Genomic DNA, 57,671 nt, shown 5'->3' on the forward strand with positions numbered 1-57,671 from the left:
AACGCACTGGGCTTTGTTGTATTTAACACCATATATTAGGGTGCGGTTTACGATTGAAACACGAGAATCTAATAACGAATGTCTGATAACGATTCAGTTAAGGTGCCGCCGTTACGTAACAGACCTCATAATTAAGGTTAAGCTCGTTAAATACCTTCATCCAGCGCTTCTGATTATCTTGAAGCCTATCTCCCGGTCCTTTAACTTCACACCAGAACCACTGATTACCTTTGAACGCAATAAGATCGGGCATGCCGGCTTGATACGTTTTTAGATCAATCAGCATAGTTTTAAACAAAGCGGCGAGAACGGCGTTAGGAATGGTGGTGATCGCCAGCTCTATCCACTCTTTCTCAACCACATCCCAAGCGACAAATGGATTTTGCAGCCCGTATTTATCATCAATTATCGAAGTAAATTGACGGATTCCCGATGTTCGAATCTCTGCTAGTCGAGCGTCGATTATGTGTCTACGTTTTGTTTTAAAGCTATCGCGGTATAGGTCGAGTGGCTGGCGTTGATAAGGATTGATAAAAGCACCGTCGACCGGAGCAAAGATAATATCCCAAAAAGCGAGACCAAATAGGGTGTTCAGAAAGTGATTTTCTAGATAAAAAGTCTGCCAACCCTCACTAGCTAACGAGTCGAGAACTGCCCATTCGACACGTTGAGTACTCATATCTAACGTTACGGTTCGTTCTGGGATAGGGAATACCACCGGTTTGGGGTGAGAGGTATTGAGTTTCTTTGCGACGTGAGCGGCAAGGCGAAGGCCAATCTCTTGTTCAGGTACGCTTTTCGGATGTTCTAGTATCGATGTAACAAATGATTGGGCCTCAAGGAAATGTTCTTGTTTAAGGCACATCCTAGCGCAACGTTCTCGTGCTGGTGGTAACTCGGTTTGTTTTAATAATTGGATAGCTTGATCATAATTGTTGAGACGTTCCAAATCTCGACCTACAGCGTTAATCAGTTTACCCGCGAGTCGAGTAGGATAGCTACCCATCGTTGTAGGGATATGTAGGGAAAACTCTGTCAGAGACCTCTCGCATGCTTTATCGATATCTTTATACTGTGCCAATAACGCGTGAAGCGTCATCGTCGTATCAATATCTTCTCTTTTATTAAACATGCGAGTATTGGGTGAGATTTCATAGTTTTCAAAACGATGAACGCCAAGATCGTTGAGTACGAATTGCGCAAACTCTTGATGTTGGTTACCAAAAAAAAGTAGACAGAACAGCTTGAGCTTGTCGTTATCGACTAACCGGAGTGTTGTAAAAGGAAGATTGAGCGGTGGATGGTCACTAAGTGCTGAAAGTTGTCGCAGGAGTTCCGGTTTGCGTGCCGTTTTCGGTAGCTCTGGAAAAAAAGACAAAATTTCGGCTTTAGTAAGCAATGTGCGCGCCAAGGTTACTACGTCAATATTCGTCGTATTAATGAATTGCTCGTTCACCAACTCGTCGATGCAATTATTCATTGAGCTGAGTTCAGAGTAGTGCAACTTGTCACTACGAAACCATTCCCCTTTTCGTGTCATTAACCGTATGAGTAGACATTGCGCATCTTCTGTTAGCGCTCGAAAACGCACTAACCAAAGGTGCTCTTCATGATGAAGAAGGTCAGCATATAAATGTTCTACATGGATTAAAAGTTTTTGAAAATTAGCTAGATAATATTTAGGCGCAAGCGTAATTTGAGATGATATTGACACGGGCACCCTTACGGACACTTGAAGATATGAATTAACGTCCGAACTACTATGTAAGTGTTCAAAACAGAGAGTACGGTACTAACTGGTCGAACACACATCGTAGCGCCAAACTGAACGGTTCTCAAGTAGAGTTGTGGTGACCATTGCAAGCTCATGGCAGTGTCGTGATAGACGCATTCGAGCAATGGTTGGAACATATGTTTTGTCGCGGTTAACAAATAATTATTTGTTCGGCAGGGTATAACTGGTGAATTATTAGTCACTTAAGGTGTACATAGTTCTTTACGTTGCGTCATTAATTAAAAACAGGTGGTAAATTTGCCTTTTTTTAAAATTAATGATTGCACTATTTGCTGCAAGCAGATAAGTTACCAACAAAGAGCACGACATAAGTCACATAATGGAGTGTACATCGTGCTTGATAGTCGTAGATACAAAGAATAGGAAGAAGTAAGCAATGTTCCAAACTGATGATGTAAGAATTAATAAAGTAAAAGAACTCCTACCGCCAGTCGCGGTACTAGAGAAATTTCCAGCGACAGAAGTTGCTTCTTCGACAACCTTTAATGCACGCCAAGCGATTCATAATATTTTGTCCGGTGATGACGATAGACTACTTGTGATCGTTGGCCCTTGTTCTATTCACGATACGGAAGCGGCAGTAGAGTATGGCAAACGCCTTAAAACGCTACGTGATGAGCTTGGCGACAAACTGGAAATCGTTATGCGTGTGTATTTTGAAAAGCCACGTACGACGGTTGGTTGGAAGGGCTTGATCAACGACCCATACCTTAATGATACCTTTAAAATTAACGATGGCCTGCGAATGGCTCGTAAACTTTTGCTCGACTTGACGGATATGGGCATGCCGACGGCGAGTGAATTCCTTGATATGATCACACCTCAATATGTGGGTGATTTAATCAGCTGGGGTGCCATTGGTGCTCGTACCACGGAGTCGCAAGTTCACCGTGAATTGGCTTCAGGTATTTCTTGTCCAGTTGGGTTTAAAAACGGTACTGATGGTAACATCAAGATCGCTTCAGACGCTATTCGTTCTGCAAGCGCCTCTCACCACTTTTTATCCGTTACTAAATTTGGACACTCTGCGATTATCGAAACTGCAGGCAACAAAGACTGTCACTTGATTTTACGTGGCGGAAAAGAGCCTAACTATAGCGCAGAACACGTCAGTGCTATTAAAGATGAACTCTCGGCTTCTGGTTTACCTAAAAAGGTTATGATTGATTTTAGCCATGCGAACAGTTCGAAACAGTTTTCTCGTCAGAAGGTTGTTTCTGAAGATGTATCCGCACAACTTGCCGCTGGAGAAGACGCTATTTTTGGTGTGATGATCGAATCTCACCTTGAAGAAGGGCGTCAAGATCTTGTTGATGGCGTTGCGGCTAAGTATGGTCAATCTATTACCGATGCGTGCATTGGCTGGAATGACACAGAAGCGGTACTTCGTCAGTTAGCAGACGCAGTTGTTGCGCGTCGTAATGCATGAAGAAAAAGCGGTGACTAGTTTGGTCTGCTAAACCGATTAACTAGAAACCGGCGAACGAAGCCTCTACTACCATAGAGGCTTTTTTATTTGATATTTACCGTATGTCATGTTTTAATTTTGCATTGATAATATGACTAGGACAAATAATGAACAAGCATACTAGTACTTTAGTGGCGGCATTGGCTCTTGTTTGCACATTGCCGGTGACAAATTCAGCTGTCGCTGCGCGAACAAACGACGTTTTTTCGTCGGAAGCATTATGCAAGGCGGGATTAGCATTGGCTCTAGATAAGCAACCTAGAGGGATTAATGCAAGAGGTGGCAAGCATTCTCAAGTCTTGCTGTCACTCAAAAAAGGCGGGAATGACTGGGATTACCGTTGTGATGTTAACCGTGGTTCAAAAACGATGAAGTTAGAAGCTAGGGACATGAAACGCAATGATGCCTATCTGAAACAGGCCATTCGCTATGACGTGAACAATGGGGGGCGCTCGGTCGAAGTGAAGATGAAAAGACGTAAAGGCAGCATTAAGACTGAGCAATACCAAGCGGTACAGCTTAATAATAGTTAGTCGTGCGACGTAATGACATTAGCCGAAAATGAATAAGAGGTGATTCAGGCTCGCTTGTTATTGGTAGAGTGTGATAGCTCAAGAAAGGGACGTTATAACTTCGCTTTCTTGAGCTGAAACATGTGGTTGTCATGGCCTCAATAACTGACTAGTGCAATCAAACTATTTGCTTATGATTGAGTTTGGAAAGGTCGGGTTGTTATTGATGACGTCTGGGTTTTCGGACAACACCTTTGGGTCAAACTTCAACGTTTGAGTAGGGTAGGCGATGTCAGCTTCATGCTTATGAATAATTGCCATAATCTGCAGGAGTACATCCTGTTTTACTTCATGGTAGCGTGCCCAGTTTACCGTCTTCGTAAACGCGTAAACAAAGAAATTGAGCGATGAAGTACCAAAGGAATCGAAGTTAACCATTAACGTTTGTTTGCTGTCGATATCGCGATGGTTTTCTAGCATCGTTTTGATCTCACCGACAATAACACTGACTTTGTCGCCATCGTCATACCGAAGCCCAATCGTCTCAAAGATGCGGCGATTAAGCATACGAGACGGGTTCTCAACAACAATGTTACTAAATACAGAGTTTGGGACGTAGAGGGGTCTCTTATCAAACGTACGAATAATGGTCATTCGCCAACCAATTCTTTCTACTGTCCCTTCAATATTGCGATCAGGAGAGCGAATCCAATCACCGACCTTAAAAGGACGGTCGAAATAAATCATCATGCCGCCAAAAAAGTTTGAGAGTAGATCTTTCGCGGCAAGACCAACAATCAAACCACCGACACCACCGAACGTAAGTAGACCGGATAAGCTAAGTCCTAAAGATTGCATCACCGTTAAGATGCCGATCGTAAGGAAGAACAGTCTAGCGACCTTAGCAATGGCTTGGACTGTGGTTTCGTCTCGTTTCTTTTGTGCGAGAACGTGTGTTTCGACGTTTTGAATGAGACGAAGTGAAATCCAAATGAAGATGGCGATAACAAGCAGTAAATCGACTTGTCCAATCCACTGACTATCAATTTCAGAGTGCGCGGAAATAATTAGGCCGATAGAAATCGTCGCCGGCCATAGCCAAATTAACGCGCTAATCGGTGAACGAACCGCTCGGATAAGGAGATCGTCCCATTCTAAATGGGTGTGTTGCGCTAATACTTCAATACGTCGATAGATCACTCGCCATGCAATCCAAGCAATGAAACTCGACACTGTGATTAATAGGACATTACTTAACCAATCATAACCGAATGATTGTATGTAATTCTGTAGAACATCCATGGAGCTGTTCATAGGGATAAGACACCTTGTTTGAATTTCGGCCTTCGCTAGTGAGTGTAGAGTCTATCGAAGGTTTGAATAGTCAGATAATACGGGATATTTAGGCGGTTTTGTATTGAGTCACTGTATTTTATTCGTTTTAGTGTCCTTTGGGTATTTTAGGATAGAGCGCAAGCAACGGCCGGTCAGTGGAAAGGAAGCAATGAAGAGAGGAACACTACGCTGTACGTGAGAGAGAGAACAGGCTGAGTTTATACAGCCTGGTTAGAGGTGATGTTTTATTGATTGAATAGCGGTAAGAACTCATCATAGCCAAGTTGGGCGAGCTTTGACTTAGGAATAAACTTCATCGCCGCGGAGTTCATGCAATAACGTAGCCCGGTAGGTTTAGGTCCATCTTTAAAGACATGCCCAAGGTGAGAATCGCCGATACGGCTTCTTACTTCTGTGCGTGGGTAAATCAATTTAAAATCCGTTGTCGTGACAACATACTTATCACTAATTGGTTTCGTAAAGCTTGGCCATCCGGTACCCGATTTATATTTGTCGGTCGATGAAAACAGCGGTTCTCCAGTCACGATATCGACGTAAATACCTTCTTGTTTGTTATCCCAATAAGGGTTGTCAAATGGTCGCTCAGTTCCGTCTTCTTGTGTGACGTAAAACTGCAGCGGCGTTAACGCCTTTTTGATGGTTTCTTCTGAAGGTTTCTGATACCGCTTGGCATTGGCACTGCCATTTTTATTATCAATCAGCATCCTTAATGTCATAGGCATTTCTTGGCGATTTTCGCCAAAGATCTCATCCAAGTATTGGTCTCTACCTGAGTTATAGCGGTAGTACTTATATTTGAGGCTACTTTTTTTGTAGTAGTCCTGATGATACTCTTCTGCGGGCCAAAATTGAGTGTAAGCGATCAGTTCTGTCGCGAGTGGTTTTTTGAAAATACCTAACGATTCAATGTCTGACATAAAGTCTATCGCGACCTGTTTTTGTTCGTCGTTATGATAGAAAATAGCGGGCCTATATTGGGGCCCTCGGTCGACGAAGGACCCTTTACTGTCGGTTGGATCAATGTGTCGGAAAAATTGGTCTAGGACGTTTTCGTAGCTGACAACATCCGTATCATAGGTTACCTGAATGACTTCGATATGCCCTGATTTACCGCTCGATACTTGTCTATAGGTTGGGTTTTCAAGATCGCCTCCTGCGTAACCGGATACTACGCTGATCACACCAGGTAGTTTTTCTAAGTCAGATTCCGTACACCAGAAACAGCCACCAGCTAGCGTGGCGATATCCGTACTTTTAGCCGCGACTGCCTTTGTTGAGTCAGCATTGCCGGGTTGGCTTGTCAGTAGGAACACCAGCGGAGTAGCTAATACTGCTGCGGCTAATAGTTTTGAAAATGTTTTCATAAAGACCTCAATCGCTTAAACATCATATTGTTCGGTTAATAAGACAGGGCCACGAAGCAAAAAATTTCAACCGTTGTGAAAATAGTACGCGGTTTTTACGCGCTTAATTTTACGCGCTTATAGTGCTGCGTACGTAGAACCTAGATAAAAAGAACAATACTTTCTCGTCACTCTGCTTTGTTGTGATTGTATTTTTTCTAAATAAAGTAGGTTCGAGTAGCAATCTTAGAAGTAGGGATGTTAAAGTGGAACCGTTGATGTTGGGGAGTAACAACGAATAGAGCTTCCCAATGATGGTCGTAATAACACAGTAATATGAATCGCTTAGAGGCAGATATGCAAGCAGAAGTAAAATGGGTTGAAGGATTTAAGTTTTTAGCAGAATCCCAATCTGGTCATGCTATGGTAATGGATGGCAGTGGCGGCAAAAGTGCACCTAGCCCTATGGAAATGGTGTTAATGGCTGCTGGTGGATGTAGCTCTGTTGATGTTGTTGATGGTTTAAAAAGTGCGAGTCAGAACGTGACAGGCTGTGTTGCTAAGCTGTCTAGTGTTCGACGTGACATGGCACCAAAGATTTTTACTCAAATCAATATTCATTTTGAAGTCAGTGGCGAACAACTTGATCCGGCGATTGTGGCTAAAGTCGCGAAGGACTCATTGGAGAAGTACTGCTCAGTATGCTTGATGTTGGGCGAAGGTGTTGAGATGACCCACAGTTGGGAAATTATCTAGTTACTCATAATAAAATTGATAACAGAACGACTCTAAAAGTGGTGGTGAACGTAAATAAACTTTTTACAGTGGACTCTAATACTATGACCGCCACCGAGTTCGACGGTAACGCTGTTCAGAATAATAGACGAGAAAACCCGCAAACTAAATACGAAGCATTGCTCATTGTTCTGGGTAAACGTCTGAACAATGACCAACTTACGGCAGAAGGTGTTTCGAGAGTAGACGCGTTGATAAAGTACGTCTTAGAAAATGACTGTTCTAAGACGATTATTGCCTTTTGTGGCGGTATAACGGCTGATCAAACGATGTCTGAATCTCAAGCTATGTACCAGTACTTTTGTCAGCAGTTGCCGGCGTTAGAACTATCGCTCCTTGGCGCGGTATTGCTTGAAGAGCAATCCACGAGTACGGTTGAAAATATCCAGCACTTATCTCAAGTTGTGATTAGCAGTGGTCTGCTCGTCCCCGGTTCCAGTATTCCGGTACGCTTTATTTCTAATGACTATCATCTAGAGCGGCTAATCGATATTCAGAACTATCTTGATGAACAAGGGCTGCTCAAACGGTTAGTGACGAAGTGCCGAATTCACGGACTAATGATGAAGATTGTTTATGACATATCTGATCATGTTGCGGTCCCTTATCCTCACCAGACCCCGCAGGGTTATGCTTTCTTAGCCGCAGATGAATTAACGACTTATCGTGTATATTTAGAAGGAGTAAGGAATCACGTTTTTGAACGCCCACTCTCTGAAGTAAGAGAAATGCCGCTAAACACAGCTATGAAGGCATTATGCCATTTGAAAGAGTATGGTCGGCGTAATAATGACCAGCTTGTGTTTAGGTCTATTAAAATCTTAGACTCCGCTATTAAGTCGACGTGCCCGGAGTGTTCAACCCAAGTATTACGCGATAGCCTAGCGCAACTAGATAAAACATTGACTCTGTTAAATCGCTATCTTGACCCAGAAAATAACGTAAAGCGCTAGGACTGTTTTGGCATCGCCCTTAGCAATGAATAATTAGATTAATTACTCTGCTAAGAGCGTTAAAATTCGACAAGAAATACCTCTAACTTCATATAAATGCGAAAATAATTGCCAATTGAGTAGAAGCTCACCGATCCTGTTCTAAACTCACTATTAATTGAACTTTCGTTTAGCAAGTGGAATGGTGATGGTAAACTTTTGGAATAGTCTCTCGGTAAAGCGAAAAATATTCTCACTAGTAATACTGCCTGTATTACTCATCCTTTATCTCGCGTTTAGACAAGTGACAACATTGAACACTCAATTAGCCAATTTGGAAAAAGTTGAAGAGCTAGTTGTGTTTTCTCAAGTCTTATCCGATCTTCAAACTAAAGCGCATTTAGCGCGATTAACCAGTGACCCTGTTGAAACGACTGTACAATATGATCGACTTGTCACGTTGTCCGAATCGTTGTTTTCTGGCGAAGAGCTTGAACACCTTCAAGGGCTTATTGCGGATTATCAGGAAAGCATCACCTCGATATCGGATGCGCAAGATGCTGAAGAAAAAAGGGAAATTGTTGAGTGGCAAGTCGATACGTTTGGGCAAATTTTATGATTGCTTGAAAAAGCGCCGCATGGTGGCGCAATTGCGGCAGTCGATGGTCATATGACCGCATTATCTCAACTCGAGTGGTTGATGTTTTGGGCAGAAGAGGAAAACTGGCAAATACAACAATTGATTGATTACCAAACTGATCAAGATCGTATTGAGATGCTTAAAGATGAAATTCGAAGCCTCACTCAAAGTCAGCAATTATTTGTTGAACGATTTGTTGCGATTAATGCTGACACCGAACAGGTCGCGTTACTGCTAGGTACCTTTTCAGATATTGCTTTTCAACAGAGTAGTCAGTTTCGCGGCACGTTGCTTAGCAGCGATAAACCTAATGCCTTACCTGTTGCCGAAGTGAATATTGGCATAAGCGCACTAGCGCTGCGTTTAAATTTGATACAGTCTGTTGCTGATTCCATCGAGATGCAACTTCGCAATGAAATTGGCGCATTGGTTGGCACCTTTGAACAAACGCGCATGGTTTTCTTTACTGGTATCGGGCTTCTTACTGCTCTGGTTATTTTTACGGGGGTGAACCTTGCTCATCGAGTCATTAAAAACCTAAATATAGTATTGAAATATCTAGAGGGCGGAGAACAAGAGCAGCAAGTTTCGTTAAGTGATCGCGTACGTGGCAATGATGAATTGAGCCGTTTTGCTCAAGAAGTTGAGCGACTTACGATAGAGCGACAAGAGAGTCAGAAGCGACTTCTTGAAGCAAAAGAAGATGCTGAGCAGGCCAAGGAAAATGCGATTCAAGCCAGTAAAGCAAAAAGTAGCTTCTTGGCGAATATGTCTCATGAGATTCGTACACCGCTAAATGGGGTAATTGGCATATCAGAGGTGTTATCAGATACCGACTTGACGGCCACGCAAAAAGATTATGTCGACACGATTGAAACCTCGTCTCATTTGTTGCTTAGTCTTATTAACGATATTTTAGACTTCTCAAAGATTGAATCTGGGATGTTACAAATCAACCCTCACTCCACGTCGATTCGTGAATCCATTTATGATATTGCATCGATTGTTGCTCCGAAGGTTAAAGAGAAAGGAATCCAGCTCAACGTTGACATTGATTCAACAATACCGTTTAGGGTATTAGCCGATGACCATCGAATACGCCAGATCCTAATGAACTTTATGTCTAATGCGGTGAAATTTACTAGTGAAGGTAGCGTTAGCATTGGCGTGCATCATCAAGGTGAGCAAGACAACATGGCGAGCTTGGTCTTTGAAGTAAAAGATTCAGGGATAGGAATTGATGAATCACGACAGGCGAATATTTTTGAAGCGTTTGCTCAAGAGGACGACTCTACAACAAGGCAGTTTGGGGGGACTGGACTCGGTTTGGCCATTAGTACCCAGCTTATTGAGCTAATGGGTGGGCACATTGAACTGGATTCTGAAAAAGGAAAAGGGAGTCGGTTTTATTTTACACTGAACTTACCCATTGATGAACGTACCTACCAGCATAGTCATGAACTCAAATTTGATGAGCTAGTGATGGTTTGTGACGATCTTGAGTACGAGGAGCGAATCAGACGAGATCTTACTTTTTATAATCTTGATATAGCGAGAGTGGTACCAAATCTAGCAAGTCTGCAGCCGTTTACTATGAACAAAAGAACGATTGTTATTTATGTGGAAGGTGGTTCCGTTTCTTCCAAGCACGATGAAGACAGTTTTGCTCAGTTGAATTCGCATCAGTCAGCAATTTGTTTAATCAGGCAGTTTGAGAGTGTTAATCGAGATTTCGGGCGAAATATTAGTGCGCTCATTACTTATCCGCTGCTGGGAAGTCGCTTACTCAAATCAATAGACGCGTGTTGTAAGGCGATCGAGCAAGGCGTTCCTTCGTTTACAAATAACGCTTTACTGACAGAAAGCGTCTTTATATTGCTCGTAGAGGATAATCTCGTTAACCAAAAAGTGGCGTCGCTGCATCTTAAAAAACTTGGCTACGACTATGATATAGCGAATAACGGCTTAGAGGCGGTTGAGCACTATAAGTCAGGTAAAAATTATAGTGTGGTATTGATGGATTGCATGATGCCCGTTATGGATGGCTTTGCAGCGACTAAGGTTATTCGGGATTATGAAACAGCAATAGATGCCCCACGAACTCCCATTATCGCATTAACGGCGAGTGTGGTGGATGACGATATTCAAAAGTGTTTTGATGCTGGAATGGATGACTACGTACCGAAACCATTCAAGGCGGAGATCCTTAAACAAAAATTGGTGAGCAGTGTAGAAGTCAAGGCTGAAAATATTGCTAATCAAGCGTCTCACCAGCAGTCTACTAAGGTCAATGATGGAGGTAGTGACGAATCCCAAAATGCTGGTGACAAAAATACGTTTGCCTCCCCTGAGTTAGGTGCGGGGGAGGCAATTCGGGTATTGTTAGTGGAAGATAATATGGTTAATCAAAAGGTCGCATCGCTACATCTTAAAAAAGCTGGATATGACTATGTCATTGCTAATGACGGCCAGCAAGCGCTAGATATCTTCCAAAACGATCCCAACTTTGATGTGATTTTGATGGATTGCATGATGCCGGTTAAAGATGGCTTTACAGCAACCAAGGACATTCGGAGCTACGAGAAGCAGCAAGGGATGTCCCCAACGCCAATTATCGCGTTAACGGCTAGCGTTGTAGATGATGATATTCAAAAATGTTTCGATGCCGGTATGGATGCGTATGTTCCAAAACCTGTGCGGCGTGAAAAACTTTTCCATGAGATGCAAAATTTGATTTAACTCGTGTCAGCTTTTGCTTTTATATCAATAACTGGCGCCATTCTTGTGGCGCCAGTTATTATTTAGATTTGTAAAAGAGAGGTTTGGCATAGCTTCTTCTAATAGAAGCGGTTTTCTTATGAGTTGGAAGGCTGTTGTATGCACAGAAAGCTTAGGAACAACTCCAAGGCTAATGACTTGTAAATACAAGACTTCTACACTATCGCTTCGCATGATTCTTCAAAGATCTATTCGCTGGCTACACCATATAACCAAGTGAAAGATGAAAGCAGAGGCCATGACTGTGACGAAGAGTCGTGCTCACGAGTATATAAAATAAGTGTAGGGTTATATTAGAATGATTTTTTGGATAGTACTAATTGTGTTTTGTTGTGTTTGGATTCCTCCAGCACTTAGAAACAAAGAGCGTTATAAGCTCAATGAAGTGAACCGCTCAGAGGCTCCTGGTCAGTTTGTAGAGTTGACTCATGGCGCGGTTCATTATGAGCTAACCGGCAACCCCGACGGACCACTCGTGGTGCTCGTCCATGGTTTTTCTGCTCCATCGTATATGTGGGACAAAAACGTGCCAGCCTTAGTCGAGGCTGGCTACCGAGTTTTACGGTTTGATCTTTACGGTAGAGGTTATTCAGCTAGACCTTCGACTAAATATGATACACAGCTATTTGTCGATCAAATTCAATCGTTAACTTCGAAGGTGGTTGGTGAACAACCATTTCATATTGTTGGGTTGTCAATGGGGGGAGCCATTACCTCAGCATTTATTAGCCAATTTCCGAGCAAAATACTCAGTGTTATTTACTTAGCGCCGTTTAATAAACCGATTGATATCGGCCCTTTAGTGAATCCCATCATTGGGCAATGGTTGGGCTATACGTTCTTTATTCCATCACTGGCTAAGAACCAACTCAATGATTTGGTTCAGCCTGAACTACAACCTGACTGGGTAAGTAAATTTGAACGTCAAATGCAATTTAAAGGGTTTAGAAGAGCGATTATTAGTTCAGGGCGCCACGTCATAAATAAGGACCCAACTTTGAATTATGAGCAAGTCGGTAAGTTCGAGATAGAGAAATTACTGTTATGGGGAACCAGTGACAAAGTGATTACGATTGACGATGCGCCGAGAGTGCAGCGGTTATTAGGTGAACATACTAATTTGGTTGTTTTGAAAGATGCAGGGCATGTGCTTCAATATGAACACTATACCGAGGTCAATAGCGCGATGATTGAGCACCTTAACCACGTTTCAAGTAAAGGTGTATAAGGTAATGAGCGAATAAGCTTATGAGCGCACACAAAAGAAACATCTAACTAGGTGCTCGCGTGTTGTGATGATTGAGTTAATGGCTTGTGATGAACGCTGGCTACATTGTAAAGCAAATATCTTAACATATATATATTTGGTGTAATGTTCTGGTATGGTATTTAACTGCGATATTTAAAATTGATTAATCGCAATTAAGTTCGGATTTTGTATTGAGAATAGGTGGTCAATACATATAATAAACCAAAAGATTTAAAGCAGGAGCTTCTCGTTAGAGCTTCTGCTTTTTTATTGAGAATAAAAAATGAATAAAAACTCTGTCGGTTTGATAGGTCTGATTGCACTCGTGTTCGGTTCAATGATCGGAAGTGGTATTTTTAGCATTCCTCAGAATATGGCTGAACGAGCTTCTCTCGGCGCGGTTATTCTTGCGTGGGTAATAACTGGAGCTGGGATGCTATTGTTAGTGCATACGTTCAAGCTGTTATCAGAGCATAAGCCCGATTTAAATTCGGGTATCTTCTCTTATGCAAAGGCAGGCTTTGGCGAATACGTTGGATTCCATTCTGCGTGGGGTTATTGGATCATGAGCTGCATGGGAAATGTCGCACTTTCAGTCATGATCAACGATTCTCTCGGATTGTTTTTCCCAGTATTGCTAGAGCATGGTATCGAAACAGTCATTCTTTGCTCCGGGTTATTGTGGACGATGAACTTTATCGCTTTGCGTGGCGTCCAAGCATCATCATTTATCAATATTATTTCGACGGTGGGCAAACTGCTTGGTCTTACCTTGATTATTTGTATTTTGCTGGCCACATTTGATCCGCAACGCATGGTTGTCGATGTTTGGGGAGAGCAAAACAATCTGGGCACCGTTTTCTCGCAAGTTCAAAGTACCATGATGGTGACCCTATGGTGTTTTGTGGGGATTGAAGGTGCAGTCGTACTGTCTGGTAAGGCGAGGAAAAAATCTGATGTTGGAAAAGCGACACTCATTGGTTTTTTAGTGGCAATTACCATGTATACATTAATTTCAGTGTTAGCCTATGGCATTCTTCCTCAAGAAGAACTTGCGCTATTATCGAACCCTTCGGCGGCTTCATTGCTCGCTCATGCGGTTGGGCCATGGGGACGGTTATTAGTGAATATCTGCGTGTTAGTGTCGGTGTTCGGTGCGTTAGTCGCATGGACGATGTTAGTCGCCGAGGTGCCATTTGAAGCCGGACGAGTCGGAGAGTTTCCAAGCTTTCTTGCAAAAACAAATGAAAACGGCGCGCCATCGAGTTCGTTAAACATGTCGACTAGTTTTATGCAGGTATTGGTATTAATGGTGGTTCTGTTTGAAAACGTGTATTTGGCGGCGATTAATATCGCGTCAGTGATGGTGTTACCCTGCTATTTGCTCAGTAGCTTATATCTGCTTAAGATCGCGCTCTCTGGAAGCGAGTCGACGGCGATAAAATCAAAACGTTATGCGCTTATCGCGGCATTATCCGCGGCATATTGTATTTGGTTGATTACTGCTGCAGGTGTAGAGTTCTTGTTAATGGCGACCATATTGTACGCAATTGGTATTCCGTTTTTTCGCTACACTCATTCAAAACGAATCAAGCTCGGTGAAAGCGTTTATGCCCGCAAAGACAAAGTACTAGAAGTGTTGTTGGTCTTGATGGCAATATTGTCCATCTACCTCATGGCGACAGGTTATCTTCACGCATAATTGCCTGTGTGATCGAATATCGCTTGTGAATCTGTATCGCTACAAAAAATAAGGCGCCCTGTGGCGCCTTATTAATAATGAGTGGGTAAGCCTTATGTACGCTCCGCAAGGTAAGCGTCATAATCAGGGATTTCGATATCGACTTCTTTGCCAAGTAGATCTGACTCAAACAAGAAATTAGCCGTTGCGCGGTTAGTTGCGACAGGAATGTTCCAAACGCTCGCAATCCTAAGTAAGGCTTTAACATCAGGGTCATGCGGAACCGCATTAAGTGGATCCCAAAAGAAAATAAGCATATCCAGCTTACCCTCTGAAATAAGCGCACCAATTTGTTGGTCACCGCCCATAGGGCCACTGATCATGCTTTTTATCGCCAACCCAGTGTCTTTACTTAACATATTACCTGTTGTGCCTGTTGCATAAAGGAAGTGACCTTGTAACTTTTCTTTATTTTCCAGTACCCAACGAAGTAGCTCAGGCTTGTAATGGTCATGAGCCACAAGTGCGATATGCTTATGTGCAGGCATAGTACGTATTTTCTTTTGCATTCATTTATCCTGAGTTATTGAAATTCTACCAATGGGAATGTCTTGGCCATCGTCCGATATTGATTACTTTTTCTAAAAGCTAAAAGCTAAAAGCTAAAAGCTAAAAGCTAAAAGCTAAAAGCTAAAAGCGTCGGTTCTGTTTGGATTAACAAACTCTCGCGAATTTCACATTCATATAGGGTATTCGATGGTAATCGTCCTTACGTTATCAATCAATTAGGTTTAATAACAAGTGTGACAATTAGTGTGAATGAACATTAAAAATAGGTCGAAAGCCAGTGGGTGACAATGACTCTTCGATCGCGTCAACACTTAGGTTGTCAGGTGTTAGCGTTTTAATGTGAGGAGCAAGGTCATGACCGTAAGGCTCATGTCGTAGATAGGACACCGCTTGTTGTATCGACAATCGACCTTGTTCCACCATTTTGTCAGTAGGGGAAAACGTCACCTTGTTGCGCAGTAATCCGCGATAAACACCATGACTGAGATAGATGGACAGTAAATCGACGTGTTCACTAAGGTTTGCTGCTCTTACTTCACTGATTGCGGCTTCAATGGCAACAGCGCTACCGACGATATAGCGAAGGTTCGGTCTTGTTTCAATCACTTGCTGCACCAGGTTACGCTGTAACTCCTTGTCGTTGTCCGCCCAAAGCGTATCGGTGACCTTTATATCGGAGTCTTTGATGGCTTCGAGAAAACCAAGAATAACGGGTTTGGTCCCGCCGCTTGATTGCGGCCCCGGCAGTAGTGCTAGTTCAACACTGCCGCTATTTTTGGGATGCTTATTCGCGAGAAATTGCCCGGTTTTGTACCCCATCCAATACCAGTCGACCCCAACGATGCCTTTTACGTGCTTTTTTTGATTTGCATCGACGATGAGATGGTTGACGGTCGCAAAAACAGGCGTATCACCAGTATATGCGCCTAGGTCATGCTGAAATGCGGTTGGAGAGACTGTGCCCAAGACAATGGCATCTGCCCCCCAAACGTTACAAGCTTTGAGTTGCTGACGCTGTTTTTCAATATTTGGATAGCCCCCGGATTCAAACACCTTAAGCTCGACGTTTAACGCCCTTGCTTCTTCTACCATGCCATAATTGACAGATAGCCAGTAAGAATCTTTCAAATGAGGGTAGATAGCGCATAGTTTCTCACCAGCACGGATTGTTGTCGTACTGAGCATGAATGCAATTGCGCTAACAATTGGAAAATAATTCATTTTTTTTGACATGGACTCATCGTTTAGTAGCAACTGAAGATCGAACCATGCAAAATATAGCGTACTATCAGAGTGTAAAGAAGTGGATTCTCACGGAGTCATGCATGTTACTCGCCAAAGCTAGTATTGGACGTAAACTATTTTTCTCATTCGCGGTCATGGCACTTTTAGTGTTGTTCTCGACGGCGATCGGTGTGTCTGGGTTTTCATTAGTCGCCAAAACTGAAAGGAAGGTTGTTGAGGCAGCGATGCCATCAATGCTGGAAGCTCGTGAAGTCTCTGAATTGAGCACCAGTATCATCGCGTCGGTACAAACATTGTCTAATGCCAAAACGAAGGTACAACATCAGCAGGCGGGTAAAAAACTGTTTGGCCAACTAGAGTCGCTACTTAGTCATATTAAAACACTAGGTTCTGACTCTTTTGATTCAGAACTACTTGGTCAATTGGAGCAAGATGTACAAGCTATCCTTGATTCACTTATCGAGCTCGGAATGTCGGTTGAACGTCGCATTGAATTGGACCAGTCGATACTAGAAAAAGTTGGACAGCTGCGTGTAGCAGCACAGGAATTAGAAGAGCTCACTCGTACTCAAGTCCTGAACACAAGCACTATCGCAGTCGCAAATGTTACTCATATTTATGGGCTACTCGAAAAAAACAAGAAAGAAGATGCGCTGGACGCGTTGGACAGCCTGGTTGAAATAGACCTCGATCTGTCGGAGCGTTTACACGAACTGCATTTGTTAGCGTTTAAAACACTTAATCAGATAGAAGAGTCACGCACGGTAACGGTGTTAGAGCGGATTGAAGAGTTGCAGTCGTCCTACCAATATAACATCACGATTATGAAAAGACGGGTGCAAGGTGTTGAAGATCCGGCGAGATCAAAGCAGATGACCCAACTGTTGGCGCAGCTTGAGCAAGGGGCGGATGTCTTCGCGTTAATGAAGCAAACCAATTTTGAAGGCAGACATTCGCTAACCTTAAATCAAGAAACACTTGACCAATTGACTGCTTTGAACAAAACCGTAGCGAAGCTGGTTGATCAGTCTAATGCCGCGACGTCACAGGCGGTTGCTCAACTTTCATCGACTTTGAATTACGCACAATTGACGTTGACTTTACTGTCTATTCTGAGCTTTGTCATTGTTGTGGTTATTGTTTGGAGGGTGGTGTATCTATCGGTGGTCAAACGACTTGCAGCGTATTCCTCTGCACTGCTGTCTATTGCAAAAGGGCAACTTAAGGTCGATTTAGTAGTGAAGGGCAACGACGAGCTTGCTCATATGGGACAGGCTATTATTACGGCAAGAGATACCGCTCAATCACTCAAAACGGTGGCAGAATCTGAAGCCAGTGCTCGTAAGGCACTTCAAGAACATAAAGCACACCTAGAGCAAACGATCGCAGACAGAACGATTGAACTCCAAAACAGTAACGCGAGCTTAAACCGAGAAGTAAAAAATCACGCCCAAGTGAGAAATGATGCAGAGCAAGCAAGCCGAGCGAAAACCGCGTTTCTTGCTACTATGAGTCATGAAATTCGTACCCCAATGAATGGCGTTCTTGGCACGGCGGCATTAATGGAAGAAACCCCGTTAGATGAGAGACAGCAGCATTATCTCGGTGTGATTAACCGCAGTGGGCAAAATCTGCTCGCGATTTTAAATGATGTTTTGGATTATTCTAAAATTGAAGCTGGCCATTTGGATATTCGTAACAACCCTTTCGACCTTACTCGTATGGTGCGAGATTGCTATCAATTGATGCATGGTAAGGCGTTGGAAAAGCAGTTGGAATTTAAGTTTAGTATCGATGTTGACGTTCAAAGTGTCTATTGTGGCGACGTAACACGCTTGAGCCAAGTGCTCAACAATCTAGTAGGGAATGCCATTAAGTTTACTGACGAAGGAGAAGTGTCTATTCACGTATCCCGTGATCCGGATGATGAGACCTGTTTAGTCTTTGAAGTCTCTGATACAGGTATGGGTATTAGCCCCAACGATCAGCTTGCACTGTTTGATGCCTTTACTCAGGCTAGTCATGGCAAAAGTGTATCGGGCGGGACTGGTTTAGGTTTGGCGATTAGCCAAAAACTGGTGAATGCGATGCATGGCCAAATCTATGTCGACTCTTTAGGTGAAGGCAGTCGTTTTTGGTTTATTGTACCGCTAGAAACCAGTGAATTTGACAAGCAAGATGTCTATGAGCCAATTGGTCGGGCTGATGCTGTAAGCGCAAAAGTACTACTGGTCGAAGATAATCCAGTTAATCTCATGGTTGCGGAAGGTTTCTTGGTGAATATGGGACATCACGTTCGCTGTGCCGAGAATGGTGCCGATGCTGAGGTACTTTTCACTGAAAATGATTTCGACATCGCGTTGCTGGACATTAATCTACCCGACACGGATGGCGTTACCTTGATGAAAAACCTGAAATCACAGAGTACGAACGGTGATGAACAAATCCCAATGATTGCCGTTTCTGCGCATGTCTTTACTGAAGAAGTTGAAGGGTATCTCAGAGCAGGTTTTGATGGGTACCTTCCTAAACCGATTGATAGAGAAGCGTTAAAGTCTCTTATTCAGTCTAAGATACATGGACGAGAACTGAGAGCGGCACCCATACCATTAATTGAGGTCGATATGGAGGCGAATATGGGGCTGAAGAATACAACAATGGTTGATGAGCAAGTATTAGAGCAAGATGTCAAAGTCTTAGGCGTGACGCGAATGACCAAAATCGTCGATGCATTTACCTCATCCAGTCAGGTTACATTGGAAGAGCTTGAGCGTGCTGCTCAGCAAGGAGAGGCTAAACGTGTTAAAGATTTAGCGCATAAACTAAAAGGATCAGCAGGAGCGCTTGGTTTAACAACCTTGTTTGAACATTGTTTAACCATTGAAAAATCGCAAGACCCAATTGGTGATTATATTCGCTTAGTTGACCATATTGTTAGCGTTAAAGCTCAGTCAGTAGCGGTTCTAAATAACATATTAGTTAGATTAACTCGCTAATCCAAAGGTTTGTAACCACCAAAAAGTAAGGGCTCATTAAGAGCCCTCACTTTAATCATTATTTGGGTTTATCTTGAAATTTAACGCTTGAAGGATCGAAAGATTGTGTGTCTTCTGGCTCTTGGTTAGAAAGCTCTCGAAGATGATTCAGTTGATGCTCAAGCATGTTAACTGCATCATAATCACCATCGGAACACGCCACGTAAATCTGTTGTTCGATCGCCTCAATGCTATCTTTAATGCTCATCATACACCTCCGAAGTGTTCAATAGAGCACCTATGCGGTTAATCAATAATGTCGTCAACGGACTAAGCGTAATCTGACAAAGTGTCCATTAACTATGCCGTCAACTAATTATGTCATTAACCTATTATTTCAATTCAAGTCGATTTACTTGTGGTTAAATCGGCTTACCTGTTCTCAAATCGATTATAGTCCAAGAGTCCAAATTCGACAGGTTGTGTACGTTGGTAAAACTCATGCACTTGGTCGCTAAAGCGCCAAAACTCAGGAGAGCTTCGTCTAACCGCATAATTGTCGAGTAGTTTTATGTAGTCATCTTCATCGTCAATTGATCTGAGTTGAGTAACAAATTTTTCCACTTGGTTCTCTTTGATTGAAAAGTAGGCGGCTGGGTAGCTACCGATAACCCCGCGAACAAGAGTAAAGCTATCGTTGGCGTAATCACGGTTATTCTCTTCTGAAAACAGGCTGGAAATATTCACGTGTGCATTGTTGTGCAGAAGGGTGAATAATTGATTATCGCCTTTATTTGTCTCAATCATAAGCATAGTGATCTGCGGTACAGATTTGAGACCTTCACCCTGAATATCATCGACAGTTCTCAATAACGCTTCGTTTTTACTGGATAAACCCGTATTGACAATTTGGTATCGGTCGCTAAGTATCGGTGCCAATTCTGCTTTAATTTTGCTAAACAACTCTGCCTTGTAATTCTGAGTGAGGTATAGCACTTGGGTCGGCTGACTGAACGGCGCGACATTACGTTGTAAAAAGGTACTAAATTGTGGGCTTTGATCTTGGTACCAACTGCTGAATTCTTTGTGTCGCATCGTATTTGGTAATAGCGCTAAAAAGTTACTTTCTCCTTCCATACGCAAAAAGTCCATGAACATACGTGTGATAAGTTGATGGCCAAAATTCCCATAGACATCAAACCCTGCCACTAACAAGTAGTGAATACGCTCCAAAAGGGCATAATCAAGAACCCAGGCTGTTTTAGGTGGATGACCTACTAAGCCTTGCACCACTGACGCACTATCAAAATGGCGGAACACGGTGAGTGCTGCATTAGGATTGTTGCCGTTACCTTTCCAAAGTAAGTCCGTGGTTAAGTATTTACCGCCTGTAAACCACTGATTCATGAAGTTTGACTTACCTTCTAGATAGCGCGCTTGTTGGTTGGAGTATTTAACCCAGTTGGTAATAGGTACGGTATTACTTTCTTTTTCACTTGGCAGTTTTAAGTTATCGGCCTGTTCTTTGTAAAAATCGACAACTTCTGGAATGTCCGACGTATCGGGGTCGATGAAAAAGACCCAGAATCGGTCATTAATGACATTGAGCGCGAGCTGACCACGACAAACCGGACCTTTTATATAAGCCATTATGGTGTTTTGCGCATTATCCAACATGAAATTAAAGCGAGCTTTAACAGGCAATGCTTCAAATGCCGTCATTGGATTCGCTGCGACGGAGATATCGTAACTTGGCAAGGTGTTAACGGTGTAGTTAGGCTCAATAAACCACTCATACCACAATTCAAGCTTGGCATCGTTTAACTTGAACGGCATGTGTGTCTTATCAACAATGGTGCCTTGGTTCGGAATCAACCGATAGTAGACTCGCACGAGGTCGGGGTTATCATAAGGCCTGCGCGTCACGATGCGTTTTACCGGTGTGCCGGGTGGAGTGCTAGAACGAACAATTTTGAAAAAGCGTGGCTTACCTTCTATCTCAGAAAAATAAAGGTTTGCTAAAAAGAGGTGCTCATAGATATAACGGGCAGTGAGTTGGTTTTTAAGTGATGAGGTATTAAGAAGCTCTTCATACTTATCAACCATAGTTTGTTCGTCTTTGGACAATGGAAGTGGGGCATTCATCATAGCGCCGTTACCTAGCCATGCCACTAATGTTGAATATTCATCATTGTCGATATTTGGCATACCAAAAGGCATTCCCCATAAAGGGTTTTCTTGCTCATAGGCATCGTATTCTTCAATGGTTGGACAGACTTGTTGGCGATTAACCGAAAAATCAAAGCCTTCGAGTTGGGTGGTCTCCGGTAATGGATGACGCGCTTTCTGCGTGAGCATACGTGAGATAAGACCAGCATCTAAATTGGCAGATAGTGTTTGATCGCGTTCGTTAAGAACCGGAAAGAAGCCCATTTCTCGCCATTCTTGAGTGCTTTGGGCGTCTTCAAAGAGGCGGGTAGGTTGCGTGGCTGTTAGCCGTTCCCCTTGATAAACAAGTGCTTTGCTGGCACCTCTATCGATACCTTCAACCGAAGACATTTTTAGTTGGCATGGTGCGTCGTAGCAAGCATGACAAACCACACATCGGTTATCAATAATGGGCTTAACTTCATTAATAAAGAAGTCAGCGTGGGTCGATTCAACCGAAACGGTTCGTTCTCTTACCTCTGGCTTACCAAACAATTCATCATAATTGAGTCCAGCGTAAGTCGTACAACCAGCAAAAACGACGATACATAAATAGACAACAAGTTGTTTCATTTTCATAATATGCTCTCAATGCAGCGTGTCAAAACGCGTATATCTCCTTGTTAGTATGTTACTAATTTTTGTTTATATTCGATTAAAGATCTAGTGATTTGTTATTTTGGACAAAAAAAAGCCTGACATGATGTCAGGCTTAATATGCGATACGCTGCAATTTTTGTCGCTTAATGTGTTAAGCAGTTTTAAGTTCTGCTGCTTTTTCTTCAGTAATAGGTTTAGTGAAGAAAGACAGAAGAATACACACACCCATCATTGCTGCTGAGATGGTGTAAGCCAAGTTATAACCGCCGCCGTGGGTCATAGAGTAACCAACCACTGCGACACCGATTGCACCGCCAATACCCCAAGAGGTATAAAGTACGCCATAGTTGGTGCCGTAGTTTTTCAGGCCGTAGAATTCAGCGGTCAGAGACGGGAATACTGCCAGTAATGTACCGTAACCGAGTGCAGCAAGTGCAGTACCGATGATCAATGTGAATTCACTATCAAAGGTTGCGAACAAAATCATGTTGATGCCTTGCAGAATAAACGCAAGCATCAGTGTGCGAATACCGCCAATTTTGTCAGACAAAATACCCGCACCAATACGACCACCAGAGTTGAAAATCGCTAGGATAGATGCGAGGTATACTGCATTGGGTAGGTTGGCTTGAACACTAGCAATGTTAGTAATGTTGCCGATAATCATTAGGCCAGTCGCAGAAGCCAAAGCGTACATTACCCAAAGCGCGTAAAACTGTGGCGTCTTAAGCATTGCTTTCCATGAAATGTCGACAGCTTGTTTTACTTTTACAGGGGATTGTCCAGCTTTAACTTTAGGTTCTGCTGGTTGGTATCCTGCTGGTGGGTTATTAATCGTCGCTGCGAGTGGCACGGCAATAAGTAAAATACCAATACCTAAGATCATGAAGCTAGAGCTAATACCCATTTGGGTAATCAGCGCAGATGTCAGCGGTGCAAGATACACAGCCGCTAAACCGAAACCAGCAGCGATTAAACCGTTGACCATGCCTTTCTTAGAAGGGTGGAACCATTTCATCGCAGAAGGCGACAAACATGCATAACCAAATCCAATACCAGCACCAGTAATTACACCGAAAGTGATGTTAAGAACAAGCACAGACTCTGCGAAGCTTGAAGCAATCATGCCAAGACCTGTTAGCGTAGCACCTAAAATAAGGATGTTACGAGGGCCCATGCGATCTTGTAGTACACCTGCCACTAATAGACAAAGCGAAAAAGTGATTGTCGCGATTGCGTAAGGAGAAGATGCGTCAGCAGCACTCCAACCCCATTCACTTACTAAGGCCTTGTTAAATACACTCCAAGCATACAGGATGCCAAGACAAAGGTTGATACAGAATCCTGCAATAAGGATTCGCATGGCTTTATCAATCTTGCTCATTTTTGTTCTCTGGTATTTCGAACAATGTTCGGGGGTTAGACAAATTTTCAAATTTAGTTTGCGTTTATCAACAGACGACGCAAAGGAGCGCGGATTATAACCAATAAAAATGTGATTGGAATCGATTTCTTTGAATTAATTGAAATAAACAGCACACTGTAAATAATATGTAAAAAATAATGTTTAAACTTGATCTAACTTATTAATGTGCATGGGCAGATCACAAATTACTTAAAGTAACCAGATTTATTTTTATGTAATTTTTTTGTTAAAATAACTGGCGAGCAATTAAGTAAATTACGTAACATACTGTAACGAAAGGGAAGTGAACATTTCCAATGTTACTGAGTTGTAATTGCCCTAAGAATGGCAATTTTAATAAGATTGCTGGTTAAATATTGAGCTTGTAATTGCCTTAAAGACATATGACAATATAGACAAAATGAGTTTTCAAAAATGAAAATGGACATTTCATTCCTATTTTTACTACTTTTCGAGGTGATTTATGTTCATTGCAAAAATCGGTATGTTACTTGGATTTTCGGTTGGGGCGGGTTATGTGGCCGCTGATCATATCCATTCCTATATGCTTGGATTTTCTATCGCTGCATTAGCGGTAGGGGCTTGTTACCTTATTGCATTTGCTAGCACTAAGTATCCGCAATTTGCGATGGGTTTGTTACTATTAGGGACAATGGCAAAATTGACTGTAACGGTAGTTGGCGTCGGTGTCAGTGTGTCTTATGACTTAATCTCATCTCCACTTGTCTTCTCATTGTCCTATTTGTTTTACCTGATTGCGGTAACGTATCTTTGGTTTAGCTTTAAAGATAGCAGAATGCCAATCCCAGATATTATGAAGCCAAAGCTTGCGTCATAACAGCGTATGCATTGTGCATGACCCTCTGTAGTAAGCAGTAGATAGAATGAAAAAAAGAAGGACTCAGGTCCTTCTTTTTTGATCGTAGCCACACCAAAGCCTCTCATTAGCATGGCTTCATCGTTTTGCCCACAACAGCTCGACGTTTTACGCAATACTCGATGAAAATGAGTATTTGTCTTGCTTGTTGGGACCTCTCACCACCACGCGTTTTAGTATCTCTTAAGTCACAAAACAGATTTTATGATAGGGAAGTCACGAGTAGTAATCTATTACAAATATAAATGATAGTAATTATCATTTATATTTGTAATAATGCGCGAGAACTGATTATTAGAACAGAAATAAGAAGGAACTATGAAACTAAAACTGTCGATGATAGCGAGCTCAGTGGTACTTGCGCTCACTACAAATGCTCAAGCGGAAGATGTTACCGCCTTAAATGAGGTCGTCGTGTCTGCATCACGAGCTGACAAAACCAATCAAGATAGAACTCGCTCCGTTGTAAAGGTCGATATGGAAGAATTGGACGAAATCCAGCCCAATTCTGTTGCAGAGGCGATTAAATACGAACCTAACGTCTCTATAGAGGGCGCTAATATTCCGGGCAATCAATCGGTTAACATTCGAGGTTTGAGTGGTAATAAGGTATTGAAGATTATCGATGGTAATCGCCAAAACATGCAATACGGTCACCGCCCAAGCTATTTTTTAGATCCTTCTTTGCTCGGAAATATTGAAGTTATCAAGGGACCGATGAGTTCTTTGTATGGTTCGGGTGCTATTGGTGGCGTCGTTGTTCAAAATACCCTGACCGCCGATGACATTTTGGAAGAGAATGGATTAGGTGGTCGAGTTAAAGTTGGTTATCAAGATAATGGCGATGTTTGGACCAATACCGCAGCCTTAGCGAATAAAAATGATGATATAGATTGGATTATTGCGGGTAGCTATAAAGACAGTGGTCACATGAAACAAGGTGACGGCACAACACTTTACGGCACGGAAGCGACGAATAAAACAGGGTTAGCGAAGTTTAATTGGCAGATTAATAACGCGCATAAACTTGGCTTCAACTTGCGTTATGCTGATCTCGATGGACGACCTCCAGTTGTCGGGGATTCGAGTGGGCAAGTTAATGATCCTAGCTTACTGATTAGCCGTCGCACTACCGACCAGTCTTATGGTGTTAACTATAATTTTAATCCCAATAGTGCCTGGTTTAATGTAGAGGCTTCTCTTTATCGCAACGATACTAAAATTACCGAAGCAGACCCATCCGTTGTTGGTGAAGACATTTCACAACTACAAACAACGGGCTTTAATGTTACCAACCAATCAGACGCGGGGAAACTTAAGGTACTTACTGGGGTAGACGGTTATTTGGATGAGTTGGATGCAAGTCGAGCAGCGTCTGTTTCTGGGCGTCCAGAATTACCTAAAGATGCCCAAACATTCGTGGTTGGTGCATTTGGCTATGTGAACTATGACCTGTTTGAAACGTTAACCGCTGATGTAGGGGTTCGATACGATTCTTTCTCTTCAAAAGCACAAGGCTTTGACGATAACAATCAATCCGCTTGGTCACCATCAGTCGGTCTACTTTGGCAAGCTCAGCAATGGATGGCATGGTCTTTACGTTACGATGAAGCATTTCGAGCACCAGACACATCAGAACTTTACATGAGTGGTACCCATTATTCGTATGGCCCAGGTGGTCCGAGTAACGTATTTGTGCCAAACCCCGAGTTAAAACCGGAGAAGTCACATAACGTAGAGTTAAAAGGGCAGTTTGACTTTAATAATGTTATCGCGGACGACGAATTATCCATAACGACTAGTGCATTTCACAACCAAGTTAAAGATTTTATTAATCTAGATGTCAACTCGTCTCCGAGCAGTAGCTGCGGTATCGGTGGTTCAATGGTCGGCTGTGCGGGCACGAGTCGCTCGAGTAATATCAATAACGCAGAGTTGACAGGTTACGAACTCGCAGCCGATTATCGCTGGCAGCAATTGTCACTCGGCCTTTCCTACGGTCAAACCCGTGGTAAGGATACCGATACTGATGAATGGATCACCAACATTCCGGCGGATAAATGGGTCGCAAGCGCTCAGTATGGGTTTTGGAATATTGATACAAAGATAGGGACTCGAGCCACATTTGTTAGTGGCCAAGGGCGTGTACCAGATGGGTACACTGAAGGCCCTCACGAGTCATATCAACTTGTTGATTTTTACGCGTCTTGGGAGCCAACAAGTGAGCTAGAAGGACTTAAAGTGGACCTTTCTCTCATTAACGCCTTCGACGAAAACTACAGAACAGCTTGGACCAAAGTGTATCAGCCCGGTCGCTCTGTACGCCTGAACGCCCAATACACCTTTTAATCCAATATAACGAATGAAGCGCCTTCTAATAGGAAGTCGCTTTTTTTTTGATACACGTTTAGTATTAATGAGTTATCTGCAATGTTTCGGGGAAAGAATTAGTGCAAAACTCAATTACGCTAGAAGCACTACATATATTAGATGCGATTGATCGACGAGGCTCGTTCGCAGCCGCGGCGGTTGAGCTAGATAGGGCGACTTCGTCATTAAGTTATCAAATTCAAAAGCTTGAACAAGATCTCGATATTATGATTTTTGATCGTTCTGGCCATAAAGCGGCGCTAACGGATGCCGGACGTTTGATTTTAGAGCGTGGCAGAGTCATTTTACACGCCACCGAAACGATGGTGCATGAAGCTCGATTACTCGCGAACGGGTGGGAGCTCGACTTAACCATTGCTTATGACAGTATTATTCCAGTTGCCAATTTCTTCGAGCTTGTCGACAAGCTGGGGTCGGTGAGTAAAACGCGAATTAAGTTAGAAGAAGAGGTGTTAGCCGGATGTTGGGAGTCACTCAACGAAGACCGAAGTGATCTCCTTATTTGTCCTCAGCCGGAAGTCACACCTCAAGGGGTAAAAACACAGGTTCTAGGACCAATGAGTATGACATGGGTAGCCGCATCCAATCATTATGTTCATAAAAGAAGCGGTGTCTTTGATAGTCAGGCAAGAGAGAAGTATCGCGTTATCGCGATTGCAGACACAGCTAGAGAGCAACCTGCGTTAAGCGTTAATATCTTGGAGAAACAGCCACGATTAACCGTTTCCAATTTAGAGGCTAAGGTTGATGCGCTCATAAACGGGCTCGGTATTGGTACTTTACCTACTCAAATTGCCGACCCTCTAATCAAAGCAGGTAAGCTCAGCCAAATTAATGGTACGACGCAAGCTGAAATTGATATTGTGCTAGCCTGGAAAAGAAACAATATGGGTGAAGCGAAATCATGGTGTATCAAGCATTTAACGAAGAATTGGGATTTAAAGTAACCACTAGTTAGTGATGTGAAATTAAGTGCTTGAATAGGTCTAGACGACATATTGCATTAATGACGGTGTAAATGTATTGGTTACACCGTCACGCCAGTTTGGGCTCAACTACAGAAACTGAACGCTTTAGGACAGTCATTTAATTTACTATGAGCGCTTTGGCTAGCGTAGCCAGTGCTCCCATGATTATTAACGTTAACGGTTTAAAGGATATACGTGTCCTAGCGTAGTTTCAGTACCATATCGGCAACGCCGTCTTCAAATTGAACATCCAATTCAAATCCTAATTTTTGTGCCAATGTTAACATGCCTCGGTTGGTTGGCATGGTCATCCCGGATATCTTCAGTGTCTGTTTCGCAACGCAATAATCGATAATTTTTTGCATTAAGACGCGTCCTAACCCTACGCCTTTTAAATCCGATCGAATCAATATCGCAAATTCAGCATCTGAATTGTCTGGGTTAACCAGTACTCGAGAAACACCGATGATTCGTTGTTGCGCGCGACTCGCATCAACAGCGACGAAAGCCATCTCACGATCGTAGTCAATCTGAGTCAAATTCGCGAGTGCTTCGTGATTGAACTCACCAACGTCAGAGAAGAACCGCTTATATAAATCCTCTTTTGTAACATTATTGATGAAGTCAGCGTGCAAAGGCTCATCTTCTGGTTTGATTGGTCGCAGCAGTATTTGTGATTGATCTTTAAGAGTAATTGTTTCTTCCACTTCCGTTGGATAAGGTCGGATAGCTAAGCGAGCTTGTGGGTCACCACTAAATGGCCTAACAGCGATGGACGCGTCGAGAATAGTAATATCGTCACCATTTAAGAGAAGTGGGTGGATATCCAGTTCATAGATCTCAGGGCAGGCGACAATTATCTGTGACACTTTAACGATGAATTCGGCGAGTTTTGCTAAATTAATAGGGTTGGGTGATTTATGAAAACGTAGGGTTCCATTATTAATGGCGCCGACAATTAGATAACGAGCGAGTGCCGTATTAAGCGGGGGAAGCGCAGTTACGGCTTCTTTACTTATGTTCCAATCCGAGCCACCTTGACCAATAAACAGCGCCGGTCCGAATGTTGGATCTGTCACGGCTTTAATTCTTATTTCTTGTCCGCCAGCGACCTTAGCCATTTTTTGGACGGTTAGTCCTTCTATTTTTGCATTAGGATAAGACAACGTCGTTCGGTCTAAAATGGATTGCGCTGCACTAGATACTTCATTTAGGTCTCGCAAGTTCAACATAACGCCGTGAATATCAGACTTGTGTGGGATATCGGGTGAGCGAAGCTTCAACGCTACAGGGTAACCAATTTGTTCAGCAAGGTGAATGGCTTCTGAAGGGTCATGAGCAAGCCAGGTTTTTAAGACGGGGAGTTTAAATAAATCAAATAACTGCTCACATAAATGAGACTCTAGCAAGGTAATATGCTCAGGAGACTGCTGTTGAGAGGTGTGACTAGAAAGCCAGTCATGCGCTCGACTTAGTTGTTCAGAAGAATATGAATCCGTAGTAGTCGGCGTTTCCATTAGTTGCCACTGGTTACGTCGATAATCCACTAAGTGCATAAATGCGGTTACCGCACTTTCTGGTGTTCGATAAGTCGGAATACCATTTTCAGTAAAGAGCAAGCGAGCTTGTTTTGCCGTTGCCTCTCCGGACCAATTCGTTAAAATGTTGAAACGCTTAGACTTAGGGTGCGTACGAAGCGTTTCAATCACTTGTTGGGCTGTACCTTCTGACTCGGACACTGCAGAGGGACTGTGCATGATGAGAATCGCATCTATATCGTCACTATCTAAAACGCAATTGATCGCTTGGATATAGCGCTGCGCTGTAGCGTCACCAACGAGATCTATTGGATTGGATTGAGACCAAGTAGCCGGTAATACTTGAGATAAGTTATGTAGTGTTGTCTGTGACAATTCCGCGAGCTTACCACCTCGGTCGGAAAGGGTATCAAGCGCCATCAAAGCAGGTCCCATACCATTAGTAATGATGGCAAGACGTTCACCACGTAGTGGAACGGAATGCGTTAATGTTTCAACCGCAGCAAATAATTCATGAGTATTATTTACACGTAGCATACCCGCACGTTGTATTGCTGAGTCGTAGACAATATCGAGGGATAGCGTAGAGTCAGTAAGTGAACCCATGCTGTTTGTCCGTGATCTACCTGCTTTTAGCACTAAAATACGACGGTTGCGAGATGTCGCTCGTGCTGCCGACATGAATCGCCGTGCATCACGAATAGAATCAACATAAAGCAAAATAGATTCTGTTTTGCTATCGCGTGCTAGGTAGTCGAGCAAGTCATCAAAATCAATGTCGGCACCGTTACCCAAAGAGATGAATGCTGAAAATCCGATGTTTTTATCGTTTGCCCAGTCCAAAATAGTGGTACAAACGGCAGATGACTGAGAAATAAACGCCAATTTACCAGGCTTACAGTTAACCGGTGAAAACGACGCGTTAAAGTTTTGCCATGGAAGCAAGATACCGAGACTATTCGAACCCAAAACTCGCATACCAGAATTCTTTGCAATATCAATACATTGCTGCTCCAAGCTTTTCAGAGGTGTTAATTGGCTGGCTTCGTCTATTAAACTCGTCTCTACCGAGTGTGGTTTGTCATTTTTAATGGCAGGATACTCGACGTCGAGCGTCATATCAGATGCCATTACGATGACGATTTTCACGCCGATCACTGAAAGTTCAGTAAATAGCTCGACATTCCGAGAGCCTCTAGTACAAAGAATGGCAAGATCTGGAGCAAAGGGTAGCTCGCTAACGGAACGATAACATAGAATACCATTTACGGATTTATATCTAGGATGAACAGGCAAGATTGTGCCTTGAAAGCCGCCAAGCAAGAGATTCTTAATCACCACGCCACCGGCTCGCTGTGCCTTTGCTGATGCCCCGATAACTGCGATAGATTCGGGTTTAAAGAGTACATCTAATGACATGGTTCATCCTTCTTTACTAATGACAATTAGGCGTTCAATGAACAAGTAGTAACCCAGATACATTATCGCGATGTCTATAGACTTCACGGTTATGAAGGCGGTTACGACCAAGAGCAGCATGGGCTGCTTTAGTTACTATATAGTAGCGCAGTCCATGTTCAGTCGGAATTTCATTGTCTAAATTTAGAGATAACATATTGCTGTGTCTCGAATATTGTGTAACATGTCACAGCATTGGACTGCTGACATTCGGAATGATTGAATCAAACAATTTCTGTCGGCATGATTTAGAGAATTTGATATTTGGGCAGTAAAGCTATGAAAAAAATTGTTATCGTAAGTATCACCGCATTGTTGGCGGCTTGTTCTTCAGGTGACTACGTGTCTGAAGTTAAATCTGAAAGCTACCGTGAAGATTACGCACCTGTTGTCGAATCGACTACAGACCAACCTGTTGCGGTTGCGGCAGCGGCAAGTGCGACAGAAGCAGCAAAGAAAACGGACGTAGCAAAAAAAACGGACGTAGCAAAAAAACCTGCACCACAAAAAACAGAGCCTCAATCCGTTGTAACGAAAACTCAAGCTCAGCCTGCAAAAGCAAGCGCCGCAGATAAGAGTGTCGTTAAAATTGTCCCACCATCGAAAAAGCAAATCGATCAGGACTATCGTTACGGTTTTACGATTCAGGTAGCGGCGGTTGGTACGAAAGATAAAGTGGCCTTATTCTCAGAAAAATTGCCTAAAAACGGTCAACCGGTTTGGGAAAACTACAAAATGGTCAATGGTACTAAATGGTATTCGGTATTGTACGGAGACTACGCCACACGTAAGAAAGCACAAGCAGCGATCGCTACATTGCCAAAAGAATTTCAATCGCTTAAACCATTTGTCAAAAGTATCGATAAGATTAAAAAATCCGACTACCCAACATTAAGTAAACTTAATTAGCGCTCAATCTATTGATTTTTGGCCTCTAGTTAGGCTCGCCGAATATTATGCATCCAGCTATTGAGTTACAGGCTCATGCCCTGGGTGCATTTTTGTATGTAAAATATGCATACAGTAAGGTTTTCGGGATATTTAACACTTTTTGGACTGAATCTTAGGGCACGATCGTTTATGATTTACGTCCAACGACCTAAGGACAGATGTACAATGTCAAACATGAATATTCTTCTACTATGTGGTGGCGCCTCAAGCGAGCATGAAGTCTCACTTGTGTCTGCTGATTACCTAGAATCTCAGCTACAGACCAATCCTCGTTTTGATGTTATACGCGTTGAAATCACAGCAGACGGCTGGCGATGTCAAGATGGTCAATTGGTGTCCTTGGACGTCAACAAAAAAGCCCTAGTTGGAGAAAATCGTCACCACAACATCGACTATGTCGTTCCGTGTATCCATGGCTTCCCTGGTGAGACCGGAGATATCCAATCGCTGCTGGAAATTGCAAACATTCCTTACTTTGGCTGTGGCCCTGAAGCAAGCTGTAATAGCTTTAACAAAATAACCTCTAAGCTATGGTATGACACGCTTGGCATTCCAAATACGCCATATTTATTTTTGACTGAAAATAATCAACACGCACATACGCAGGCTCATGATGCATTCGACAAATGGGGAAAAGTGTTTGTTAAGGCTGCGAAACAAGGCTCGTCAGTGGGTTGTTACAATGTCACCAATAAAGAAGCACTTTCGGATTCTATTGATGCGGCATTTGGCTACTCTGATCAAGTTGTGATTGAGAAGGCCGTAAAACCCCGTGAGCTTGAAGTCGCTGCATATGAGTATAAAGGGAAATTGCATATTACGTTACCTGGCGAAGTCACTGCGCCGGAAGGAACCTTTTATTCGTATGATGAGAAATACAGCACTGAAAGTCATTCGACCACGGATGTTGAAGCAAAAGGCTTAACTAAAGACCAGCAAGCGAAAATTCAGCAGTATTCAGAAAAAGTCTTCACCCAGATGAAGTTGCGACACCTTTCTCGTATCGATTTTTTCTTAACAGAAGACGATGAAATTTATTTGAATGAAGTGAACACATTCCCCGGTATGACTCCAATATCTATGTTCCCTAAAATGGTGGAACACTCAGGCGTGAAGTTCGCTGACTTTGTTATTGACTGTATAGAGCGGATAGCCTAACCGTTGAAGCGGTCATAGTCATAGCACTCTAATAATAGTCATAACACTCTAATATCAGCGGGGTGTTATGACGGTTTAAACTTACTTTTCTCTTTCTCCGAACTCTCTGGATTACCCGTGTATTGAAGTGGCATTGCGGGACTGGCCCAACGTCCAAACTCTTGTATATCCCGTACTTTATAACCTTCACTCCACAGTTTTTTTACGGCTCCAACACGACCAGACTGTGAAGAGAAACGCCGATAGTCCGGTAAATTCAGCAGCTCACTAGCGCGTCTCAAAATTCTGTAGATGGACGAATCGTCTAGGACGCCATCCTTCATATTGCCATGGCGATCGATTGAGACAAAAAGCGGTGTGTACGGGTTGCAGTCTAGCCATGCAACTAACATTGATGCGGCAGTGTGGCTCAATACATAACGCGTGCCATCTATGTGTAGATAACTCGTTCCATCTAACGTTTCGACATGTCCTTGAGTTAATTGTCGTAAATCCTTTCGCTTTAACGCACATTCATACATGACGTAATAGATAGCAAGGTCACGTCGGTCTCTAGGTTCAGGTGACGTTGAAAGTAGGGCATGTAAATCACTTAAATGATTTTCGGTAAATGCATTAGTCTCTTTAACTTTGTCTGCGCCTGCTATTCGGATTTCATTGAGGCTTAACCCAATTTCTCGACCTTTCGTTGGGTCTTTAAATCCGAGAACAGTATGTACCACGCCTATAGTGACCGTGTAACGCTTTAACGTAGAGTATTTCCTCGAGTGTCGCTCTTTATCAAGAAAGCGTCTAACGGCGGTAACCGATGCAGGAATACTTGAAACGCCATTTAATCGACAAAACTCATTAAATAGACGCCAATCTTTGGATAGCGCTAGTAATGAACTTTTTGAGTAATAACAGCTTGTTAATTCATTAAATTGCGCTGGAGTTATAGAGTCGACCAGAATCGATTTAAATTTATTAACTTGATGTCTTTCTGTGATCAAAGGTATGTCTTTTTTCATTTTAATGCACTATAACTTAATTGATTGGTAAATAATAACTGATAACATAGACGCGTTAATACAAGTTTAGCAACAATAAATAAGAGATGCATCTTTATGGCTTTAGCAAGTTATCGAGGGTTCACCCTTAAATCTATCGGTAGTGAAAACCAAATCTGGAAAGTCACGATCAAAAACCGTGAGCTAAAGGGCAGTCTATCGGCAATTAAAAAAAGTATCGATTGGTGGTGTGATACTGCCTCAATTATCGATCCGACACAGCTCGCAACAGCGACACAACGAACAGATAGCGTTGGTGTACAAGAGCTGTTTAATGGCTATATGATAAAAAATGACACTGGCGAAAATAACGCATGGTACTGTATGTTTAATGGTAAACTTATCAAAGGTGGTAAGTTAGCTATCCAAAAGCATATCGAAGCTTACCTAATCGCAAAAAAGAAAGCAGAGCAACTAAAGAAATAACATGACACTTGTATATTCAACGGAAATTGGCCGTATCAAAGAAGACAAACCTACACCTCAGCGTGAAAAAGGTGATGGTATTGTCCGCATTCAAAAGCAAACCAAAGGACGTAAAGGTAAAGGCGTTTCCGTCATTTCTGGTTTGGATTTAGATGACGCGCCACTAAAGCTACTCGCGGCAGAACTTAAAAAAGTATGTGGTTGTGGTGGATCTGTTAAAGACGGCACAATTGAAATCCAAGGCGATGCTCGAGATAAAATCAAAGCAGCACTTGAAAAGAAAGGCTATACCGTTAAGCTATCTGGCGGTTAGCAATCGTGACCAAGTAAAGCCAGTACGAGTGACGTGCTGGCTTTAACTAAGCCTTCGGCTAAGTCGCTATAACATAATGAGCATTTTCTTAATCCAAATTAAGAAAGTGATTATTAGGTATTTTATGGTAAATAGCGTTACGGTTAAATACGCTTCAACAATACTCGACGAATAGCGGTAGGGAACGTTCAATATAAGGCTTCTTTTGTAATTCTAGTTATCATTTAACATAATATACATAATGCGTAGTGAGATGCGGGTTCTCTTACTGCCATTAATGCCAACGCCAATCCAGCGCAAGCCGTTGAAACACTTGATAAACCCACGCCATTAAACTTTTTTGCGATGTTCTCCCACAAGGCTTTGACCTGCGGATTATCATTGCGGTCTGCGTGACAACCTAACAATGCTACTTCTGCGTCAATTCCTGCACCTTCCGCAAGAAAAACTGCTTCAGAATCCGACACATAGCGAATCCCTTTGCGCATTTTGCTGACTTTGTTTGGTTCTATGTTCATGTCATGTGCAATTTGCTTGTCTTGTACGTAGTTTTGCGCCTTTTTATAGGCGTCTAACAGTTCATTTATGTACATAGCGAGTCTCCTTTAAATTCTATTGTAGCGCCTTAAGTGCGATCTTTCGCATCTTGTAAGTTCGATTAATCGCACTTATAGTTTCGATAAATCGAATCTGACCGCCTTGGGCGCTAGCCCTTGAAGCTTTCACCCTTGGTGGTCACCCAACTATTCAAGGTGGTTATTATGTTTCAAGTCCGACACTACGAAAGCTGCTCCATGTTACACAAGAATGATGCTTATATTATTCGCTCCGAGTCCAATAGGATCGACGGCTACTTACTTTCCACAACGCTGCGTTCCCACTCAGATGATTTTTCATTCCAACTTTCTGATTCAGTGTCTGTTAACGCAAAGTCATTCACGCAACGATTACGCTCTGGTGTTGATTTTACACCTGCATTCGTCCTTGAATCAGAGCCCGTTAGTCTCTATTTCACGCTCCTTGAAGAATACCTCCAATTCTGCGAGTTCTTCTCAATTGAATCCGATGCCGAACTTATCGAACGTTTTAACGCTGAAACAACACTGGTCAAAGCTAATGCGTAAAACTGTTCACGACTTAGCAACCGGAGAAACTTACTCTCGTGAGTTTCTCCCAACATCGCAACCAACACGCCTATGGTCTACAGACTGCTACGACGACCAGTTCGATGTAGACAAGCTCCCTAGCCTGCAAACTTCTGACCGTCGTGATGAACTTGATAAAGCAATAAGTTTGCTTGAGTTACCGCGTCACGCTCAATATAAAGTAAGACTCACCAACTGGCGCAAACCTGTATTTGACGCTATCAAACGTCACGGTGATTTCGCACCGTCCATGCTTCGAGCGTTTACCAACGTACTCGAACGCAAAGATTACTTCACTGCATTATCAATGATCCAATCCGCAGACGCTCGTTTGCGCGATAACGGCAATCGTTATACCCGTAACGATGAAGAAATTGTCGAACTGGCTAAAGCCAAGTCTCGCGCTTTCTCAAAGCAGCTTTTGAAAATTGAATCGATAACAGAGCGCTTTGAAAAATCCCAAGTCTTGTTGGCTCAATTGGGCTTAGGTTTTCGAGACCAACTCATCAAGCAGAAAGAAGAAGCGAATGAACTCGATTCACTATGCCAACGGGCCATGTGTGATAAATGGCTGCGTCGCCAATTACGACGCGCTTACTTTACTGAAGTTGAAGCTACCGCTCGCGACCTAATGTTAGTACACAAATCACAAGATGCGTATTGCTCCAAGCACAGCGTTAATGTGATGCGAGAACGCTTATCTGATACAGAACAGGCACTTATCAACACCGTTTGCTATATCGAAGACGACGAAGATACGTGGTTCACACTCAAAGAATTATCCGCGAAATCGACATCAAATCCCGTCATTCGTCGCGCTGAAATGTTCGTTCGTTTGAAAGGTTTGGAGTCCATCGCACAAGAATCCGACCATGTCGCCATGTTTTACACAGTGACGACCCCTAGCCGCTTTCATGTCTATAAAGGCGACCAGATTAACCCTGCATGGGAAAAAGCCAACAAGCCTTCGGCAACAGATGGACACCAACATTTGTTAAACGTAATGACGGCATTTCGTAAAGAGCTCAATAAGCAAGACATCAAGATTTACGGGCTTCGCATTGTCGAGCCGCACCACGACGGAACGCCACACCTTCACTGTTTGTTCTTCATGAAACGAGAAGACCAACAGACCGTCACACAACAACTTAAGCACTTTTCTTTAGTGGATTCACCGAAAGAAAAAGGCGCGCAAAAGTATCGATTCAAAGCAGAAAGCATTGATTGGAAACGCGGCTCAGCGGTTGGCTATGTCGCTAAATACCTAAGTAAAAACATCGATGGTGCCAATATTGAAACCGACAAAGACACCAACAAGGACGGCAAACAAACCGCTGAATCCGTGGTGTCATTTAATCGAATTCAAGGCATCCGCCAGTTCCAATTTTATGGCGGTCCATCGGTAACGGTGTGGCGTGAAATGCGTCGCTTTCGTGAAGAATTTAAAGAGGACGACGCTGTGATTCTCGGAAATGAACTCTCCAAGGATGAGCACTTTGTCCTTGAAACCATACGCAAAGCCGCTGACGAAGGCGACTTTAAACGCTTCGTGGTCGCCATGGGTGGTGTGTTTGTCAAACGCAAAGACCAAACCGTGAAAGCGATGTACGCCAAGAAAGTGAATATCGACGGATTGTTTAAAAACACCCGTTACGGCGATGAAATGAGCGCGGCCATTAAGGGTATCGAGTGTTTTGGTAAATCCATCCCTACCCGATTTTCTGAATGGAAGTTCGCCAACAAGAAACAATTCATCCGTGGTATGCGCTCTGTAATGACAGGAACGACGCAGATATTCGACTCATTAGAAGATGAACACGAATACTACGCCATGAAGCAAGAAGAATACGAACGCATGTGTGATGAAGCCTTGCTCTATATGGACTGTCCAGCAATGGAACCCACTTACTTATACAACGAAGAACTCTATGGACACCCACCGCCTGAGTGGTTCTCGTCAAGGGCTTGCCCCGACGAGCCGCCAAGGGCGGCCTTGGACTTGTGTCACTAACTGTCGCTTTTAAAAAACCATCAATTAGCACTGAACCAAAAAGGAAACAACATGATTATCAAAGGACGCATTTTAGATGAAGACGATATTACCCAAAGCACATTCAACAACCGCGAAACGGGCGAAGTGGTCGTGCGTGGTGAATTACTGTTGTCAGTGAAAAAGCCGTCACAAGTCATCAAGGTTAAGGTCAATCCTGACCAGTGGAAAGATGCGAAGAACGGTGACTTCTTTAAGACCATTGTCGATAAAGAGTTGGATTTCTGGATTGAACAAAAAGAATTTAGCTTCCCTCGCCCTGATGGTCAGGTGGTGTCTGGAACCAGCAACAATCTATTCCGATTGCCTGCAATACAAAAGGCTTAGTCATGCAATGCCTAGTTAACGGACAACTCACCCAAGACACCATCATGACTTGTAAAGGTCACGTCTTACTAGAGCCTGTTGACGTGATGGCGGTGCAATCTTTTGACCAAGAACTCTATCTCGAAGTTTCGGGATACCTACTTCTCTCATTCCTCATTGGTCACGGTACAGGCCGTGTCGTTCGATGGATGGGAAAAGTCTAAACCTCAAAAACACACTCTATAAGGAAATTGATTATGAAAAAACAACTACTTGCCCTTGCTACTTCTGCGTTCGTGTCGGTTAACGCGTTCGCCGTCGATTACACAGCAGAAATTGGCACAGCCGTGAGCGAATCACAAACCAACGTTACTGCCGTAGTGCTTGGTGTGATTTCCGTTGCGGCCGTCGGCTTTGGTGCGGGTCTATTGGTGAAGTGGCTCGGTCGATAACGTGTACTCGATACAGCCCGAAATCATCTTTGGAATCTCCTCCTCGATGGCCTTTATTTACGGGTTTGTATCGGGGATACAGTCACACTAATTCAAGGGCGGCTAACACCGCCTTTTTTAATTGAAGTAACTATAGGTGAATATTTTGAAGCGTCTTTTGTTCTTGTTCTGTCTATTAACTTTATCGCATCATGCTACTGCTAATTGGAACTCGTATAAATACGTAGAAGGGGATTCATGGTTTGCTGAATCTCGAGAAGACTCTAATACACAATGTAAACTAGGTGCTCAGGAATTCCTAGCGAATGAGATTGCTAAAAATGATAATTTAGCGTTAATGCCCGTACGGGCGGTCGTATTGGAGTGTTTTTATCGAGACCGCTATAAAAGTACATATCATGCTTACTCTATCAAGAGGTGGAACTCATCCGATTCCTGTCCCCCTGAAGGTGTTGATTATACTGACAGAACTGGACGATGCATTCCAACTACACCAAAGCCGCCTTCCACTTGCGAAGACGAAGACGTACAAAAAGCCATTCAAGTAGATCAACATGCTTGTCAAACAGGTAACCCAGATTCGAATCACTTCGATACCAACTTTTCTTATTCGTGCACCAATACCGAAACCGGATTTGATTACACCAACAGCTGCGACTACCCATCAAACGGATGCTTCGTAAATTGCGGTGACAACACCGACGAAACGCCTATCTGCAATCCTGCCACTGAAAACTGCGAATTGCCTCCGCCAACGGAACCACCAACGGATAACGGCGATGGTAACAACAATGGCTCTGGCGGTAATGGTAATGGCGGTGGCTCAGGAACGCCAACCGATTCACTTTGCGAACGTCAACCAGAACTCTGCCAATCACCGGAGCCTGACGACAAAGACCACGGATGTGAAGCGCCACCGGAAGCGCCTTGGCTCTGTGACACACCCGATGCCAAACCGGAAACACCGGGCGGCGTAAACCCCAATCCTGATAACAGTGGCGTACAAATCGAAGCCCAAAACGAAACCACTCAGGCCATTCGGGATTTAAACAAAACTAATCAGCAAACGCTTGAACAGCTTAACCATCTTGGTGAGCTTATCGACCAAGGCAACGAGAGCAACGACAACTACAACACCGGAATCTTAAGCGCCAATGAAACCACAGCCGATAACACTGGATTGATACTCGATGCCATCAATAGCGGCCTTGGCACAGCGAATGATTTATTAGGTACGGAGTTTTGTGAACTCAACTCAAATCACATCGATTGCCAGGCTAAACAGCCCTTTGGAAAGTTACCAACCATTGATGATAAAAGCCCGTTAGCGGATGTGCTATCACCGGAGGCGATTACACAATTGAAAACAGACTCCCAAGACCTACGCGATCAAATCAAAGCCAAGTTTAAACAGTTCTCAAGTGAGTTATCCGTGACTACGTCACTCCCATCGTCAGGACAAGTCAACAACCCAGAACTCTCATTAACCCAAGCAGGCCGGAGTGTTCAGGTCAGTAATACCTATTGGAATGATAACGCAGGACTAATATCAGGGGCGATTTTAGCCATGTCAGCCTTAATCGCCTTTTCTATTGTTTTAAGGAGGAAATAACCCATGAAAATCGCGCTTGTTTTAATGGTGCTCACCTACTCTACTTTCTCACTGGCCGCCACGCCTGAAGAAGAAAACGGCATGCTCACTTACGTGTTCGATACTTTCGATTACGTTAGCGAGTTCTTTCACCATGCGCCCACTATGCTAGAAAGCTTCTTTGCTTACGTCATTGAATACTGCGTCATGATTTCACTCAAGTTAAAGCTCGAAGCCTTAGAATTTTCTTATGGCGTTGCCGTCTCCATGCTACAGAACTTAAGCTTCGATTCCCTACTTAACGACGCTTTTTCAGGCTTAAGTGCCGAGCATAGAAACATCATTGGCGCTTACGGGATTGGGGCTGGCATCACGCGCATTGTTGAAGCGATGACAACACGCTTTGTCATGGATTTTATGGGGATGTAATCATGGCTATCATTATTCGTCACGGTAGCAACGGCTCCTACAAAACCGCAACAGCAGTCTGGTATGACTTACTGCCTGCGCTTCGCTCTGGTCGCATCGTCGTCACCAACATTCAAGGCATTGCCACGGTTAACGAAATTGAATCCAGACTCGGTGAACGCTTCCCCCCATCAGCACAAATCATCAAGGTTTACTCGCTCACCGAGAAAGGCCGCAACATGTGGCAAAACTTCTATAACTGGATGCCAATGGGCGCGTTTATCCTCATTGATGAAATGCAGAACATCTTCAACAAAACCGTTGGCTTTGACATGGCCAAGAACCAATTCCAAGGTATTGATCCTTTTTTGGATCATCTGCCTGCATGGTATCCCGATTTCTACCGACGTAACCTTGAAAGCTATCGTCCCAATGAAGACGACATCGATACCGATGATTTAGGCGAAACACTGTTAGACGACAACGGCCTGATACGTCTCCCACCTACCTTTGAAGAAAGCATGTCTCGTCATCGTCACTTCAATTGGGACATCACCTTTGTTACGCCTGAGATTAAGAACATTCCAATGGACGTTCGCGGCTGTGCTGAGCTGGCAATACACCACAAAAGCAAAGATTCAGTCTTCTTCACTAAACGTAAGCCAAGACTGTATGAACACGATCCAAAATCAACCAGCGTTAAACCTGCAAAAGACGACTACACCACAACCCAAAAAGTACCCATTGCCGTTCACCTGCTTTACAAGTCTACCGTGACCGGAAAAACCACCAAATCCGGCGCGGCCAGTAACCCATTTCTCTCCATCAAAATCATTGGCATCTTGCTTATCACAATTGCCTCATTCATAGGATTAGGAGTATCCGTTTATGACATTCTCACTCGTGGTGATAACGATAGCGTATCGACTGAGCAAACTACTCAAGCCCTGCCTGATACTACTGACACCACTCAAACCACTACTCAAGTTAATGCGTCGCCTCGTTCCCAAGCTAATGAGCCTGATTCGATACCTAATGATACGCATCAGCCTGTTCATAGCGATATCGATAACGCTCCGAATGATAAGCCGAGGTTTAATCATGGCGACATAGAATCGCCAGCCAATGTTTGGCCGTATCCAGTGCAACACCTTTACGTCTCATCCGTTGTTGTTCGAGTGGATGCGCCCAACGTTTACACCACAGTGCTGTTCAAACAAGTCTATCCCGATGGAACGGAGGGTTATGTAAATGATGCCCTACTTGAACAAATAGGCTACACGTTCGACGTGCTCGACTACTGCCTAGTGAACATCACTTATCAGTCCCATACCAAACTCGTCGCCTGTGACAGTCGGCCTACCCAACACAACATAGAAACCGCTCAAGCTGAGCCGACACCAGAGCCGCAACCCAACCAACTTGATGAAGCACAGAGCCTATTACCTATCAGCACCATATAGATAGCAAAGCATCCATTTAGCCAGGCGAACTCGAGACAAGTCTGCAATCAAAACTGTCCCTGGCACGCACCGGTATTAAGGAAAAATGATGGCAATTACCATAAGAGACACCGAGCAACACCAAGACATGCTCGACCAAATAAAGACACTCACCAAGCAAACCACCATGTCAGGCGCATTGATTAAAGCGGGATACGCTGCCATCAAATACAACGAACTGAGTGAGCGCCAAAGCAAAGAAATACAGGCACTCTACGCAGAGCTGAGGCAACTAAAATCCAAGATAACCACCTTCAACAACGCACTGGAGAATCTCAAGTTGTAACGACAAAAGTGGACAAAAACACGGGGATTGAAATAAACTGTATATACATACAGTTTATTTAAGGTGGCGTATGTTTAGGTCTATACAGGTACGTTCAAACTACCGGATTGACCGCATCAACGAACACGGTGCGGTAGATTCAAGCAAACGAGAAGACGGTAATATCAACGCCTTGCTCAAAAGTGGCAACACACACAGCGCCCCTTTTGGCGGCTTTATTGAAGCAGGAAACTTAATAGGATTGCCTAAGGTCAAGCTCGCGAACATAGCAGCGCTATGCGAAGACCTCGAAGCAGACAAGCCCACGTACAACATTCCCAAAGACCACTTTGTGGTCGGTACGTATTTAGAGCAACGGCTGTTCATTCTACTTAAGAACGGAGAGCCACAACACTTCATCGACCACAACATAGAGCTAGAAGGCAAGAATACCGTTGTGAGCTTGTTCTGAAATCAAGCTCGTTCTGGATTGAAGCAAAGCATTGCTGCATTCCAGAATGAGCCGACAAGCGGAACAACAGCCGACCATCAGCACCAAACCAAATCCGCGCGTCAGCAAACGCAAAAAAGCCGAACTCTATACAGAGTCCGGCTTTCTCACTTCCAAGGGCAGCAAGCAAAAGTTGCCAAAGGATGTAATCAGCATAGCCTTGCACTATCTGGTATGTGAAATGTTAAAAGCACACTCATGAAGTCAGTCACAGACAGTCATACTTGATTGTGAACACATCAAGCTGAATCTTGAACGAACCATACAAATTACACGAAACGCATTGAACACAACGCACGAACGGAGCGACGCTGAGCGGAGGCCGTGCGTTGTGTGAAAAAGTGCAGTCAAGTATGGTAATAGTATGAAATTACGTCAAAATTGTTAATTTGAAACGGCAATGAAACGAAAGTTCTAGTACTAAAAGAAGCAACGCGAGAGTATGTCAAAAAATGACATACTCATAACGAATGCCAGCTCAACAAGTTCAAGTTCCTAAGCTAACGTGAATGTCCCGACAGGGATAAGGGCGCCCAACGATACACAATTAGGCATGACTGCCCCAACCCGCCCGAAACCAAAGCTCCCCATGAAGAAGACGCAAACCCCCTACCTTCCTGCAAAGCCAGCCTTGCAGAGAGCAGAAACGAGAATGGCGAGTTAAGCAACGGCAACCCAAAGAAGGAGCAACAATAGAGAAAAGGCTTTTGATTGTGATTGAAGCGAGCGCGTCCGTACCTGTATTACGGGGGTAAATTCCACCACTTAACAGCTTTCATCAAAAAGTGACTAACTAACATGAGCAACTAAAGTCATAATTGTTGACATTAGTTATGGACAAAACGGTGAACTTGAATGCAAAATACGCTTGCTTTCCTAGGTAGATTACGAAATGGTAGATAATAAGTTCAAAATTAAGCTGTATATACTCTCTCTAGCGCTCTTATTTTTGATCGTTTTTGTGATGACGGTAACGTTACCTGATACAAAGCTCACCACATGCAATGCAGCCCCTTGTACCACTACAGATTTAGTTAAGCAATATCTACTGTCATTTCTGTCAGTTAATGTCATTCCAATTATTATGTTAATTTTAATGGCTACCTGTTGGTACATTAAGCATGACTTTGACTATATGCTTGAAGGAGGTGGGCAACAAGTTATCAGAGTGCAGTCAGTGCAGAATGAAGATTTTGAGCATCTAACTTTCTTGGCGACTTATATAATACCTTTTTTTGGCTTTACGTTTGATGACCCAAGGCGTTTGCTTGCATACCTAATACTGTTGGTGATTATCGGGATCATGTTCATTAAAACGAATAAGTATTATGCAAATCCTACCCTTGCAGTGTTAGGGTTCAAGCTTTACAAAGCTAACTTGTCTGACCGAAATGGGATATACGAATCTGTTACCCTGATAAGTAGAGATAGAGTTAGTGAAAACGATGTGGTTACGTATAAGTTAATATCAGAAAATGTATTTTATATTAGTAGAATAAGGACTTAATTGAGTATGGGCAACTTTACACGGTGGTTTGAAAAGTTTGTAGACCAATGTGACGGGATTTCCGTCTATTTTATCGACGATGCAAATACTATTTTCAACTCCGATATTGACAGCAAGGTTCTAGGTAAATACCGAGAAAGTTTTTGTAAAGAACTTCGCTCAAAATATACTAACAATGATAGCTTCAGTGTCCCAATGCTCTCAAATTTTGATGAGCGGCAGCATGCACTATATAAATACGATTTTTCACCTAAAGAAATGCCATTCGATTTCAACCTAACTGAAGAAGTTCTTGCTTACGATGCTACTCGCGTCGTTCCCACTTATCAGGCAAAACATGACAAACTAAGTAATATTCGTGCTTCAATTGTATTGTTATCATGTAGTGCTCTTAACGAATCAATTGCTTTTTTTCAGTACATTTTTCCTGTATCACTCCTCGGTTCTGATAAAGGTGTCTTGAATATTACGACGCATAAAACGAGGTTGGTTGAATTAGAGCATGATGTATTGAAACTAAATGCTAACTTTGTTTTTATGCAGGCCAAAAAGCATTACTTTGTTGAAAATGTGAACACACTTGAGACCAGACTTCACTTCAAAGAAGTCATTCATAGCAGAGCACACTCCTATTCATCTAAACTTGAAGAGCTAGGGATAGTCGAGGATTTAACAAAATTCAACGAAAGAATAGATAAAGAAACATCCTTTGCAAGAAAACTAGTTAAAGCATATAAAAATTCAGCAGTTATAAAAGATAAAATAAGTAACGAGAAAATCATTGAGTTTGCAGAGTCACAAGAGTATTACTCAAAACATTTAAAAGCAAATGAAGCAGGAAGTAGTTTCAAGCTAGATAGCATCGTCAAATGTAAGCGATTTTTGGAATTACTAAATGATAACTTTTTAAAATCTGAATTGACGGAACAGAACTATTTGGCACGTTCTAAAGATTTAGTTTAAAGCGGCAGCAAGCATTCCAGAGATTAGGCCAATTTTATTTTTGTAATAGCTCTAGAAAACTGAAGCAATTTGCTTGTCGTCTTCATTTCAATTTCTGAGTTGATTTCTATTAGTGCTATACCAGTAAGGACCTGTTGAGCACTTACCATCTGCCCCGTTGGTAAGTGCAACTTCTCCCCGACCATTTCAAAACCTTCCCACGAATCACCGATCCCTAATTCTCGATGCGAGTACATCCTGATTAGTCGCCTACACTCAGGTGGTATCGGTTCGCCTTTATCCCACGCGCGAACATCCTTTAGTGATTTAAAACACAGCTTCGCGGTCATTTCTGGCGAAATTCCACACTTCATTTGCCTAAAAATGTAATTATCCGTAACATTTAAGTATCTCATTTTTATACCTTTCTTGATTGAAAAGCATATTAATACGCGACACTGTCACTTTAGATACCTGTCAAATAATGCAACTATCAATATCAGCAATGATAGTTGCACTCACTATCCACTATTTTGGTTATGTGTTTTGGGGTTAAGTACAGAGTTCGTAGAACTTACGTGCATTTGCTTTTTATCTGTAGGATTTGAAGGAAACAACTGTAGGAGTGTACTTGCATATAATCCTTATGGGATCTAGTTCTCGAACCGTACAACCACCTAGCATTAAAATAGAATTTAACTTACACAGAAAAAGGATAAATATGAGCCGATTTATTATGAATACTAACGCCCAACGTAATGGCGACCATGAAGTGCATGAAGTGGCGTCTAGTTGCTCTCACATGCCACTTGCTTCAAATCAAGAAGATTTAGGCATACATGCGAGTTGCCGAGGTGCTGTCGCGCTTGCTCGGGTAAGACACCCAAACTATCGAATTAATGGCTGTTATTACTGCTGTAATTCATGCCATACAAGCTAAATAAAAGACCGTCATTGCTGACGGTCTTGTTCCCATAACTTTGAAGAGGGCTTACGGCTTTGGGCGAAGTTCGTTTAACGCTCGCGCAATCCTCGCTATCTTGCTGTTAACTTTAACGTCAGGATGTGCTCCTAGCTCAAGTAAAGCCATCGCTAATATGATTTGCTGAGGTTGCACCAACTGGCCTGTAGGTAAGCACAGACGGTCTCCTACCATGTAAAACCCATCCCACTTTTCTTCATCTGAAAGTTCCCTCTTGCGGTACAATCTGACGAGCCTTTTATACTCCGGTGGGATACAACCACTGCTTTTCCATTTCTCGACGGTAGTCACAGATTTAAAACAAATTTTTGCTACACTTTCCACGGTCAAATCTTCAAAAATCCGCAGAGTTTTGTGTTTTTGGTAAGTACTTAACTTATTGTAAGTAAAGCGCATAAAACCACCAAACTTCCTAATTATGCACTTAGTCAGTACTATTTAACTTAAGCTGGCATAATGCGCACTAACGTACCCAAATTTAACATTTAGGCACACACGTTCAAAACTGTCTCATCCATCACAGTAAGTTATTGATATGTATACCGAACTCCCTATAAAAATTTCTTTCCTCAGCGTTAATCCCTCATACAATCCGAATGGCTTGCTGCATACTGTACGTCTAACAACCTAAAATTACACGAAAAAATAGTTTCGCCGCCCTTCAAATTCCTGAGGCACTTCATGTTTTATGAGTCATTCAAAATGTTTTACTGCTGTGAGCTTTCATCTATGCGTTAAGGCGCTGAGTTTTTCACGTTAATGTTGCCATCGTTCGCTGCTGGATTGATGCTGGCATTCATCAATCCACTCACTGTAAAACTGCTGAACGTAATATTGATTGACCATTTGTTTACCCATGAACTTCTGCATCTTCTGTCCATTCGTATCGTGGGCTTTGGTGAATTAACTTGTCTCTCTGGGCACTTAAAATACTACTCAGAAAGTTTCAGGGTTGAAATACTATAGCTTACTCGCTAGTTCCAACTAATGTTCGCTTTGGAAAACCGCCGAGCTACACAATCTATCTCTATCGACCAAAACACTCCGACACCTGAAACAATGCAAGCATAGCTTTTTGATTAAGACGCTTAATGTTAACTGGAATGTATTTTCAGGCGATTTGTATTTTCGTCTACCGCTAAGTCAACGATCACGGCATATGAATCATCTTCTCAAGTGTTATCTATCGCGCGATAAAGTCACCCTGTCACATTGGGTAAAGTTGGTCATACTATAGTCCTGATACACTCTAAGTCCTATACGTACTAAAATCAGCGCTGTGTTACCGCGTCACGAAAGCCGAATTCTACCTGACATCATTCGTAAACATCATCACGAATGCGACACTTATATGCCATAAGATTTATATAGATTATTAGCCATCACCTAATGCTGTATATTTAAACAGTACCTCGCGATGGGTGTCACTACTTTTTAAAGTGACTGTATATGTCATCAATCGACCCAGATACGTCGAGTGGATTTGTGAGCCCTTGCACTAACATCATTGCCGAACTGATTTCGGCTAATGTGCTATTTCGCGAGCAGGCGACTCGCTCTGGAGTTGACATATAAGTATGTGGCCAACCAGCATAGCCACCTTTTCGCCAGTTATCATTCGCACCACCTTCACTATCACTTGGTAATCGAAAGTCATCTTCTTCTGCGCTATCGATGACAACCATAACTAAGTCTTGGTCTCTTGGGTAGTAACCTGGGTTCATGCCCAAAATTCGTTCGATTTTTAGGTGTGTTAGGCTTTTACCAAAGCTATCGAATGTACTACGGTCTGTAACCCAGAATACACCGTCTTTTCTACCTAGTGTCTTGTTGGATTTAACGTGCTCTTCAAAGATTGCCCTTGGAAACACACAAACTGGCATGTCAAGTTTATAGTTCGTCACTGGCACGATAGCCGTAGGGACTTTGTCGATAACGGCCAAAGCGGAGCAAAGCTGAGTTGGAGTGACTAGGTTCTTAGACTGCTGCATTAACCGTCGAGCTAATATGGAAGACGATGGAAACATAATATGACCTCTGTAAATGCCTGGTAGTAAAAACGACAACTCTTGCGTCAATAGGCTGTCTCAATATCATTATGGCACAACGCACATATAACGTAGTACATGATAATAATATGCCTCAATGACTTAGTTATAGTGCGTGACGGATCCTCTTCTAATCTTACTTTAAGTAAACACTTACTTTTGCCGTATACTCCAGCACACGAGCCAGCATAATATGCTAGTGGAAATTAAGCGCAATTCCATTCTGTAATTTAGTTACAAAATGGAAATGTATCTCGACATTGCGGCAGCATAATGTGCTTTGATAAGTTGCTGTTATTTCGTTGTATTTTAATCAGTTATGTATGCTGTCAGCATGAAATGGTATGTATTGAGACACAAAAAAAGGCTCCCTATTGGGAGCCTTTCATGTGATTCTGTTTGATTTTAACTACTTGGGTAATTCTGCTTTTTCTTTACGTATTTGCTCTGCGACCATTTTGATTGCTTGAGCAGTACTAATACCTTGCTGCATAAGTTCTTGAATTTTCTCGACAGCAGCTTGTTGCTCTTGGTGAGATAAGGTTGGTAAATCGTCAAACATAAAGTCCTCCTGACGAAGTGTGTCTTAAAGAAGGACTATAAACGATAATCTCAATCAGGCAAGCGCTAATAAGTGGTCATGAAGTTAATCGTTGCGCCCATGGCTTGTGGAGAGGTGTAACTCGCAGCAATATCGATTTCGAAAATGTTTAACGGGCTTAATCCAATACCAGCGGTGATCGTTCCCTCCGAATCACGCGCCATATTTTTCATGTACCCTCCCCTAAGTTGGATTTGTCGAACTAGATCAACTTCAATACCCGCTCGTAGCATTTGTACGTTATCGTCAAACTGAGTAAATTTCTTTTCTTCATTCAAGTCGTAGTCCACTGAAAACTGAAAATAGTCGGCAATAAAACCTGCACCTACCGTATAGAGTGGCGTCAGCTGATATTCGTATCCATAGTTAATATTCCGACCTCCAATATCAACCACTCCAGTAGCGGTTTTAATGTTTCTCGACAACATATTTTTTGCAGAGAACCCCGCTCGAAACGGGCCATTGAACCAGAGTGCGCCCGCATCTAAGTTAAGCGCTGTTTCACCTTGCGAGTTTTCACGAATATTATTGAGGTTAAAGTCTTTTAGGGAGCTTACTGACGTGTAGGTATAAATACGCTGTAACTTAGGTGTGACACCAAAAGAAAAGTGTTGCCCAAAGAGTGTCTGATATCGGGCTAACGAGATCCCTACTTCGGTGACAGCAACAGATGCGGTTTTGACCGCCGACTGATTCGCGTTCTCTATATCTGTACCACCAGTCGCAATATCTGGTGTGGCTACATTTTCAGCATACGCTTTACCAAATATATTCGCCGCTAGGTAGCGATTTGGTATTCCAAATGCTATAGCCCCACCAAAATCTACTTTCGCCTGAGTACCATGCAAGGCATTGAGCGTAGCGCCTGAAGGCGAATTAATGGCAGTGTCGATCTTATCTAACATTTGGTCTTCGTCGTTATAGCTCACGCCTAAACTCGGAACTAACATGCCGGCGTCGTCATTACGTCTATAAATGGCGACTAACGCCGGGTTGTAGAATGGTGCAGTAAGATAAGATGCAGAGACAACACCGACTCCGCCCATCGCATCGCCTCTTGCATCAATCGCTAATGTTGATGCGTGTGACATTGCGAAAGGCAACATTGAAGCTGTTGAAACTAATGAGAGTGTGGTGAGCGTTTTAATTCTTGAGTTCATTACGAAAATGCCGTTAATCCTTTATCTAGGTATTAACGGCATCAATTGAATTTACTTTAGTGATTAGAGCATTGTTTTACTGATGTTAATCATCAACTGAGACATCAAACGTTTTACTTATAATCTGAGAGCGCTCAAAGAGAATTGGACCTTGCCATCTTGTTTGTTTCATTGAAACGGCTAACACATACCGGTCTGGTGGAATATTCTTTGCCTTCAGTTCTGTTGGGTAATCCGATTCGTACTCCTGACCCCATACTTGCGTATATTTGCCATCCACATAATCATAGAGCCCGACTTCTAGCTTAGGTAAAGGGCAATATGGATTCAGTAATGCGTTTTTCTCAATTTGCCACTTATCTTTAGCGGACCATCGCACCGTTTGCTTTAGCGCTTGGTCTGTAAAAATAAGCCACTGACTCCACGCTTCACCATCAATCCGTTTTACTTCTAATCGATATAGACCAACATCAATTGGTGAGGTCAAATTGTAGCGAATCCCGTAAATCGCCGATTGAGTGACAACGTCACTAGCAGCATTAGTAAAAAACTCACGATCATTCGAAATTTTCCGATTGACCCACTTTTTCAGCGTGATCGACGATATCGCTATCTCCGACTCGAGTTCAATAGTTGCTTGGAAAGTGTCTCGCCCGGGGCTTTGAATCGATTGCTGTTTAACTATGACAGAACTTAACCATTTCGGTAGTGGCTGTGATGAGTAGCCTTTACCACAATCGGCTTCGAGTGACTGAAGAAACAAACGGTTGATATGAGTTTTTATCGTTTTCGATGGTTGTTGTTGCCAAATCTCAACTAAAGACTGAAACATTGATTCTTGATCTTTCGTCAATAGATGTCGATGTGCTTGTGAGATTGGCGTATTGTTCTCAAACCACTCAGCACCAACCTGAGTTGATGCTGTGAGTAGTGAACAAATCAAAAGCAATGAATGTTTTGACATTAGCCTTTCATTTTATAACCAACACCACGCAGAGTTTCAATTTCTAACCCTGGTAATTTTTGGCGTAATTGTAATACGTGAGTATCTACCGTTCTTGTCGTAGGGAAGTGATTATAGCCCCAGACATGGTCGAGTAGTTCATCACGGGTGAACACTCGGCCTAGATTGCTTGCCAAGAACAATAATAGATCAAACTCGGTACGAGTCAGCGTGATCATCTCGCCTTTGTAGTCTACTTCTCGTGTAGATTTATCGATCACCAAACTATCAGTAACCACTTTGTTCGTTTCTTCAATATCTGACTCAGGGGCACGAAGTTGTGCACGTACACGAGCAAACAATTCAGCTTCAGCAAATGGCTTTGTTAGATAGTCATTTGCGCCAGCGTCTAACCCCGTCACTTTGTCTTTTACCGTAACAAGTGCCGTTAGAAGAATAACTGGAACATCTTTTATTTGTTTCCAGCCAGGTAAATGTTGTACTGAATCACCATCGGGTAGCTGACGGTCTAGAATAACGAGATCCGCTTCTTCCCAATACTGTTCAACTTGAGAGATAAGTTCTGCATGTAGGCAGTTATACCCGGCTAACTCTAAGCTTACTAAAAGGCCGTCAGCTAGATTCTTGTCATCTTCAACAAGTAGCAGTGTCTGTTTCACAGGGTATCTCCAAAATAAATGTTGTAGGCGGTCCAGCTAGTGACATTTTGCCACCCATTCGACCCACCATAGATTCTACAATCGTAAGTCCTAACCCAAGGCCAGCCTTACTAACAAATGGTTTTCTCAGTTCGCGCCAATCGCTTGCTGACAATGGACCATTGTCTATCACTTCAATTCTTAGTGAATTTGAAGAAGTGATGACATTTAACGTAACCGGAGCAACACCGTACTTTATCGCATTGCGCAACAGGTTATCGATACATGTACCTAGCCAATATATATTGATTTTAACGGCGATGTCCTGATTAATAGTCAGATTAACGTCAACTTCAAATTCCTCCTCCGCTTTGAAGCTTAACCAATCTTGGACAGATGGAAGCCATTCTGTTGCAAGGGGTTTGTTATCTGACTGCAAATAATCTTTACTCGCTTCCGCTAATTGTCTTAATCGCCGAGTATCTTCACACAACCTTCGGAATTCATCATAAACAGATTCTGGTAATCTCTCAAACTCTCGACGAAACCCTTCTACTGTTAAAGACAAACTCGCAATAGGTGTTCTCAGCTCATGGGTTAAGATCTGTAGTACAAGCATACGACTTCTTAGTTCTTCACGCTTGCTATTCCAGCGATAAATAGCCCATCCAATAACCAATAGTATATTCGCGATGATCAATACGATCATGCTTATTCTTAATACATCAGAATGATCTTCTACTTCCCAGCACAAGTTACCGCGTTGTACAAAACAAGTGGATGTTTGTGATGCCAGTTTGTAGTTGAGACCTGCTTCTTTAATATTATTCTTCCAAACATTCGGTTCAAAGAGATAGTACATATCTCCTCGCCTTAGCCACAACTCTCCATTTTCTACAAACATTGAAGAGCCACGTATAAGCGAAATAACCGTTTGCTCATCCATAACTTGCAATCTGCCAAGCAATGAACCAGGCGGTGAAAGTTCGCGTTCATTAATATGCATGAACTTTTTTAACTCTTCTGCTTTCTCTGGATACTTGGCAATGTATCTCGCAGCGTATGTCCCCCCTCCTGGATGAATCAACCCACTTCGAGCAAACCACTTCGTTGATATTTTTCTTCCACTACACATCGCTCGAGTGAAAACTAATGGTTCAGTAATCAACGGGCTTAGTGGCAATTTACCACTGCACTGCTCTGCCAATCGATACAGTTGCTGAATTGACTTTAGAGGATACTTTGTTGTTTGTGGCAACATAGACACCGGCGTCAACAACTGTGTTGGGAAGTCCGCTTGGATGACACGAATGTCATAGGAAGCCTTTGCTTGCTCATAATCAAAAAAGCTTACAAAGTTATCAATGCGTTCCGGCAAAGATTCAGCGCTCGCAGAACTAGCGAGCGGTAATATAATCGCAAGCAACAATGTTTGAGTTAATTTCTTCAAAGGGCTGGTCTTGTCTCTACGTAGTGAGATTGCAACAGAGTTTTACATATTATCGGCAAGATTCACGCCAAGTGCACGCAAATATTCTGTTAATAATGTGTTTATCGTGTAAAAAGTCGAAAAAAAAGCCAGCTTCCGCTGGCTTTCTCGATTGTCACGCTTTTATCAAAGTGCTTTTGAAATCGCATCAACACTTTCTTTAGCATCACCAAATAACATTGACGTGTTTTCTTTAAAGAAAAGTGGGTTTTGAACACCTGCATAACCGGTGTTCATCGAGCGTTTAAACACGATGACATTCTTCGCGTTCCAAACTTCAAGGACTGGCATTCCCGCAATTGGGCTATTTGGATCTTCTAGCGCCGCTGGGTTTACCGTGTCGTTTGCACCGATAACCAAAACCGTGTCAGTCTCAGGGAAGTCATCGTTTAGCTCGTCCATTTCAAGAACGATGTCATACGGAACTTTCGCTTCAGCAAGTAAAACGTTCATGTGACCAGGAAGACGACCTGCTACCGGATGAATGCCAAAACGGACATCGATCCCTTGAGCACGAAGCTTTTCGGTAATTTCATGAACGGGATACTGAGCTTGAGCCACTGCCATACCATACCCAGGAGTTATGATGACTGATTTGCTATCTTTGAGCATTTCAGCCACGTCTTCTGCTGTTGTTTCACGGTGTTCACCTTGCTCTTGATCTTCAGAAATTACAACTGTTTGACCAAAACCGCCAGCAATAACACTGATAAATGAACGGTTCATCGCCTTACACATAATGTAAGACAGAATCGCACCAGAAGAGCCCACTAACGCACCTGTAACAATCAGCAGATCATTTGCAAGCATGAAGCCTGCTGCAGCGGCAGCCCAACCTGAGTATGAGTTCAGCATTGAAACGACAACTGGCATATCAGCGCCACCGATAGAAGCGACTAAATGGTAACCAAATGCGAACGCGATCAAAGTCATGACAAGAAGCGCAAACATGCTGCCATCTGCTTTCACGAAGTAGATCATAAGAAGCGTTGAAACGACAATCGCCGCTAAATTCCATTTATGCTTGTGAGGAATATTCAGTGGTGAAGAAGAAATGACACCACGTAACTTACAAAAAGCAACAATGGATCCTGTAAATGTCACCGCACCAATGAACACGCCTAAAAAGACTTCAACTAAATGAATAACATGTTCAGCGTGCATTTCAGCGAGATCGGTTGAAATAGCAACAGGTGGCTCCAAGTAGCTGTTATAGCCTACTAAAACCGCTGCAAGGCCAACAAAACTATGAAGAATCGCGACTAATTCTGGCATCTCAGTCATTTCTACTTTTTTTGCGTAGAAAATACCGATCGCACCACCGATTGCCATTGCGATAATAACCCAAGCAAACCCTTGGGCATCTGGGCTAAAGATCGTCGCAATCAATGCGATAGTCATACCCGTTATGCCATAGTAATTGCCTGAACGAGCAGATTCTTGCTTAGAAAGACCTGCTAAACTCATGATAAAGAATAACGCCGCGACAATATAAGCGGCTTGTACTAATCCTGCAGACATGTCGCCTCCTATTTGTCTTTACGGAACATTTCAAGCATACGCTTGGTAACAGTAAAGCCACCAAATATGTTGATACTTGCGATAAGAACAGCAATAAACGCAAGCACTGTGACCGCTCCGTTACCTTGTCCTATTTGTAATAACGCACCAACAACAATGATGCCGGAAATAGCATTAGTTACAGACATTAACGGTGTATGTAATGCATGAGATACATTCCAAACTACGTAATAGCCAACGACACATGCAAGAATAAATACTGTAAAGTGAGATAAGAAGGCAGCAGGAGCAACGGACGCCACCCAAGCGAATGCACCAAGCCCAACAGCCAACCCAGCGAACTTTTTAACTGGAGATGTTGGTTCTTCGACTTTTTCTGCCGGCTTAACCGGAGCCGCTTTCGGAGCAGTTGGCTGAGCAGAAACCTGAATGGGTGGCGCAGGCCAGGTCACTTCACCTTCTTTAACGACGGTGACACCACGCAACACCACATCGTCAAAATCAATATTGATGTTGCCATCTTTTTCTTTGCTTAATAACTTGATTAAGTTAACGATATTTGTCGCATAAAGTTGGGAAGACTGTGTAGGAAGGCGACCAACCATGTCAGTGTAACCAATGACTTTAACGCCATTTGGTGTTGTCACTACTTGATCCGCTACGCTGTATTCACAGTTACCACCATTGGCAGCGGCTAAGTCAACAATGACGCTACCCGCTTTCATTGAATCTACCATTTCTTTGGTTATCAGCGTCGGAGCAGGACGACCAGGAATAAGCGCGGTGGTAATGATAATATCAACATCTTTGGCTTGCTCAGCATAAAGCTCAGCCGCTTTCTTGTTGAACTCATCAGACATTTCTTTGGCATAGCCATCACCAGAACCCGAGTTTTCCTTGAAGTCGACTTCTAGGAACTCAGCCCCCATCGATTCAACTTGCTCTTTTACTTCAGGTCGAACATCGAATGAACGAACAATCGCACCCAAACTGCCAGCAGCACCAATCGCAGCGAGTCCTGCAACACCCGCACCCGCGACAAGAACTTTTGCCGGTGGAACTTTACCCGCAGCAGTAATTTGTCCCGTAAAGAATCGTCCAAACTCATGAGCCGCCTCAACAACGGCACGGTAACCAGCAATATTCGCCATTGAGCTTAACGCATCAAGAGCTTGTGCACGGGAAATTCGAGGAACCGCGTCCATTGCCATCACATTAATGTTTTTGCTCGATAGCTTGTCCATCAATTCAGGATTTTGCGCAGGCCATACAAAGCTGACTAGGCTAGCTCCTTCGTTGAGTAGGGCAATTTCTTCATCCGTTGGCGCATTTACTTTAAAGATAAGCTCTGAGTTCCAAACCTCTTCGGTTGTCACTATTTTCGCGCCAGCGGCGACATAAGCGTTATCGTCAAAGCTCGCGAGCGAACCGGCTTGTGATTCTATTGAGACATCAAATCCCAATTTTAACAGCTGCTCGACCGATTTCGGTGTTGCAGCGACTCGCGTTTCACCTGCGAGGATTTCTTTTGGCACACCAATTTGCATAGCTGTTCCTTAACTATTGGCACAATGATTATTCTTTTTTAACCAACCAACTTCATAACATCAAGTCTTTTGTAAGAAAAAGACTATATTTCATTACATATAACTGAATGTAAGGAAGATTAAACAATCTTTTTCAGTAAAAAAACTACATTTATTACGCTATTTAGAGGTCATACCTGTATAATTTTAAGGTTTTACAGGAAGAATTCAGGTAGACGCGTCATGTTATGACAATTTTACCTGTAAGCGGATGACCAACATCAATTAATACCAAAAACTCAAACTGGTCTTTCCAGAAGTAACAACCATGGCAAAATGGCGTTAAAACATGTTGTCGCCCATCTGATCAATAAACATCTGTGCCTTTTTTAGCATTAACTCGTTAGCATCAGCTTCATTGCCCAACACATCTGAACGGATAAAACGGTGTGTTTTTAGTTCGTCCGCGATTTGCTTAGTGATCTTACCGGCTACTCTATACTGGCCACCTTCTGAAAGCGCCTCTTGATAAACTAAAAAGCCTTTGTATTCTACAGGCTCTACTTCTTTTGCTTCTTCTTGGCGTTTTCCACCAAATAATTTTGAGAAAAATCCCATCTTAGATCCTTTTTATTTAAGAGGTTGTCATCGAAGATCGACTCTATGTCCTAGCTAGCTACGTCATACCTATAGGCAGTCACTGAACCGTTACTATTGATGAGTAAACTACAGTTAAAAGCCAACCGATATTTGTTTCCCTTTACTTGTTTGCCTTATGGTGTCGACTCTTTGCGGTTTGGTCAACCACACTGCAACAGAAACGCGTTGCCATTAGTGCGGTTGGACTAATGTCAGTAGAAACCTGAATCAGTAGAAACCTGAATCAGTAGAAACCTGAATATGCATGTATTATCAGGTATGCGAGCTGAACACCATACTTTTCAAACTTTCATTAACAAAAGACTTGGCAAAACATCAAATTACCGTATGCTAACTATCATATACATGTAAATTATTAAGCCCTGAGCCGTACCATAAATGTCACCATCTTTTGCTAGCTCAAACTTGTTCCGACTGTTTATTCCTGTCGTATTGATTAGTTGCGTACTTATCGGAATGAACCACATTATTGAAGCAACGCAAGCCAATTCAGGATTTACAACTAACCTCCCCTACATTCTTTTTGGCACCGCACTTGCGCTCAGCCACAGCTTTAAACAGTCGCGCATCGCCATGGTGTCGATGGCGATGCTTCTTGCTTATGCGGTTATTCAAACCCGTTTGCAAACACCAATCTCCACTGGTACGACGCTGCTTGAATTATCCCTTGTCAGCTTGTTACTTCCAGTATCATGTTGCCT

At 42.9% G+C, this 57,671-nt stretch carries 52 protein-coding genes (1 of these 52 running past the window's edge); 31 read left to right on the forward strand and 21 right to left on the reverse strand.

Translation table 11 applies throughout. The features are described 5' to 3' along the window. Positions 1–97 precede the first annotated feature (97 nt). On the reverse strand, positions 98–1,714 hold the full coding sequence (locus MD535_RS26185) for a VRR-NUC domain-containing protein (RefSeq protein ID WP_265674354.1): 1,617 nt from the start codon (positions 1,712–1,714) through the stop codon (positions 98–100). A gap of 457 nt (positions 1,715–2,171) precedes the next feature. Here MD535_RS26185 and aroG point away from each other — a divergent pair, with 457 nt between their 5' ends. Together aroG and MD535_RS08010 are read left to right on the forward strand one after the other, a co-directional pair. After that, entirely contained in the window at positions 2,172–3,224 is a 1,053-nt protein-coding gene (gene aroG, locus MD535_RS08005) for a 3-deoxy-7-phosphoheptulonate synthase AroG (RefSeq protein ID WP_265674355.1), read from the forward strand. A 146-nt stretch (positions 3,225–3,370) separates the two neighbouring features. Further along, positions 3,371–3,796: a hypothetical protein gene (locus MD535_RS08010; protein WP_265674356.1), complete on the forward strand. Its 426-nt coding sequence runs from the start codon at positions 3,371–3,373 to the stop codon at positions 3,794–3,796. A gap of 162 nt (positions 3,797–3,958) precedes the next feature. Here MD535_RS08010 and MD535_RS08015 read toward each other — a convergent pair whose 3' ends face one another. Then, a complete protein-coding gene (locus MD535_RS08015; protein WP_265674357.1) occupies positions 3,959–5,089 on the reverse strand; it encodes a mechanosensitive ion channel family protein in 1,131 nt (376 codons plus the stop codon). 266 nt (positions 5,090–5,355) lie between these two features. Further along, complete coding sequence (gene msrB, locus MD535_RS08020; RefSeq protein ID WP_265674358.1) at positions 5,356–6,495, reverse strand: peptide-methionine (R)-S-oxide reductase MsrB; 1,140 nt, start codon at positions 6,493–6,495, stop codon at positions 5,356–5,358. Positions 6,496–6,831: 336 nt separating this feature from the next. Here msrB and MD535_RS08025 point away from each other — a divergent pair, with 336 nt between their 5' ends. From MD535_RS08025 to MD535_RS08045, 6 genes are all read left to right on the forward strand, one after another. Next, entirely contained in the window at positions 6,832–7,230 is a 399-nt protein-coding gene (locus MD535_RS08025; RefSeq protein WP_265674359.1) for an OsmC family protein, read from the forward strand. Positions 7,231–7,313: 83 nt separating this feature from the next. After that, complete coding sequence (locus MD535_RS08030) at positions 7,314–8,222, forward strand: YdcF family protein (RefSeq protein ID WP_265674360.1); 909 nt, start codon at positions 7,314–7,316, stop codon at positions 8,220–8,222. Between the two features lie 187 nt (positions 8,223–8,409). Further along, positions 8,410–8,820 carry a hypothetical protein gene (locus tag MD535_RS26405; RefSeq protein ID WP_407077138.1) on the forward strand — a complete coding sequence of 137 codons (411 nt, stop codon included), beginning with the start codon at positions 8,410–8,412 and terminating at the stop codon, positions 8,818–8,820. Next, complete coding sequence (locus tag MD535_RS08035) at positions 8,821–11,580, forward strand: response regulator (protein WP_407077139.1); 2,760 nt, start codon at positions 8,821–8,823, stop codon at positions 11,578–11,580. Positions 11,581–11,917: 337 nt separating this feature from the next. Beyond that, positions 11,918–12,847: an alpha/beta fold hydrolase gene (locus MD535_RS08040; RefSeq protein ID WP_265674361.1), complete on the forward strand. Its 930-nt coding sequence runs from the start codon at positions 11,918–11,920 to the stop codon at positions 12,845–12,847. Positions 12,848–13,151: 304 nt separating this feature from the next. After that, positions 13,152–14,570 (forward strand): basic amino acid/polyamine antiporter, encoded by a 1,419-nt coding sequence (locus MD535_RS08045; protein ID WP_265674362.1) that lies wholly within the window; start codon positions 13,152–13,154, stop codon positions 14,568–14,570. A 92-nt stretch (positions 14,571–14,662) separates the two neighbouring features. On the opposite strand, the gene MD535_RS08050 is transcribed toward MD535_RS08045, so the two are convergent. Together MD535_RS08050 and torT are read right to left on the reverse strand one after the other, a co-directional pair. Further along, positions 14,663–15,118: a methylglyoxal synthase gene (locus tag MD535_RS08050; RefSeq protein ID WP_265674363.1), complete on the reverse strand. Its 456-nt coding sequence runs from the start codon at positions 15,116–15,118 to the stop codon at positions 14,663–14,665. A 241-nt stretch (positions 15,119–15,359) separates the two neighbouring features. Next, a complete protein-coding gene (torT, locus tag MD535_RS08055; protein ID WP_390902909.1) occupies positions 15,360–16,340 on the reverse strand; it encodes a TMAO reductase system periplasmic protein TorT in 981 nt (326 codons plus the stop codon). Positions 16,341–16,444: 104 nt separating this feature from the next. Here torT and torS point away from each other — a divergent pair, with 104 nt between their 5' ends. Then, positions 16,445–19,360 carry a TMAO reductase system sensor histidine kinase/response regulator TorS gene (gene torS, locus MD535_RS08060; RefSeq protein ID WP_265674364.1) on the forward strand — a complete coding sequence of 972 codons (2,916 nt, stop codon included), beginning with the start codon at positions 16,445–16,447 and terminating at the stop codon, positions 19,358–19,360. Between the two features lie 58 nt (positions 19,361–19,418). Here the strand turns inward: torS and MD535_RS08065 are convergent, their stop codons facing one another. The 3 genes from MD535_RS08065 to MD535_RS08075 form a co-directional block, all read right to left on the reverse strand. Further along, positions 19,419–19,607, reverse strand: coding sequence for a hypothetical protein (locus MD535_RS08065; RefSeq protein WP_265674466.1), 189 nt, complete (start codon positions 19,605–19,607; stop codon positions 19,419–19,421). 164 nt (positions 19,608–19,771) lie between these two features. Beyond that, positions 19,772–22,126 (reverse strand): fatty acid cis/trans isomerase, encoded by a 2,355-nt coding sequence (locus MD535_RS08070; protein WP_265674365.1) that lies wholly within the window; start codon positions 22,124–22,126, stop codon positions 19,772–19,774. 172 nt (positions 22,127–22,298) lie between these two features. Further along, the gene (locus tag MD535_RS08075) at positions 22,299–23,531 is read right to left on the reverse strand and encodes an L-lactate MFS transporter (RefSeq protein WP_265674366.1); all 1,233 of its coding nucleotides are present in this window, start codon (positions 23,529–23,531) and stop codon (positions 22,299–22,301) included. A 505-nt stretch (positions 23,532–24,036) separates the two neighbouring features. Between MD535_RS08075 and MD535_RS08080 the strand changes: the two genes are divergently transcribed. From MD535_RS08080 to MD535_RS08090, 3 genes are all read left to right on the forward strand, one after another. Further along, positions 24,037–24,411 (forward strand): NADH:ubiquinone oxidoreductase, encoded by a 375-nt coding sequence (locus MD535_RS08080; protein ID WP_265674367.1) that lies wholly within the window; start codon positions 24,037–24,039, stop codon positions 24,409–24,411. Positions 24,412–24,768: 357 nt separating this feature from the next. Then, positions 24,769–26,799 (forward strand): TonB-dependent hemoglobin/transferrin/lactoferrin family receptor, encoded by a 2,031-nt coding sequence (locus MD535_RS08085; protein WP_265674368.1) that lies wholly within the window; start codon positions 24,769–24,771, stop codon positions 26,797–26,799. A gap of 101 nt (positions 26,800–26,900) precedes the next feature. Continuing rightward, positions 26,901–27,788 carry a LysR family transcriptional regulator gene (locus tag MD535_RS08090; protein WP_265674369.1) on the forward strand — a complete coding sequence of 296 codons (888 nt, stop codon included), beginning with the start codon at positions 26,901–26,903 and terminating at the stop codon, positions 27,786–27,788. Positions 27,789–28,009: 221 nt separating this feature from the next. Here the strand turns inward: MD535_RS08090 and MD535_RS08095 are convergent, their stop codons facing one another. Further along, positions 28,010–30,766 carry a bifunctional acetate--CoA ligase family protein/GNAT family N-acetyltransferase gene (locus MD535_RS08095; RefSeq protein WP_265674370.1) on the reverse strand — a complete coding sequence of 919 codons (2,757 nt, stop codon included), beginning with the start codon at positions 30,764–30,766 and terminating at the stop codon, positions 28,010–28,012. Between the two features lie 318 nt (positions 30,767–31,084). Between MD535_RS08095 and MD535_RS08100 the strand changes: the two genes are divergently transcribed. Together MD535_RS08100 and MD535_RS08105 are read left to right on the forward strand one after the other, a co-directional pair. Next, entirely contained in the window at positions 31,085–31,714 is a 630-nt protein-coding gene (locus MD535_RS08100) for an SPOR domain-containing protein (RefSeq protein WP_265674371.1), read from the forward strand. Positions 31,715–31,921: 207 nt separating this feature from the next. Further along, positions 31,922–32,914 carry a D-alanine--D-alanine ligase gene (locus tag MD535_RS08105; protein ID WP_265674372.1) on the forward strand — a complete coding sequence of 331 codons (993 nt, stop codon included), beginning with the start codon at positions 31,922–31,924 and terminating at the stop codon, positions 32,912–32,914. A gap of 65 nt (positions 32,915–32,979) precedes the next feature. Here MD535_RS08105 and MD535_RS08110 read toward each other — a convergent pair whose 3' ends face one another. After that, a complete protein-coding gene (locus MD535_RS08110; RefSeq protein ID WP_265674373.1) occupies positions 32,980–33,924 on the reverse strand; it encodes a tyrosine-type recombinase/integrase in 945 nt (314 codons plus the stop codon). Between the two features lie 96 nt (positions 33,925–34,020). On the opposite strand from MD535_RS08110, the gene MD535_RS08115 reads away from it, so the two are divergent. After that, positions 34,021–34,389 carry a DUF3319 domain-containing protein gene (locus tag MD535_RS08115; protein WP_265674374.1) on the forward strand — a complete coding sequence of 123 codons (369 nt, stop codon included), beginning with the start codon at positions 34,021–34,023 and terminating at the stop codon, positions 34,387–34,389. A 1-nt stretch (position 34,390) separates the two neighbouring features. Then, the gene (yciH, locus tag MD535_RS08120) at positions 34,391–34,702 is read left to right on the forward strand and encodes a stress response translation initiation inhibitor YciH (RefSeq protein ID WP_265674375.1); all 312 of its coding nucleotides are present in this window, start codon (positions 34,391–34,393) and stop codon (positions 34,700–34,702) included. A gap of 224 nt (positions 34,703–34,926) precedes the next feature. On the opposite strand, the gene MD535_RS08125 is transcribed toward yciH, so the two are convergent. Further along, entirely contained in the window at positions 34,927–35,295 is a 369-nt protein-coding gene (locus MD535_RS08125) for a DUF3693 domain-containing protein (protein WP_265674376.1), read from the reverse strand. A gap of 168 nt (positions 35,296–35,463) precedes the next feature. Here MD535_RS08125 and MD535_RS08130 point away from each other — a divergent pair, with 168 nt between their 5' ends. From MD535_RS08130 to MD535_RS08200, 14 genes are all read left to right on the forward strand, one after another. Beyond that, complete coding sequence (locus MD535_RS08130) at positions 35,464–35,826, forward strand: hypothetical protein (RefSeq protein ID WP_265674377.1); 363 nt, start codon at positions 35,464–35,466, stop codon at positions 35,824–35,826. Next, positions 35,819–37,858 carry a replication endonuclease gene (locus MD535_RS08135; protein WP_265674378.1) on the forward strand — a complete coding sequence of 680 codons (2,040 nt, stop codon included), beginning with the start codon at positions 35,819–35,821 and terminating at the stop codon, positions 37,856–37,858. The genes MD535_RS08130 and MD535_RS08135 overlap by 8 nt, the downstream gene beginning before the upstream one ends. 51 nt (positions 37,859–37,909) lie before the next feature. Beyond that, positions 37,910–38,224, forward strand: a complete 315-nt coding sequence (locus MD535_RS08140; RefSeq protein ID WP_265674379.1) for a hypothetical protein — start codon at positions 37,910–37,912, stop codon at positions 38,222–38,224. Positions 38,225–38,226: 2 nt separating this feature from the next. Then, on the forward strand, positions 38,227–38,427 hold the full coding sequence (locus MD535_RS08145) for a hypothetical protein (protein ID WP_265674380.1): 201 nt from the start codon (positions 38,227–38,229) through the stop codon (positions 38,425–38,427). Between the two features lie 33 nt (positions 38,428–38,460). Further along, complete coding sequence (locus MD535_RS08150; RefSeq protein ID WP_265674381.1) at positions 38,461–38,655, forward strand: hypothetical protein; 195 nt, start codon at positions 38,461–38,463, stop codon at positions 38,653–38,655. Between the two features lie 145 nt (positions 38,656–38,800). Further along, a complete protein-coding gene (locus MD535_RS08155) occupies positions 38,801–40,267 on the forward strand; it encodes a hypothetical protein (RefSeq protein WP_265674382.1) in 1,467 nt (488 codons plus the stop codon). Between the two features lie 3 nt (positions 40,268–40,270). Continuing rightward, positions 40,271–40,675 carry a DUF2523 family protein gene (locus tag MD535_RS08160; RefSeq protein WP_265674383.1) on the forward strand — a complete coding sequence of 135 codons (405 nt, stop codon included), beginning with the start codon at positions 40,271–40,273 and terminating at the stop codon, positions 40,673–40,675. A gap of 2 nt (positions 40,676–40,677) precedes the next feature. After that, on the forward strand, positions 40,678–42,117 hold the full coding sequence (locus tag MD535_RS08165) for a zonular occludens toxin domain-containing protein (protein WP_265674384.1): 1,440 nt from the start codon (positions 40,678–40,680) through the stop codon (positions 42,115–42,117). A gap of 88 nt (positions 42,118–42,205) precedes the next feature. Next, a complete protein-coding gene (locus tag MD535_RS08170) occupies positions 42,206–42,442 on the forward strand; it encodes a hypothetical protein (protein ID WP_265674385.1) in 237 nt (78 codons plus the stop codon). A gap of 70 nt (positions 42,443–42,512) precedes the next feature. Next, positions 42,513–42,893, forward strand: a complete 381-nt coding sequence (locus tag MD535_RS08175) for a hypothetical protein (RefSeq protein WP_265674386.1) — start codon at positions 42,513–42,515, stop codon at positions 42,891–42,893. A gap of 18 nt (positions 42,894–42,911) precedes the next feature. After that, entirely contained in the window at positions 42,912–43,112 is a 201-nt protein-coding gene (locus tag MD535_RS08180) for a hypothetical protein (RefSeq protein WP_265674387.1), read from the forward strand. Positions 43,113–43,824: 712 nt separating this feature from the next. Then, the gene (kwaA, locus tag MD535_RS08185) at positions 43,825–44,439 is read left to right on the forward strand and encodes an anti-phage protein KwaA (RefSeq protein WP_265674388.1); all 615 of its coding nucleotides are present in this window, start codon (positions 43,825–43,827) and stop codon (positions 44,437–44,439) included. A 6-nt stretch (positions 44,440–44,445) separates the two neighbouring features. Beyond that, positions 44,446–45,402, forward strand: a complete 957-nt coding sequence (gene kwaB / locus MD535_RS08190; RefSeq protein WP_265674389.1) for an anti-phage protein KwaB — start codon at positions 44,446–44,448, stop codon at positions 45,400–45,402. A gap of 700 nt (positions 45,403–46,102) precedes the next feature. Beyond that, positions 46,103–46,321, forward strand: coding sequence for a hypothetical protein (locus MD535_RS08200; protein ID WP_265674391.1), 219 nt, complete (start codon positions 46,103–46,105; stop codon positions 46,319–46,321). Positions 46,322–46,372: 51 nt separating this feature from the next. Here MD535_RS08200 and MD535_RS08205 read toward each other — a convergent pair whose 3' ends face one another. The 10 genes from MD535_RS08205 to MD535_RS08250 all read right to left on the reverse strand — a co-directional run bounded on the left by MD535_RS08205 (position 46,373) and on the right by MD535_RS08250 (position 56,928). Next, positions 46,373–46,759, reverse strand: coding sequence for a regulator (locus tag MD535_RS08205; protein WP_265674392.1), 387 nt, complete (start codon positions 46,757–46,759; stop codon positions 46,373–46,375). Positions 46,760–47,790: 1,031 nt separating this feature from the next. Then, complete coding sequence (locus tag MD535_RS08210) at positions 47,791–48,390, reverse strand: hypothetical protein (RefSeq protein WP_265674393.1); 600 nt, start codon at positions 48,388–48,390, stop codon at positions 47,791–47,793. Positions 48,391–48,820: 430 nt separating this feature from the next. Beyond that, positions 48,821–48,973 carry a YoaH family protein gene (locus MD535_RS08215; RefSeq protein WP_265674394.1) on the reverse strand — a complete coding sequence of 51 codons (153 nt, stop codon included), beginning with the start codon at positions 48,971–48,973 and terminating at the stop codon, positions 48,821–48,823. 65 nt (positions 48,974–49,038) lie between these two features. Continuing rightward, complete coding sequence (locus tag MD535_RS08220; RefSeq protein WP_390902906.1) at positions 49,039–50,172, reverse strand: conjugal transfer protein TraF; 1,134 nt, start codon at positions 50,170–50,172, stop codon at positions 49,039–49,041. Positions 50,173–50,257: 85 nt separating this feature from the next. Then, complete coding sequence (locus MD535_RS08225; protein ID WP_265674395.1) at positions 50,258–51,136, reverse strand: DUF2861 family protein; 879 nt, start codon at positions 51,134–51,136, stop codon at positions 50,258–50,260. Then, on the reverse strand, positions 51,136–51,795 hold the full coding sequence (gene vxrB / locus MD535_RS08230; protein ID WP_250618624.1) for a response regulator transcription factor VxrB: 660 nt from the start codon (positions 51,793–51,795) through the stop codon (positions 51,136–51,138). Before vxrB ends, MD535_RS08225 begins: the two co-directional genes overlap by 1 nt. Then, positions 51,770–53,224: a sensor histidine kinase VxrA gene (gene vxrA, locus MD535_RS08235; protein WP_390902907.1), complete on the reverse strand. Its 1,455-nt coding sequence runs from the start codon at positions 53,222–53,224 to the stop codon at positions 51,770–51,772. Before vxrA ends, vxrB begins: the two co-directional genes overlap by 26 nt. 165 nt (positions 53,225–53,389) lie before the next feature. After that, positions 53,390–54,784, reverse strand: a complete 1,395-nt coding sequence (gene pntB / locus MD535_RS08240) for a Re/Si-specific NAD(P)(+) transhydrogenase subunit beta (protein ID WP_265674396.1) — start codon at positions 54,782–54,784, stop codon at positions 53,390–53,392. 8 nt (positions 54,785–54,792) lie between these two features. Continuing rightward, on the reverse strand, positions 54,793–56,331 hold the full coding sequence (gene pntA / locus MD535_RS08245; RefSeq protein WP_265674397.1) for a Re/Si-specific NAD(P)(+) transhydrogenase subunit alpha: 1,539 nt from the start codon (positions 56,329–56,331) through the stop codon (positions 54,793–54,795). 321 nt (positions 56,332–56,652) lie between these two features. Beyond that, entirely contained in the window at positions 56,653–56,928 is a 276-nt protein-coding gene (locus tag MD535_RS08250) for an HlyU family transcriptional regulator (RefSeq protein ID WP_265674398.1), read from the reverse strand. Positions 56,929–57,348: 420 nt separating this feature from the next. Between MD535_RS08250 and MD535_RS08255 the strand changes: the two genes are divergently transcribed. Further along, on the forward strand, positions 57,349–57,671 hold the 5' end (the start) of the coding sequence (locus MD535_RS08255; RefSeq protein WP_265674399.1) for a GGDEF domain-containing protein. It continues 916 nt past the right edge of the window; only the first 323 of its 1,239 coding nucleotides appear in the window; it begins with the start codon at positions 57,349–57,351; its stop codon lies beyond the right edge, outside the window.

It is taken from the genome of Vibrio qingdaonensis, from assembly GCF_026191675.1.
GTDB lineage: Bacteria > Pseudomonadota > Gammaproteobacteria > Enterobacterales > Vibrionaceae > Vibrio > Vibrio qingdaonensis.

Bases quoted from the DNA above. Each gene is read 5' to 3' on its own strand.
- aroG (WP_265674355.1), top strand. From the start codon at position 2,172: ATGTTCCAAACTGATGATGTAAGAATTAATAAAGTAAAAGAACTCCTA.
- MD535_RS08010 (WP_265674356.1), top strand. From the start codon at position 3,371: ATGAACAAGCATACTAGTACTTTAGTGGCGGCATTGGCTCTTGTTTGC.
- MD535_RS08015 (WP_265674357.1), bottom strand. From the start codon at position 5,089: ATGAACAGCTCCATGGATGTTCTACAGAATTACATACAATCATTCGGT.
- msrB (WP_265674358.1), bottom strand. From the start codon at position 6,495: ATGAAAACATTTTCAAAACTATTAGCCGCAGCAGTATTAGCTACTCCG.
- MD535_RS08025 (WP_265674359.1), top strand. From the start codon at position 6,832: ATGCAAGCAGAAGTAAAATGGGTTGAAGGATTTAAGTTTTTAGCAGAA.
- MD535_RS08030 (WP_265674360.1), top strand. From the start codon at position 7,314: ATGACCGCCACCGAGTTCGACGGTAACGCTGTTCAGAATAATAGACGA.
- MD535_RS26405 (WP_407077138.1), top strand. From the start codon at position 8,410: ATGGTAAACTTTTGGAATAGTCTCTCGGTAAAGCGAAAAATATTCTCA.
- MD535_RS08040 (WP_265674361.1), top strand. From the start codon at position 11,918: ATGATTTTTTGGATAGTACTAATTGTGTTTTGTTGTGTTTGGATTCCT.
- MD535_RS08045 (WP_265674362.1), top strand. From the start codon at position 13,152: ATGAATAAAAACTCTGTCGGTTTGATAGGTCTGATTGCACTCGTGTTC.
- MD535_RS08050 (WP_265674363.1), bottom strand. From the start codon at position 15,118: ATGCAAAAGAAAATACGTACTATGCCTGCACATAAGCATATCGCACTT.
- torT (WP_390902909.1), bottom strand. From the start codon at position 16,340: ATGAATTATTTTCCAATTGTTAGCGCAATTGCATTCATGCTCAGTACG.
- torS (WP_265674364.1), top strand. From the start codon at position 16,445: ATGTTACTCGCCAAAGCTAGTATTGGACGTAAACTATTTTTCTCATTC.
- MD535_RS08065 (WP_265674466.1), bottom strand. From the start codon at position 19,607: ATGAGCATTAAAGATAGCATTGAGGCGATCGAACAACAGATTTACGTG.
- MD535_RS08070 (WP_265674365.1), bottom strand. From the start codon at position 22,126: ATGAAAATGAAACAACTTGTTGTCTATTTATGTATCGTCGTTTTTGCT.
- MD535_RS08075 (WP_265674366.1), bottom strand. From the start codon at position 23,531: ATGAGCAAGATTGATAAAGCCATGCGAATCCTTATTGCAGGATTCTGT.
- MD535_RS08080 (WP_265674367.1), top strand. From the start codon at position 24,037: ATGTTCATTGCAAAAATCGGTATGTTACTTGGATTTTCGGTTGGGGCG.
- MD535_RS08085 (WP_265674368.1), top strand. From the start codon at position 24,769: ATGAAACTAAAACTGTCGATGATAGCGAGCTCAGTGGTACTTGCGCTC.
- MD535_RS08095 (WP_265674370.1), bottom strand. From the start codon at position 30,766: ATGTCATTAGATGTACTCTTTAAACCCGAATCTATCGCAGTTATCGGG.
- MD535_RS08100 (WP_265674371.1), top strand. From the start codon at position 31,085: ATGAAAAAAATTGTTATCGTAAGTATCACCGCATTGTTGGCGGCTTGT.
- MD535_RS08105 (WP_265674372.1), top strand. From the start codon at position 31,922: ATGTCAAACATGAATATTCTTCTACTATGTGGTGGCGCCTCAAGCGAG.
- MD535_RS08110 (WP_265674373.1), bottom strand. From the start codon at position 33,924: ATGAAAAAAGACATACCTTTGATCACAGAAAGACATCAAGTTAATAAA.
- MD535_RS08115 (WP_265674374.1), top strand. From the start codon at position 34,021: ATGGCTTTAGCAAGTTATCGAGGGTTCACCCTTAAATCTATCGGTAGT.
- yciH (WP_265674375.1), top strand. From the start codon at position 34,391: ATGACACTTGTATATTCAACGGAAATTGGCCGTATCAAAGAAGACAAA.
- MD535_RS08125 (WP_265674376.1), bottom strand. From the start codon at position 35,295: ATGTACATAAATGAACTGTTAGACGCCTATAAAAAGGCGCAAAACTAC.
- MD535_RS08130 (WP_265674377.1), top strand. From the start codon at position 35,464: ATGTTTCAAGTCCGACACTACGAAAGCTGCTCCATGTTACACAAGAAT.
- MD535_RS08135 (WP_265674378.1), top strand. From the start codon at position 35,819: ATGCGTAAAACTGTTCACGACTTAGCAACCGGAGAAACTTACTCTCGT.
- MD535_RS08140 (WP_265674379.1), top strand. From the start codon at position 37,910: ATGATTATCAAAGGACGCATTTTAGATGAAGACGATATTACCCAAAGC.
- MD535_RS08145 (WP_265674380.1), top strand. From the start codon at position 38,227: ATGCAATGCCTAGTTAACGGACAACTCACCCAAGACACCATCATGACT.
- MD535_RS08150 (WP_265674381.1), top strand. From the start codon at position 38,461: ATGAAAAAACAACTACTTGCCCTTGCTACTTCTGCGTTCGTGTCGGTT.
- MD535_RS08160 (WP_265674383.1), top strand. From the start codon at position 40,271: ATGAAAATCGCGCTTGTTTTAATGGTGCTCACCTACTCTACTTTCTCA.
- MD535_RS08165 (WP_265674384.1), top strand. From the start codon at position 40,678: ATGGCTATCATTATTCGTCACGGTAGCAACGGCTCCTACAAAACCGCA.
- MD535_RS08170 (WP_265674385.1), top strand. From the start codon at position 42,206: ATGGCAATTACCATAAGAGACACCGAGCAACACCAAGACATGCTCGAC.
- MD535_RS08175 (WP_265674386.1), top strand. From the start codon at position 42,513: ATGTTTAGGTCTATACAGGTACGTTCAAACTACCGGATTGACCGCATC.
- kwaA (WP_265674388.1), top strand. From the start codon at position 43,825: ATGGTAGATAATAAGTTCAAAATTAAGCTGTATATACTCTCTCTAGCG.
- kwaB (WP_265674389.1), top strand. From the start codon at position 44,446: ATGGGCAACTTTACACGGTGGTTTGAAAAGTTTGTAGACCAATGTGAC.
- MD535_RS08200 (WP_265674391.1), top strand. From the start codon at position 46,103: ATGAGCCGATTTATTATGAATACTAACGCCCAACGTAATGGCGACCAT.
- MD535_RS08205 (WP_265674392.1), bottom strand. From the start codon at position 46,759: ATGCGCTTTACTTACAATAAGTTAAGTACTTACCAAAAACACAAAACT.
- MD535_RS08210 (WP_265674393.1), bottom strand. From the start codon at position 48,390: ATGTTTCCATCGTCTTCCATATTAGCTCGACGGTTAATGCAGCAGTCT.
- MD535_RS08215 (WP_265674394.1), bottom strand. From the start codon at position 48,973: ATGTTTGACGATTTACCAACCTTATCTCACCAAGAGCAACAAGCTGCT.
- MD535_RS08220 (WP_390902906.1), bottom strand. From the start codon at position 50,172: ATGAACTCAAGAATTAAAACGCTCACCACACTCTCATTAGTTTCAACA.
- MD535_RS08225 (WP_265674395.1), bottom strand. From the start codon at position 51,136: ATGTCAAAACATTCATTGCTTTTGATTTGTTCACTACTCACAGCATCA.
- pntB (WP_265674396.1), bottom strand. From the start codon at position 54,784: ATGTCTGCAGGATTAGTACAAGCCGCTTATATTGTCGCGGCGTTATTC.
- pntA (WP_265674397.1), bottom strand. From the start codon at position 56,331: ATGCAAATTGGTGTGCCAAAAGAAATCCTCGCAGGTGAAACGCGAGTC.
- MD535_RS08250 (WP_265674398.1), bottom strand. From the start codon at position 56,928: ATGGGATTTTTCTCAAAATTATTTGGTGGAAAACGCCAAGAAGAAGCA.